The sequence below is a fragment of the Occultella glacieicola genome (genome assembly GCF_004353825.1).
Classification (GTDB): Bacteria; Actinomycetota; Actinomycetes; order Actinomycetales; family Beutenbergiaceae; genus Occultella; species Occultella glacieicola.
Genome location: NZ_SMNA01000020.1, coordinates 1 through 41,592 on the forward strand (window position 1 = coordinate 1; position 41,592 = coordinate 41,592).

Annotated in this window: 44 protein-coding genes; 22 read left to right on the forward strand and 22 right to left on the reverse strand. The window is 67.1% G+C overall.

Translation table 11 applies throughout. From position 1 onward, the window contains the following. Positions 1 to 4 precede the first annotated feature (4 nt). The gene (locus tag EXU48_RS24660; protein ID WP_165962967.1) at positions 5 to 145 is read right to left on the reverse strand and encodes a hypothetical protein; all 141 of its coding nucleotides are present in this window, start codon (positions 143 to 145) and stop codon (positions 5 to 7) included. A gap of 139 nt (positions 146 to 284) precedes the next feature. Further along, a complete protein-coding gene (locus tag EXU48_RS23755; RefSeq protein WP_133110190.1) occupies positions 285 to 578 on the reverse strand; it encodes a hypothetical protein in 294 nt (97 codons plus the stop codon). Between the two features lie 315 nt (positions 579 to 893). On the opposite strand from EXU48_RS23755, the gene EXU48_RS23760 reads away from it, so the two are divergent. The 3 genes from EXU48_RS23760 to EXU48_RS24665 are packed head-to-tail and all read left to right on the forward strand — an operon-like array spanning position 894 to position 3,729. Beyond that, entirely contained in the window at positions 894 to 1,208 is a 315-nt protein-coding gene (locus EXU48_RS23760) for a MobC family plasmid mobilization relaxosome protein (protein ID WP_235857242.1), read from the forward strand. After that, the gene (locus EXU48_RS23765) at positions 1,208 to 2,911 is read left to right on the forward strand and encodes a relaxase/mobilization nuclease domain-containing protein (protein WP_235857243.1); all 1,704 of its coding nucleotides are present in this window, start codon (positions 1,208 to 1,210) and stop codon (positions 2,909 to 2,911) included. Before EXU48_RS23760 ends, EXU48_RS23765 begins: the two co-directional genes overlap by 1 nt. 14 nt (positions 2,912 to 2,925) lie before the next feature. Beyond that, positions 2,926 to 3,729: a hypothetical protein gene (locus EXU48_RS24665; RefSeq protein ID WP_165962968.1), complete on the forward strand. Its 804-nt coding sequence runs from the start codon at positions 2,926 to 2,928 to the stop codon at positions 3,727 to 3,729. Between the two features lie 81 nt (positions 3,730 to 3,810). Here EXU48_RS24665 and EXU48_RS23775 read toward each other — a convergent pair whose 3' ends face one another. After that, complete coding sequence (locus EXU48_RS23775; RefSeq protein WP_133110193.1) at positions 3,811 to 4,455, reverse strand: hypothetical protein; 645 nt, start codon at positions 4,453 to 4,455, stop codon at positions 3,811 to 3,813. Between the two features lie 733 nt (positions 4,456 to 5,188). On the opposite strand from EXU48_RS23775, the gene EXU48_RS23780 reads away from it, so the two are divergent. The 3 genes from EXU48_RS23780 (at position 5,189) to EXU48_RS23790 (ending at position 10,438) form a co-directional block, all read left to right on the forward strand. Next, positions 5,189 to 5,812 carry a hypothetical protein gene (locus EXU48_RS23780; protein ID WP_133110194.1) on the forward strand — a complete coding sequence of 208 codons (624 nt, stop codon included), beginning with the start codon at positions 5,189 to 5,191 and terminating at the stop codon, positions 5,810 to 5,812. A gap of 310 nt (positions 5,813 to 6,122) precedes the next feature. Beyond that, on the forward strand, positions 6,123 to 8,117 hold the full coding sequence (locus tag EXU48_RS23785; protein ID WP_235857244.1) for a site-specific DNA-methyltransferase: 1,995 nt from the start codon (positions 6,123 to 6,125) through the stop codon (positions 8,115 to 8,117). Beyond that, positions 8,114 to 10,438, forward strand: coding sequence for a DEAD/DEAH box helicase (locus EXU48_RS23790; protein WP_133110195.1), 2,325 nt, complete (start codon positions 8,114 to 8,116; stop codon positions 10,436 to 10,438). Before EXU48_RS23785 ends, EXU48_RS23790 begins: the two co-directional genes overlap by 4 nt. Before the next feature lie 24 nt (positions 10,439 to 10,462). On the opposite strand, the gene EXU48_RS23795 is transcribed toward EXU48_RS23790, so the two are convergent. The 11 genes from EXU48_RS23795 to EXU48_RS24670 form a co-directional block, all read right to left on the reverse strand. Continuing rightward, entirely contained in the window at positions 10,463 to 10,906 is a 444-nt protein-coding gene (locus EXU48_RS23795) for a DUF4913 domain-containing protein (protein WP_133110196.1), read from the reverse strand. Then, the gene (locus EXU48_RS23800) at positions 10,903 to 12,684 is read right to left on the reverse strand and encodes a type IV secretory system conjugative DNA transfer family protein (RefSeq protein ID WP_133110197.1); all 1,782 of its coding nucleotides are present in this window, start codon (positions 12,682 to 12,684) and stop codon (positions 10,903 to 10,905) included. Before EXU48_RS23800 ends, EXU48_RS23795 begins: the two co-directional genes overlap by 4 nt. After that, complete coding sequence (locus tag EXU48_RS23805) at positions 12,681 to 13,982, reverse strand: ATP/GTP-binding protein (protein WP_133110198.1); 1,302 nt, start codon at positions 13,980 to 13,982, stop codon at positions 12,681 to 12,683. Before EXU48_RS23805 ends, EXU48_RS23800 begins: the two co-directional genes overlap by 4 nt. Before the next feature lie 164 nt (positions 13,983 to 14,146). After that, positions 14,147 to 15,664, reverse strand: a complete 1,518-nt coding sequence (locus EXU48_RS23810) for an SCO6880 family protein (protein ID WP_165962969.1) — start codon at positions 15,662 to 15,664, stop codon at positions 14,147 to 14,149. Then, positions 15,651 to 16,829, reverse strand: a complete 1,179-nt coding sequence (locus EXU48_RS23815) for a hypothetical protein (RefSeq protein ID WP_207947883.1) — start codon at positions 16,827 to 16,829, stop codon at positions 15,651 to 15,653. The genes EXU48_RS23810 and EXU48_RS23815 overlap by 14 nt, the downstream gene beginning before the upstream one ends. Before the next feature lie 170 nt (positions 16,830 to 16,999). Then, the gene (locus EXU48_RS23820) at positions 17,000 to 17,674 is read right to left on the reverse strand and encodes a hypothetical protein (RefSeq protein ID WP_165962970.1); all 675 of its coding nucleotides are present in this window, start codon (positions 17,672 to 17,674) and stop codon (positions 17,000 to 17,002) included. A 133-nt stretch (positions 17,675 to 17,807) separates the two neighbouring features. Then, the gene (locus tag EXU48_RS23825; protein ID WP_133110201.1) at positions 17,808 to 18,083 is read right to left on the reverse strand and encodes a conjugal transfer protein TrbC; all 276 of its coding nucleotides are present in this window, start codon (positions 18,081 to 18,083) and stop codon (positions 17,808 to 17,810) included. Between the two features lie 14 nt (positions 18,084 to 18,097). Continuing rightward, entirely contained in the window at positions 18,098 to 18,598 is a 501-nt protein-coding gene (locus EXU48_RS23830; RefSeq protein WP_133110202.1) for a DUF6668 family protein, read from the reverse strand. An 80-nt stretch (positions 18,599 to 18,678) separates the two neighbouring features. Continuing rightward, the gene (locus EXU48_RS23835) at positions 18,679 to 20,031 is read right to left on the reverse strand and encodes a MinD/ParA family ATP-binding protein (RefSeq protein ID WP_133110203.1); all 1,353 of its coding nucleotides are present in this window, start codon (positions 20,029 to 20,031) and stop codon (positions 18,679 to 18,681) included. 20 nt (positions 20,032 to 20,051) lie between these two features. Beyond that, a complete protein-coding gene (locus tag EXU48_RS23840) occupies positions 20,052 to 21,227 on the reverse strand; it encodes a M23 family metallopeptidase (protein WP_133110204.1) in 1,176 nt (391 codons plus the stop codon). Then, positions 21,224 to 21,499 (reverse strand): hypothetical protein, encoded by a 276-nt coding sequence (locus tag EXU48_RS24670; protein ID WP_165962971.1) that lies wholly within the window; start codon positions 21,497 to 21,499, stop codon positions 21,224 to 21,226. Before EXU48_RS24670 ends, EXU48_RS23840 begins: the two co-directional genes overlap by 4 nt. 771 nt (positions 21,500 to 22,270) lie before the next feature. On the opposite strand from EXU48_RS24670, the gene EXU48_RS23850 reads away from it, so the two are divergent. The 3 genes from EXU48_RS23850 (at position 22,271) to EXU48_RS25250 (ending at position 24,334) form a co-directional block, all read left to right on the forward strand. Then, positions 22,271 to 22,600 carry an ArsR/SmtB family transcription factor gene (locus EXU48_RS23850; RefSeq protein ID WP_133110206.1) on the forward strand — a complete coding sequence of 110 codons (330 nt, stop codon included), beginning with the start codon at positions 22,271 to 22,273 and terminating at the stop codon, positions 22,598 to 22,600. An 85-nt stretch (positions 22,601 to 22,685) separates the two neighbouring features. Then, positions 22,686 to 22,928, forward strand: a complete 243-nt coding sequence (locus tag EXU48_RS23855; RefSeq protein WP_133110207.1) for a hypothetical protein — start codon at positions 22,686 to 22,688, stop codon at positions 22,926 to 22,928. A gap of 911 nt (positions 22,929 to 23,839) precedes the next feature. Continuing rightward, entirely contained in the window at positions 23,840 to 24,334 is a 495-nt protein-coding gene (locus tag EXU48_RS25250) for a hypothetical protein (protein ID WP_235857245.1), read from the forward strand. Positions 24,335 to 24,338: 4 nt separating this feature from the next. Here EXU48_RS25250 and EXU48_RS23865 read toward each other — a convergent pair whose 3' ends face one another. Both EXU48_RS23865 and EXU48_RS23870 read right to left on the reverse strand, forming a co-directional pair. Next, positions 24,339 to 24,521, reverse strand: coding sequence for a hypothetical protein (locus EXU48_RS23865; RefSeq protein ID WP_133110209.1), 183 nt, complete (start codon positions 24,519 to 24,521; stop codon positions 24,339 to 24,341). A 310-nt stretch (positions 24,522 to 24,831) separates the two neighbouring features. Further along, a complete protein-coding gene (locus EXU48_RS23870) occupies positions 24,832 to 25,272 on the reverse strand; it encodes a hypothetical protein (protein WP_133110210.1) in 441 nt (146 codons plus the stop codon). 383 nt (positions 25,273 to 25,655) lie between these two features. Between EXU48_RS23870 and EXU48_RS23875 the strand changes: the two genes are divergently transcribed. The 10 genes from EXU48_RS23875 to EXU48_RS23920 all read left to right on the forward strand — a co-directional run bounded on the left by EXU48_RS23875 (position 25,656) and on the right by EXU48_RS23920 (position 31,932). Then, positions 25,656 to 26,996, forward strand: coding sequence for a ParB/RepB/Spo0J family partition protein (locus EXU48_RS23875; RefSeq protein ID WP_133110211.1), 1,341 nt, complete (start codon positions 25,656 to 25,658; stop codon positions 26,994 to 26,996). A 337-nt stretch (positions 26,997 to 27,333) separates the two neighbouring features. After that, entirely contained in the window at positions 27,334 to 28,227 is an 894-nt protein-coding gene (locus tag EXU48_RS23880; protein WP_133110212.1) for an ArdC-like ssDNA-binding domain-containing protein, read from the forward strand. A gap of 59 nt (positions 28,228 to 28,286) precedes the next feature. Then, complete coding sequence (locus tag EXU48_RS23885; protein ID WP_133110213.1) at positions 28,287 to 28,547, forward strand: hypothetical protein; 261 nt, start codon at positions 28,287 to 28,289, stop codon at positions 28,545 to 28,547. 303 nt (positions 28,548 to 28,850) lie between these two features. Beyond that, positions 28,851 to 29,072 (forward strand): glutaredoxin domain-containing protein, encoded by a 222-nt coding sequence (locus EXU48_RS23890; protein WP_133110214.1) that lies wholly within the window; start codon positions 28,851 to 28,853, stop codon positions 29,070 to 29,072. Positions 29,073 to 29,221: 149 nt separating this feature from the next. Further along, on the forward strand, positions 29,222 to 29,602 hold the full coding sequence (gene ssb / locus EXU48_RS23895; RefSeq protein ID WP_133110215.1) for a single-stranded DNA-binding protein: 381 nt from the start codon (positions 29,222 to 29,224) through the stop codon (positions 29,600 to 29,602). Between the two features lie 73 nt (positions 29,603 to 29,675). Further along, positions 29,676 to 30,461, forward strand: a complete 786-nt coding sequence (locus EXU48_RS23900; protein WP_133110216.1) for a ParA family protein — start codon at positions 29,676 to 29,678, stop codon at positions 30,459 to 30,461. Then, positions 30,458 to 30,829, forward strand: a complete 372-nt coding sequence (locus EXU48_RS23905) for a ParB family protein (RefSeq protein WP_133110217.1) — start codon at positions 30,458 to 30,460, stop codon at positions 30,827 to 30,829. The genes EXU48_RS23900 and EXU48_RS23905 overlap by 4 nt, the downstream gene beginning before the upstream one ends. A 31-nt stretch (positions 30,830 to 30,860) precedes the next feature. Beyond that, on the forward strand, positions 30,861 to 31,154 hold the full coding sequence (locus EXU48_RS23910) for a glutaredoxin family protein (protein WP_328591673.1): 294 nt from the start codon (positions 30,861 to 30,863) through the stop codon (positions 31,152 to 31,154). Continuing rightward, positions 31,151 to 31,519, forward strand: a complete 369-nt coding sequence (locus tag EXU48_RS23915) for a hypothetical protein (RefSeq protein ID WP_133110218.1) — start codon at positions 31,151 to 31,153, stop codon at positions 31,517 to 31,519. Before EXU48_RS23910 ends, EXU48_RS23915 begins: the two co-directional genes overlap by 4 nt. Before the next feature lie 2 nt (positions 31,520 to 31,521). Then, a complete protein-coding gene (locus tag EXU48_RS23920; protein ID WP_133110219.1) occupies positions 31,522 to 31,932 on the forward strand; it encodes a hypothetical protein in 411 nt (136 codons plus the stop codon). A 641-nt stretch (positions 31,933 to 32,573) separates the two neighbouring features. On the opposite strand, the gene EXU48_RS23930 is transcribed toward EXU48_RS23920, so the two are convergent. The 4 genes from EXU48_RS23930 to EXU48_RS23945 all read right to left on the reverse strand — a co-directional run bounded on the left by EXU48_RS23930 (position 32,574) and on the right by EXU48_RS23945 (position 36,675). Further along, complete coding sequence (locus EXU48_RS23930) at positions 32,574 to 33,713, reverse strand: DUF4365 domain-containing protein (protein ID WP_133110221.1); 1,140 nt, start codon at positions 33,711 to 33,713, stop codon at positions 32,574 to 32,576. 672 nt (positions 33,714 to 34,385) lie between these two features. After that, entirely contained in the window at positions 34,386 to 34,976 is a 591-nt protein-coding gene (locus tag EXU48_RS23935) for a recombinase family protein (RefSeq protein ID WP_133110222.1), read from the reverse strand. 209 nt (positions 34,977 to 35,185) lie between these two features. Further along, a complete protein-coding gene (locus EXU48_RS23940; protein ID WP_133110223.1) occupies positions 35,186 to 35,800 on the reverse strand; it encodes a hypothetical protein in 615 nt (204 codons plus the stop codon). 317 nt (positions 35,801 to 36,117) lie between these two features. Continuing rightward, positions 36,118 to 36,675 (reverse strand): hypothetical protein, encoded by a 558-nt coding sequence (locus EXU48_RS23945; RefSeq protein ID WP_133110224.1) that lies wholly within the window; start codon positions 36,673 to 36,675, stop codon positions 36,118 to 36,120. A 150-nt stretch (positions 36,676 to 36,825) separates the two neighbouring features. Between EXU48_RS23945 and EXU48_RS23950 the strand changes: the two genes are divergently transcribed. Next, the gene (locus tag EXU48_RS23950; protein WP_133110225.1) at positions 36,826 to 37,056 is read left to right on the forward strand and encodes a DUF2188 domain-containing protein; all 231 of its coding nucleotides are present in this window, start codon (positions 36,826 to 36,828) and stop codon (positions 37,054 to 37,056) included. A 386-nt stretch (positions 37,057 to 37,442) separates the two neighbouring features. Here the strand turns inward: EXU48_RS23950 and EXU48_RS23955 are convergent, their stop codons facing one another. Continuing rightward, a complete protein-coding gene (locus EXU48_RS23955; protein ID WP_133110226.1) occupies positions 37,443 to 37,751 on the reverse strand; it encodes a hypothetical protein in 309 nt (102 codons plus the stop codon). A 524-nt stretch (positions 37,752 to 38,275) separates the two neighbouring features. Here EXU48_RS23955 and EXU48_RS23960 point away from each other — a divergent pair. After that, positions 38,276 to 38,764: a DinB family protein gene (locus EXU48_RS23960; protein WP_133110227.1), complete on the forward strand. Its 489-nt coding sequence runs from the start codon at positions 38,276 to 38,278 to the stop codon at positions 38,762 to 38,764. A gap of 779 nt (positions 38,765 to 39,543) precedes the next feature. Further along, positions 39,544 to 40,209, forward strand: a complete 666-nt coding sequence (locus EXU48_RS23965) for a hypothetical protein (protein WP_133110228.1) — start codon at positions 39,544 to 39,546, stop codon at positions 40,207 to 40,209. A gap of 183 nt (positions 40,210 to 40,392) precedes the next feature. Here the strand turns inward: EXU48_RS23965 and EXU48_RS23970 are convergent, their stop codons facing one another. After that, a complete protein-coding gene (locus EXU48_RS23970) occupies positions 40,393 to 41,481 on the reverse strand; it encodes a DUF4192 family protein (RefSeq protein WP_133110229.1) in 1,089 nt (362 codons plus the stop codon). Between the last annotated feature and the right edge of the window lie 111 nt (positions 41,482 to 41,592).

The window sequence follows — 41,592 nt, forward strand, 5'->3', positions numbered from 1 at the left end:
CTGGTCATCGCTGCTCACCACCGTCGAGGTCGGTGATGGTCAGGTCGAGTTGCGGCTGGATCCAGTCGATGGCCGCCTGGGCGGCCGGACGTTCGGCTGGCAGCTGTTGTTCGATGGCCTGTTCGATCGGTGATGGGTGAGACATGTCGGGCTCCCTTGGGTTGGTGGCGTGGATGGTCCCCGCCGGCATTCCCGATAGGCGGACAGCCCTGCCCGCGGCGTGTGTGTCAAGGGCGCCGGAGGCGCTTGCGAAGCCCTTGACTCACGCGCCGCGGGCTGGAGGATCAATGCTCGGGATTCGACGTCTCGGATTGACCGGAGTCGGTCTTGGATGTGCGGCGCGTGCGCGCCGCCGTTGGGCGGCTGAGGCCGACCTTGCGCAGTTCTGCTTCGGTCCAGCCGCGCTGGATCGCCTGCATCCAGGCTTTGCGGTGTTCGCTGCGGGCAGCGGTCAGGTTGGCTTCGGCGTTGGTGACGTTCTGGCTGCGGCGAACGAGTTCGCGCACGGCCTCGACGCGCTTGTCCAGGAGCGACTGGATCTGGCTCTCGATGGCTGATGGAAGTTGGTCGTTGTCCATCGTCTGAGCCTAGGTCTCCGCGACCGACAGTCGCCGGACCTACGCACCTGTGGTGCGCGCCCCGTGTCGGAAGGCGACGTGCAGTATGCGGAGACCCAGACGGAGCAAGCTATACACTTAGCACGGCTAAGTGGCTCGTCCTCTCGACAGGTCGAGGCGGCCGGGACACACTGGTGGTGTGGTCCCCGCGTTGGGCGGGTTCGCTGCGCTGGGCTGAGGGGCGGTGTAGGGATGGGTGAGGAGTCGCCTGGTGGGCGCAGGTTCACGCGCCGTCGGCGTGCGAACGCGCCCGGTGGTCGGCAGCACCGTCACGAGGTGAAGGTGACCCCGGAGGAAGAGGCGGTGCTGTTGCGCCTAGCGTTGGCGCAGGAGGTCACGGTGCCGCGGCTGTTGGTGGAGTCGGCGCTGGCGTCGGAGACGGGGGAGACGGCGACCGAGCGGCGCAACGCGATCGCGGAACTGTTCCGGGCGCACCGGTTGTTGGCGGCCATCTCGAACAATGTGAACCAGATGGCGAAGGCGACGAACGCCACCGGTGAGGTGCAGGAGGACCTGGTGGAGACGCTGCGCGCGGTTCGTCGCACCGCTGGCCGTATTGACGAGGCGATTGACGGGTTGAGCCTGTCGTGATGCCGAACGTCACGCGCGGTGACCGGATGGGTGGGCTGCTGGTCTACCTGGCCGGTCCGGGTCGTAGCAACGAGCACACGGAGCCGCACCTGGTGGGTGGTGACGCGGCGTTGATGGCGTGGCACAGCGAGGACGAGTTGAACCGTGATTCGGCGCTGGCGATCGCGCAGCATCTGGACCGGCCGCGGAAGGCGTTCGACGTCGAGGTGCCCCAGGGGCACGTGTGGCATTGCTCGTTGTCGATCCGGGCCGACGAGGGCCAGCTGACCGACGAGCGGTGGGGCGCGATCGCGGACGACTTTGTCCGCGAGATGGGTTTCGACGACAACGAGGGCACGAAGGCCCCGTGCCGGTGGGTTGCGGTGCGCCATGGCTTGTCCGCCGGCGGGAATGATCACGTGCACCTGGCGGTGCAGCTGGTGCGTGAGGACGGCACGAAGGCGTCGGTGCATAACGATCACCAACGGGCGCAGCGGGCGGCCCGCGCGCTCGAGGTGCGGCACGGGTTGGAGCAGCTGGAGTCGGTCAAGACCGAGCGGGCCACCCGTGGCTTCGACCCGGCCGAGCGGGAGGCGCAGGGCCGGGCGCGAGCCCGGGCGAAGTACGAGCGCGACCGCACCCGGGGCGGGAGCCGTGGCCCGGCGTGGGCGTCTCTGCCGGCGGGGGAGCGGTCGGCGCTTGTGAGTGCACAGGCGCGCGCCGACGAGCCGCGACTGGCGCTGGCTCGGACGGTGCGCGGGTGCGCCACCTCGAGCGCAGATGAGGCGGAGTTCGTGCGACGGGTCCGGCGTGCCGGTGCGTTGCTGCGGCCGCGATTCGCGCAGGGGCGCACCGACGTCGTCACCGGGTACTCGGTGGCCGCGAGGCCCGAGCATGGGGAGCGCCCGATTTGGTACGGCGGCGGGCAGCTGGGCCGGGATCTGACGTTGCCGCGGTTGCGGTCCGAGTGGCCCGACAGCCCGACGAGCGCGAGCGATGCGGCCGCAGAGTGGACTGCGGCTGGTCGCGGCCGGCGGGTGGTCGCACCGGGCCGGGAGAGCACCGCGCCGGACCCAGAACTGTGGGGTCGGCAGAACCAGGAGCTCAGCGCTCTCGTCGAGTGCTTGCGGTCGGTGCCGGTTGACGACCGGGACACATGGGCGACCGTCGCCCGTCAGACGGCGGGCGCTCTGGCGGCGTGGTCGAACGCCACCGAGGAGGTGCCCGGCGATCTTGCTGCAGCGTCGGAGGCGTTGTCGCGGTCGGCGCAGACGTACCGGCGGACCGTGGCTCCTCAGAAGGCCGGCACAGTCGCGATCTCCGGTGCGGCGATGCTCCTGGCCAGCGCAGCCCGCGGCGGCCAGGGCACCGCAGCGCAGGCGGTGATGATCCGCCAGTTCCTACGCCTAGCTCAGGCCGTCCACGCGGCGTCTGTGGCAGCGCAGCAGACCAGGCAGGCGCAACTCCTGGCAGAAGACACCCGCGGGCGCCTGATGCGGATACGGGACGCGTTGCCGCGGCCGCAGGGGCAGGCCGGTGCAGCCACAGCGACCATCGAGACCGCGCCACCGCTCGCCCTCGAGGTCGAGGCCGTCGCGGCCCGCCAGCGCGCGAGCCAGGGTCACGACGCGACCAGGGCGACGTCGCCCCTGCCGAACAAGATCGAACCGAGCAGAGCACGTCAGAGCACAAAGCCGGGCGCAGATCGCGGACCGGAACGATAGGGGAGGGGTCGACCATGTCCGAGGCCAACGATGGAATCGACGAGGCATTCGAGGGCCAACTTCGGGTGCTGGTCACAGCAGCGGGCCAGGTGGCCGAGCGGCTGAGTCGTTCACGGGAGAGCGAGCTCCGGCGAGCCGAAGCTGGGAGCGAGCAGGAGGCCCGCGAGCTGCAGTCGCGGCTCGAGGCTGAGAACCAGGTTGCTCGCGCCCAGGCGGGCGCCGTGCACAGGTCGGAATGGTGGGATACAGCCACCCCGGAGCAGATCGGCGACACCTACCAAGTCGCCCGGGCGTGGGCGAACGAGGATCCCGAACTCGCCCGCGCCGAGCAGCGAATCCGCGAAGAGTTGCGCACCAGGTACGGCGTCGACGTCGCCGGCACGAACGCAGACTCAGGTGCAGTGCGCGAGGCGATCGCTCGCGCCGAGCAGCGTCGCGTGCGGGCCGAAGCCGAGCGCCAGGGTGCTCGCGCCGACAGTGCCGAGGCACAACGACTGATGGCCGTAGCTAACACCGCCGACAGGCTGCCCGAGCGCGCCGCGGTGGTCGGGGATGAGGCAGAGCGGCAGGCGCAGGCCGAGGCCGCCCGGACGGCGTCCGAGCCGCTGTATGACTCTGCCGAGCGCCGGACCACGACCGCTGCGGATCTTGAGGCTCATGGGGTCGGCCCCGAGCTCGTGGCCACGAGGATGCGCGCCGACGTCAGCCAGGCCAAGCCTGCGACCGAGACGACCCGGGGCGCCGGAGGCAAGGCACCGAAGGCGCGCAAGTCCCGCGGCCGCGGGTCCCAGGTACAACGAACCGGACTTGAGCGATAGCGGACCCCTCGGCTTGCAGGCGGCATCCTGTCCCAGACCAGGGGGCGCAGCCCAGGCTCGGCCGTGCCGCTTGGTCGAGGGTTACGGCGTGTTCCTAATCGCGCGCAGTCGCTTCCTCGAGGCGGGGGCGGGCGTCTTGGGGTTGGGGCTCGGGTTGGCGCGTCCGATGAGCTGGTACAAGTTGCGCACGCGGTCCCGCTCGTCCGCGTTGGCGCCTCGAGGCGTATCAAGCTTCTGCTTGGTGACACGTAGGAGCCGAAGGTCGATGAGCTCAGTCGTGCCTTTGGCTCGCATGGATGGGCTGATGCCGTACCAGGCGGGAAAGTTGGTGACGGACCACCATGCGCCACGTGTGGTGCTCTCCGGTTCGGCCAGGAGAATCAGCAGCATGGCGAGCGCGGGTGCGCTCATGCTCTGGATGTAGCCACGCCAGAGTCGGTCCGGAATCTGCAGGTACCAATCTTCGCGCTTTACACGCGGTCCGCTCGGAGGGGCATACGGGAGACCCGAGCCGTCTTCACGAAGCAACGTGATGACCGAGGCCTCCCCCCGGTTTGTCTCGACTTCGATCAACTTCATCTCTCTCAGACGCGCCATGGCATCCGTCACGCGTCGAGCGCCGAGGCGGGAGGGATCATCAAGGTCGAGCAGCTCAGCCCACCGTCGAGCCGACAGGTCGGTGGTGTACGGCTCCGCTGAGCTGCGCCGCAACAGACCCAGGTACACCTTCAGTGCTACACGGCCACCACGCCCGCGCGTTGAGACAATCCGAGTCAGCGGAGGAGGGGTCATGGGATCGTCGGTCCGCACGAAGGCCTTGCGAACGGGGGTGGTGGTACGGCGTGTACTTGAGCCGAGCAGCCATTGGACCTCTTCCTGTGCCCGCGGACGCAAGGCCGGCGCGACCTCTTTCGCCCTTGTTCGCGCGACGGTCCCTTTGTGTCGTCGCGATGAACTTGATGCCCTCTCTACTTCGCTCATCTGAGGCACACCCTTCTAGTTGACTGTGACGTACCGTCCACTCTACTGACACTAACCCAGGTCAGCATCAGCCACGAGGGTGGCAGCAACCATGTACGGGACATCCTCACATTTTCGCAGGTCAGTGCTGGTATTGAGCCGTTCCGGCGGCTAGGCTCGGGCGCAGGTCCTGAGGGAGAGTGACTTCTCGACTGGGGTTTCCGTGGCCCAGTTGGTTGCGCCGAACGAGGGGCCTAGTCAGTAGTCGGCCTACGCGTACGCGATGCGCGAGAGGTCGGGGTGATGAGGCAGAACCCGCCAGGTGTTGGGCCGGGAGAAGGGCTGTCGACCGTAGTCGCCCGTGCTGGCCGGTGGGCCCTTGGCTTGGGAAGCCAGGGGCCCACCGAACCATGCTGGTTTTGGTAGGTCTGCCGATCGAAGGTGGATCGAGTCCTAGAACTGTCTCGGTTCCCGCCGGGCCGGGGCTACTCTTTCGAAGATGAGCCCGATCTTCGACCAGGCCAGCGGCGACGACTGGAAGCAGAACGCGGTCGCCGATCGCTACCACGAGACCGATTCGAAGCTCGCTGAGGGGTACAAACGCGCCGCCGAGCTTGTCGTTGCCGCGTGGCCGGAAGAGCGCTTCGACGCCCTACTGCCACCGGTCATCTTGTTATACCGACACGCGATGGAACTCCAACTCAAGACCGCGATTGGCGTCGCCGAACGGGCCAAGCCCTATGCGAATCTGACATCTCGGACGAGCGACGACTTGGCGAAGTGGTTCAAGAACACGGCCGGGCACCGTCTCGGTGTGCTCCGTGACGAGCTCAACCACTCGCTGGTCGCCCTGGGTGCCCAAGCGATGGACTCCTCGGTGGTGGGTGTGATCGACGAACTCGACCAGGCCGACGACCGCGGTGAGACCTTCCGATACTCATGGACACTTCAGAAGGATCCGTCGGGCGCGTGGGGGAAGGTGCAGACGCCTCGACCAGGACAGACGAGCGGCGGGCGCGTCAACATCGTCGAAATGGGCCAGGCTCTATCTGAAGCGGTCAACCACATCGGGGCGATCTGGAGTCAGCTCGAAGCAGAGCGGGTGGACCCGTTCGAGCAATGACCGGGGCGTAGGCGCCTCGTCCGCGATTCCACCCAAGCCGCATCTGAGTGCTGGATGACGCACCAACCTGTAAGCAGGTCTCGGCGTGCCCGCGCGGGCCTGGGTGGGGGGGACCTACCGGCAGTCGCTGCGGCCGTACCCGCTTGGCGGGCATCCGAACGAGCACATCGGTCCGCTGTCGTCGGGCCTCGCGGACCAGGATGACCGGTCCGACGCGTGGGCGCTCACCGTATGGCTGGCAGCACGTTCGATCTTGCTTGTCGGGCCTTCATGATTGGCTCCGGTGCGCGCTTCCGAGCAGGTAGCGTGCTTGACGACCCGCAAAGACGACGAGGATGCAGTGGATAACCTGGACGACTTGGAACTTCTGAGCAAGGACGAGCTCATCGCGATGCTCCACGAGCGGGCTGAGGCCGGTGTCAAGTTGTCTTTTCCGGGCAAGGCACTGGCGAGGCGCATCTCGCGCAAGGTTCGCCCCCATGTCCAACGGACTGTGGCGAAGTACAGCGCCGGCTCCGAGGCCGAGCAGGCCCGCAACCTCTTGATCGAGGGCGACAACCTACAGGCGCTGGTCACCCTTTACCGCGAGCGTGGTCACGTCGACCTGATCCTGACCGATCCGCCGTATAACACCGGCAACGACTTCCGGTACAACGACAAGTGGGATCACGACCCCAACGACGCCGGGATTGGTGACATCGTCTCGGCCGACGATCGGGCCAAGCACACCAAGTGGATGAAGTTCATGTTCCCTCGTCTACGGCTGATGAAGCAGATGCTCAAGCCGAGTGGGGTCCTCGCGATCTGCATCGACCATCGTGAGCTCTTCCACCTGGGCCAGATGCTCGACGAGATCTTCGGTGAACAGAACCGCCTCGCGATCATCAACTGGCAGAAGATCACCTCGCCGAAGAACCACGATCAGGGCGTGTCGACGGCGACCGAGTATGTGCTCGTCTACGCCAAGAACGACGAGGCCGTCAGCACCGGCAGGATCCGTCGCTCGGACAAAACTGCCGCCGGCTACGTGAATCCCGACTCTGATCCTCGAGGGGCTTGGGCGCCTTCGGACTCCACTTTGATGGGCGCCTCAACCCACCCAGGACAGGTCTACGGGATCCAGAACCCTTTCACCGGACGGCTCCACTATCCCCAGGAGGGGCGGTGTTGGCGCAATGAACGCAGAAAGATGAAGGCCGCGGTTGAGGAGTGGGGTGTCACCTACGAGGACCGGGATCTGGACGATGGGCTACGGCCGGCGCTGCTGATCAAGGGTGCCCGCAATCCGCTCACTGAGGACTACGCGAGCGACGCGGTCGTCGCGGCCGCGCAGGAGAAGGCTCTTGCCGTCCGATCCCAGGACTGGCCCCGTTACTTCTGGCGCAACGATCAGCGTCGCAGGCCTGGTCATGGTGAGCTCCGGTACAAGACCTACCTCGAGGAGGTAGCGGGCGGCGTCGTGCCCACGACTTTCTGGGCCTCCACCGAGGAGACCCAAGAACTCGAGCTCGGATCGATTTCTTGGCCACACAAGGAATCAGGTACCAGCGAGATTGGCGTCCGTGAACTCAACGCCGTCGTCGGCCGTGGCCATGGCTTTGACACCGTCAAGCCGATGAAACTCATCCAAAAGATCGTGCAGCTCTGGTGCCCGCCGGACGGCACCGTGGTCGACCCCTTCGCAGGCTCCGGGACGACCGGCCATGCCGTCTTGGCTCTAAACCAGACCGAGGGCGCGCGTCGACGCTTCATCCTCATCGAGCAGGGGCGCCCCGAGAAGGGCGATTCCTACGCCCGCTCGCTCACCGCCGACCGGCTCGCACGGGTGATCAGCGGTGATTGGGCCGACGGCAAGGGCAGCCCGCTGCCCGGCGGGTTCGAGTTCCGGCAACTCACGAAGCGTGTCGATGCACAGGCACTGCTCCAGATGGAACGTGAAGAGATGGTTGACACCGTCGTGTCCTCCTACTTCGACTCCTCAAGGCGTCGCGGACCAAACCTCGAGCGATGCGCCGACCGCAGTTACTCGTACTTGGTGGCCAAGAACGCCGACGATGAGGGGTTCTACCTGGTCTGGGACGGGCCCGACCAGAACACCGACTTCACCGAGGATGTGTGGGAGGCATGCGTCCAGGAGGGCGAGCAGGCCAACCTGAAGCCTAAGTACCACGTGTACGCCCGGTTCAACCTGTTTCCGACAACGGGTGTGCATTTCTACCAGATCCCGGACCGGATCCTGGCTGACTTTGGACTCGACGTGCGAACGGACTCCTACGCCGAGGATGACGAGGAGGACCAGGAGTGATCACCCTCTTCCAATTCCAGGAGAGTGCGGCGGCCCAGATCGCCCAGCGGGCCTCGGAGTACCTGGATGACCCCGTGGCCGCCGGCCGCCGTGCGAACAAGCACGTGGTGCCGTATTTCCAGGCACTCTCAGCACTTACCGGTGCAGGCAAGACCGTCATCCTCGCGGCTGCGGTGGCACACATCGCTGGCGAGCTCCCCGTGCCGCCGGTCATCCTGTGGCTGTCCAAGGGCAAGGTCGTGGTCGAGCAGACGTTCGCCAACCTCTCCCCAGGCGGCAAGTACCACCAGTTGCTCGACAACACCGCCGTGGCGGCGCTGGCCGACTACTCCCCCGATGACGTGGCTAGCTCAGACCGACCGCTGGTGTACTGCGCGACGGTGGGCACGTTCAACCAGAAGGACAAGGAGGACGGCAACCTCCGGATCTACAAGAGCGATGTGGACACCATGGAGCAGTCGGTGTGGACCGCGCTGACCCAGCGCCTCGACGCCGACGGCAACCGGCGACCCCTGATCGTCGTCTACGACGAGGGGCAAAACCTCTCGGACCAACAGACCGACCTGCTGCTCGACCTCGAGCCCGACATCTTCCTGCCAGCCTCAGCGACGATGAAGATTCCCGCTCGACTCGACCGCGAGATCCAGTTCCTCAAGAACGCCGACTGGAGTGACCACGAGTTGGTGACCAAGGTGCCCACCAGCCAGGTGGTCGACGCCGGACTCGTGAAGTCGACAGTCCTGCTTGAGGGCTACAACTCGCCTATGGAGGAGACCGTCTCCTCACTCCTAAAGGCTCTACGTGAGACCGAGGAAGAAGCCCGCGCCCATGGTGTGGACTTCACCCCCAAGGCGATCTACGTCAGCGACACCAACGTCGTAGCCGACACTCCCAACCAGACCGAAGACCCCAAGCAGCCCTTCCTGCAGCGCCAGGCTCCGCCGATCCAGATCTGGCGCTACCTGACCGAGCACTGTGACGTCGATCCGGCCACCATCGCCGTCTACGCCAACCTCAAGGTCGACAAGGACTATCCGTTGCCGGAGGAGTTCGTGTTGTTCAGCGGCGCTGACCAGGACTACGCAGACTTCACCGCCGGTGACTACCAGCACGTCATCTTCAACTTGCGGCTGCAAGAAGGCTGGGATGACCCGTCGGTCTACTTCGCCTACGTCGACAAGTGCATGGGATCGCGCGCTCAAATCACCCAGGTCATCGGACGAGTACTCCGTCAGCCAAGCGCCACGCACTACCCGTCCGATCTCCTGAATACCGCGCACTTCTACGTGCGGGTGGACAAGAACGAGGTGTTCACCTCTGTCGTCGCCGAGGTGGAGAAGGAGCTTGGCAGCGAGCCGGGAGGAATCCGCATCGCGGTCTCGTCCCCGGGGCGGCCGCAGATGGAGACCTATCCTCCGCGCCTCGCGGTCACGGTCCCCGAGACGGGCATCGACAGCAGATTCGCGATGCAACGCGTGCAGGAGCTCATGGAAGCCTTTCCAGACTTCCGCGAGGACTTGACCAACACGAAGGGCGAAGGCAGCCGCCGGGTCGTCCGCCAGAAGGTCGGGGCAGCCGCCAACACCAACGAATGGGAGGCGTTCGAGCAGTCCAGCACCGCGTCCGCGCGCTGGGTCTTCCACCGCGAGGTGCAACGCCAATTCAGCAGCGCCCTCGGTGTCGTCCACCTGGCCGATCGCAAGCTCGACGCCATCATCGGCATCGGGAGCCCGGCCTACGCCGCAGTATGCCGACTTGCCCAGGACATCGTCGACGCGTTCGTGACGAACGTGCGCCTGAACCAACGGCGCCTCAACCCGTACAAGGTCGGCTCCCTACTTGCCCGACCTGACCAGGTAACTCCGTACAAGCACGCGGTGCACGAGGGGTACGCAGGTCTCAATGGTGAAGAGGCGCGGTTCGCCCGGGCCCTTGACGACTTCGGCGCTTGCTGGGCGCGAAATCCCGACCGGTCCGGCTATGGCATCCCCTTGATCACGGCCGGACCCACCCGCAACTTCTACCCGGATTTCCTTCTCTGGACCGAACACCGTGTCATCTGCATCGACACCAAGGGGTCGCACCTCATCCAGGAAACAGCAGCGCGTAAGTTGCTCAGGGTGAACTACCCGGGCGAGGGCCCGCGGCTGGACATCCAATTCGTCTCGACCGGGCGATACAACGACCAGCTGGAGCGCCGCGACTCGGAGGGTTACACGGCCTGGTCGCTGACAGACGACGGAAAGGTCACCGCGCAGCCCTTCTCAGAACTGTCACGATTGGTCGAATACCTCGCGGATGACGGACTGCACGTTGCCTGAGCGCCCACGACCTTTGCGCGAGGCCTAGAGCTCACGCACGTCCGGGAACATGCCTTCCGGAGGCGCTTTGTAGGGCAGTGGCGCGCCGATCTCGGATCTGTTCTCGTCGCCCTTGGCGCCCATGAACGGGCCGTCCGGGTCCAGGAGGACGGCCATGTGGTGATCTGCGTGGTCGCGCCACCAGACGCTCATCCCGGTGGCCGCGTCGAGGCGCAGGTGCTCCCACGCGCGCCAGAGGGCTTCGAGGCGGATCACCGCTTCGTCGTACTCCCACCACCGCGCGGCCCAGACCCGGCCGCTGCCGGTGCCAGGGATTCGCCGGCGGTAGACATTCCGTAGGTGTTCGCGGACGAACTCGTCGACGGAGCCGTAGTAGAGGGTGGGCGTGGCCTCCGCCTGGATGTCCGCGGAGGGCTCGGCCTCAACGGTGGGTTCTTCGACGTAGTCGTCGTCACCCCAGTCGTTCACAATGCGTCCTCGACGGTCGGGGTCGCCTCGACGGTGTCGAGTTCCTGTTCCGCTGCGGCGATGGTGCGCTCCGCTTGGGGGTCGTGGGCGGTGATGGAGGCTCGCACGTCTTGGGCGTGTGGGCCGGTCATCCAAGGTTGGGTGCGGATCAGGGTGGGGCGCGAGCCGGCGCCCAGTACGACCGCTCGGCCCTTGGGCAGCGCGGCGAGTTCTGCGACGTCGAGAATGCGTTCACGGTGAAGTTGGTAGTTCACGCCGCGGCCACCGCGGCCGGTCGACAGGGTCGAGCCTTGACGGTCGTAGTCACCGATCAACCGGGAGAGATCCTCGAGGAAGGCGACCTCGGAGACGTTGCCGCCGTAGACCTTCACGTTCGCCGCCGACCACAGTTTCTTCATGCCGGACTCGCCCCAAACGTCGACGCCCTGCGACCAGGATTGCAGGACGGTGTCGAGGACGATCCCGCGGGATCCGTAGTGGGAGTACAGGTTCGGCAGCTCGCGCCAGCGGCAGACGTTCGCTGCCTCGTCGAGCACGCCGACCAGGGGCGTCGCGAGGCGGCCGCCTGGTGAACGCGCGGCGAGTTCTTCTGCGGCTTCCACGACCGCCACGGTGAGGGCAGTGACGAGCGGTCCGGCGGTGCCGCGGCCCTCCTTGGACAGTGAGTACAGCGTGCCGCCGTCGCGGACGAATGCTGCTGGGTCGAAGTGCGGGCGTACGCCCTGCCGGGTGACCCAGGCTGCGACGGCGCGGTTGGTCAGGCAGGAGGCCATCTGCTGGGCCGTGCCGTAGACCCCGCCGCGCTGCTTCTCCGGCGCTGCGATGACCCCGGCCACCTGGTGGGCTGTGAGGGTGAAGTCGTGTCGGCGGAGGATGTCGACGGCCTCTTCGTCGGTCGGGCTGGTGAGCCATGCATAGACGTCGGTGATGGGCCGTTCGTCGAGCGCCGCGGCGAGGAGGAGGCCGGCCAGGAGGTCCAGGCCGGCGGAGTCGAAGTAGGCGTCGGCGCGTGCCCCGGGATCGCGCGAGCCGGCGGCGAAATGCTCGGCCAGTTTGGCCGCCTTCACCTCGTCGGTGACGTAGCTGAGTGGGTCCCACCACCAGGTGGGTTCCTCGTTGACGATGCCCTGTGGGTCGAACACCCAGACAGGGCCGCTGTCGGCGCGGACGTCGCGTGTGGCATCGACGACGTCGCGCTTGTTGGACGTCGCGAACACCGCTCCGGGGGCGGCGAGGATCTCGGGCACCACGATCGAGGTGGTCTTTCCCGTCCGAGGTCCTGCGATGGTGAACCGCATGTCCTCCCACGAGCTCAGGAGCGGCTGACGTGTCGAGACGGTGATACCGATCGGCAGACCGGGCGACGAGACCGCCCCGAGCCGATTGGCGGTCGACCGCGCACTCTTGAGACTCAGGGCCTCGACGTCGCGGCCGCGGCCCATGTACGTGGCCTTCTCGTCGCCGCGCGCGCGCCGGCGCCTCGAGCGGGCAACGAGGGTCAATACGAAGATCGCCACGGTGATCAGGACCGCGCCGAGCGCGATCGCCACGGCGGTGCCCTGCTCTGGCCAGGTCACCTCGCCGTTGAGGAGGCCAAAGAGCACGGCGAAGGGGTTCGCCGGCAACCCGGTCGCCGTGCCCGCGATCCGGTGGCCCAGGTGCACCCCGGCGTACACAACGGCCGTCGCGACCAGGACGAGGATGATCACGACCCAGAGCAGGGTCGTCTCGGCGCTGAGGCCGCCGGGATCGCGGCGGCGATTCGTTGGGGTGCTCATGCTGGCCGCCTTCCCAGGTTCCACCGCTTGTTGGTGTTGTGCAGGCCCTGCTCGACCGAGGTCAGTGCGACGTTCAACGGGATCCCGGGGCGACCACCGACTTTGATGAGGAACTTCCCGCGGCCAGGAGGGGGTGAGGCTTCCGTGTCGGCCGAACTGCCCCACGACGTTGGGGTTGTCCAGGAGGTGAGCAGGTCCTGCTCGGCGCGGGCGAGTTTGATCGCGCCGGAGAGCCTGGGCATCTCGTCCTCGGGCAACGCCCCGAGGATCACCATGCCGGAGCGTTCGACGAAGCCGCGCGCCTTCTTCTGATCGAGCTCGGGCAGAGCGGCGAGGTCGGACATGGTGTGGGAGATCATCACTTGGCCGACGCCCTTCTGGCGGTTGAGCCGGGTGAGGGCGTCGACGCGGTCGACCATGCCTTCGCCGGCGCGCAGCGCCTGCCACAGCTCGTCCATCACGATGAAGTAGTGCCGCTGCGGTTCCAGGCCGGCGTCTGCGAGGGCGTTGGCGATGTTCACCGCGCCGAAGCCGTAGGACCAGCACGACAGCAGTGCTGCGGCTTTGACGTCTGCCTGTGCCTCACCGAGTGAGGACACGTCGAACACGGCGGGACGGTCCAGGTGCAGTGGTGTCGTGGTGTGGCCGGAGAACATGTCCCCGAACGCGGCACCGGAGGTGAACCCGACCAGGTCCACCTCGATGTCGCGGGTGATCTCCTGGTAGCGGTTTTTGTCGCCGCGGTCGACGGCGACCGCGCGCACCGATTCGGGTCCGTCCTGGATGACTTTGAGTAGGTCACCGAGGACTGGGATCCGGTCGGTGGTGTCGTCGAGTACGTGGAGCGCGCGGTCGAGGATCTGCACGGAGATGGACTCTGGCGGCCGTTTGCGCCAGATGTTGGAGAGGGCTACGACCATCTCCAGGCGGCGCTGGTGCGCGTCAGCGAGGACCTCGATCCGGGCTTGCCCGGTCAGTCGTGCTGCCGCGGCGGTGGCCTCTCCGGGGTCGAGGATGTTGATCTTGGCCCTGCCTGGCCCGTAGCGGACGACCTGCCCGCCCAACGCTTCGACCAGGTCGACGTAGTCGGGTTTGAGGTCGCCCAACACGAGCGGCATGACTCCGTAGCCGGTGAGGCCGAGCACCATCCGGCGGACCAGGGTGGACTTGCCGTAGGCCGGCAAGCCCATGACGAACGCGGAGGGGTTGTTGATGAGGTTGCCCCGCTCGAACCAGCTGATCGGGTCGCACCCGACCGTGGCGCCGGTGTGCAGGTGATGCCCGAGGGGCACGCCCACGACGGGCGCCCCCGATCCGGCTGCGAAGGGCCAGAGTCCGCACACCTGCACGGAGGTTCCGCGCCACTCAGCGGGGGCTTGCACGTAAGTGGAGGCGCCGCCACCGCGGCCGCGCCAGCCCCGCGGACCGGGCCTGCGGGTGGGTGTAGTGCTGCTCTTAGCCATCAGCGGGCCGCCTCTCGTACGAACGTCGGCATCGACAGGTGAGCCGGCAAGATCAGGCCGAGCGGGAGAGCGGCAGCGAACGCTGAATCCTGCGACCCGTAGACCGGGCGCAGGGTCAGGCGTGCGGTCGCGGTGAGGTTGTCGATGGCGGCCTTCGCGTCTTGGATCCGCGTCTCGAGCTCTGGCCCGTCCTCGACGGTCGCGGTGAGGATCATGCCGAAGTTCACCAGGCCAGCCCCGGCAGCCTCCTCGACGGCGACGATGTCGGCGATGCGCTTGTCGACAGCGGCGCGGGCGGAGGGCCGCGCTCCTGAGGCGCGGACGTCGGCGTTGCGCTTGTCGGCCTCGACCAGGCGCGCTGCGGTACCTGGGTCGACGGGCCGGTAGAGCATGGTCACCCGCTTGCGCGCGATCCCCGCGTGCGGGCCGATGAGACGCGCCAGAACGGAGGACTGCACCACGCCACGAGGCGCAGAGGTCATCGACCACGACACCGACACTGATCCGTCGTGGCGGTAGTAGTCCCACCCGGCCTGCGCCGCGGACGGGCCGACATCGCTCCAGCGCAGGTCATGCTCCTCGCCAGCGTCGCGGGCCTGGTCCAGGAGCCGCTCAGCCGGAGGGTCGTAGGCGACCCGGACCACTTCGCACAGGCTCTTGGCCGAGACCGGGCGGCAGATACCCGCACCGGTCGCGGAGAGCAGCTGCGTGAGGCCGGGAACGCGGGCCGCGAGTTCACGGCCCATGTCGTCGGCGCTGCGACGACGGCCACCAGGGCGCGGGGAGGCGGTAAAGGTGAGTGCGACCCAGGCTCGGATCGTGGCCGATCCGAGCGGCCAGGTCTCGGCTACCTCACGCAGCATCGCCTGCGCGATCGCGGGGGCGTTCGGGTCGAGGTTGCTCGAGACCTCATGACGCAGCCGGTACCCGGAGTCCGGGGCGGACTCCACGGTCACCGATGCTCCGACGAGGCCCGGCTCGTCGCCCAGGGCCGCCAGCCACACGCCCCACTGAGCGACCCACTGGTCGACGTCGCCGGTGTCGACGAGGGCTGCACCGTCGGGCTCTGTGGAAATCACGATGGTGTAGTGCCCCGTCGCGGGCACGTACAGGAGCCCGAACGGGCGCCCGTAGGAGTCGGTGTGCTCGCTCAACCTCGACGCTGCGGCGAGTCCGGGAAGCTGTGCGGTGCCCCACGGCACCCTGCCGAGCGGGCCGGAGCGGTACAGGTGGGAGCCGAGGCGGCGTGTGCGCCACCAACCGAGCCGCACAGCCAGGCGCTGCGCGGGCGACATCCCGTGCCGGTCCCGGAACGCGAGGACGATCACGGCCAACAGGACGGCGGCTCCCAGCGGCAGGGCTACCTGCCATCCGCCGACCATCATCGCGACGATGATCGCGATCAATCCACCGAACAGGACGAACGTGGCCAACAGGCCGAGAGTGCCAAGGCCGGCGGTGCTTGGTCGGCGCCAGTTTCCGTACGTCCGGGCGGTCTGAGTCTCAGCGGCTGCCATCGGGTCCCCCACTCTCGATCGTGTTGTTGATTGCCCCGCTTGCTGCCGAGGCGGCTTGTGCCGCAGATCCGGCTGCGGATGCACCGGCGGCTACCTTCTCGCCGCCCGACTTGCCACCTGACGAACCACCCGCCGACGATCCGGTGGGGCTACCACCTGACCCGCTCCCCTGGCCTCCGGGAGGTGCGGAGGCCCCCTGCGGTTGCCCCTGTCCTCCACCTCCGGAAGTGCCACCGTTTCCGCTACCGGAGGGTGATGTGCCCGCCGCCCCCTGCGGCCCACTGGAACCAGAGCTGCCCGAGCTCGCTGACGCTGCACCACTGGCCGCCGTCGTTGCCGTACGGGCGGCCCCCGAGGCGCCCGCCGCAACTGCCCCCGTTGGCATGACCGCGAGAGCGGCCGAGCCCAACCCAGCTAGAGCTGCGCCACCCCCACCACCACCTGCGACTGCCGATACGGCCGGTGCGACGAACCGCATCAGCGCAGGCATGGCGACCAGCGCAAGAGCCATCAAGGTGATGCCCTGGACGAGGGTCACCACTCCGGACTCATCGGCTGCCAGGTCGATGCCCATCAGCTGGAACGCGGTCGCGTAGATGAGCGCAGCGATCGGTTTATAGAGAATGAACGCGATCGTCCAACCGACGTACTTCTTGAACCACTGCGACCCCGTCGGGGTGTTGGTGAACGCCGCTGCCGTCGGCAGCATCCCCGCCAAGAGCACCAGCATCGCGCCGCGGAACACCAGCAGCACGATCTGGACAAGGCTCAGCAGCAGCAGGCCGGTACCGGCCGCGATAACCATCACGGCGCCCAGGGCATCGTTACCCGTGAGCCTGCCGCCGAGCATGACGATGTTCTGCCCGAAATCAGTCCCCTCGGGGGAGCGGGCGATCACCCACACGGAAAACTCGTCGCCAGCTGTGACCAGCAAGCCGATCGCAGCGATGCCTGCGCCCGAGACTACGACCAAGGTGACAAGGGCCTTCAGCACGTCTGCCAGCGGCTGTCCTCGACGTTCCCACGCCATTCGGAGCGCGCCGATCAAGACGGCAACCACGGCCAATGCCAGCGTGTACCACCACACACTGTCTCTGATGAAGGCCACCGCCTCCGAAGGTATGTAGTTCTCGCCATCGAACGCGGCAAGAGTCGGCGTTGGCATGTGCACCCACGCTGTGGCCATCGCAACGACCGCCTGACCAACCGCCTCATTCACGCTGTCTGCGAGATTCTGCAGAGCATTTCCGGCAATCGCCCCACCGACTGCCCCGGCGCCGGCGTTAGCGGCGCAAGCTAGTGCGTTGACTGCGGTACCCAGGCACTCGGGGCCCATCACACACCTGCCCAGGCGACATAGCCGGCAAGCGAGTCGACTTCACGGAATCCGGGGTCACCGGTCGCTGGGTAGAGGAACTTCCAGTCGCCGGCCTCCCAACGAAGGGGTGCGGGCCACAGGAGCAGGCCGCCCTCGGGGAGCCTCATGACTAGCTCCACAACTACGGAACCCGGGGTGTAGTCACGAATCTGGAAGCCCGCCAACTGCATCGAAGTTAGTTCGACGAGAGGCTCATCAGGGTGGGCGTCTCGGTACTCCTGCCGATCCCGGGTCTCGGGAGTGTCCGCCACTACTCGCTCATCGAGCGAGTTGATCGGGTCGACGAACTGCAGGGCGACGTAGTTGACGGCTGCGAGGAGCGCACCCGTTGGTGAGTGGGCGAAGCAGTGCCGGACCTCGTCATCGGCGACCAGGCCGGGACCGACGCCTTCGATGGATGGGGCTGCGAAGGTGCCGAGCAGTTCCCACTCGGCGCCTTCGGGAGCCGTGGCGGGGATTGCTTGCGGGCCCGCCTCGAGCCCGCACACGCTCTCGTCGTCCGACTCCGGGGTGGGAGTGCTGGTTGTCGGAGTCGTCGCGGGGTCGCTTGTGGTGCTGGCAGTCGGAGGTGGGTCCTCGGAGGAGGACCCTCGTGGCCACAGGACTACCGCGAGACCGACCACCAGGACCACGGCGATGAACGCTGCGGCGGCGACGAACGCTGGTCGTCGCCACGGCGACCGGTCCTCGCCCGTGTCTTCGTCAGCTCTGGTCCTCATCTGTCCTCTCCTCTTCGTGGATCGGTTCGAAGGTCGGTTGGGTTGTCTAGGAGGTCAGGAATGCCACAAGGCCGGAGGCCATGCCGATGAGGATTGCGCCGCCCATCACCCAGCCGAGTCGGCTGGCGTGCTCGCCTCCCTCGCCGCGGCGGTGCGACAGCGCCATAAAGATCGCGGTGATGATGATCCCTGCGACGCACGCGATCATCGCGGCCCAGGCGAGCCAGTTGATGATGTCCAGAACCCTCTCTGATCCCGGTGGCGCGGTCGGATTGACGTCAACGGCGCCGATGGTGGCAGCCAGGCTCATAACGATGTTCATTGCGGTTGTTCTCCTTAGGGTTGGTACAGCTCGTTGGGGACCGCGGCACGGAGAGCGCGCACGGCCGGGTGGTCGAGGGTTGGCGTCTCGCCTTGGCGCCAGGGTTCGACCCAGGGCATCGACCAGGTCGCGGGGAGGCCTCCCGAGATGACTTGCGCCAGTTCGCGTAAGGGTCGCGGGAGCCGGCCGGGAGCATCGGCGACGAGGACCAGGCCGAGCAGCTGGGCGGTCCCGGCTTCGCCGGCCGCCCATTGCCGCGCCGCGGCCTGCGCCTTCATGAGGCCATAGGCGCTCGTGCGGGCGATGAGGATGACGCGGGCGGGCGCAGTCCCGGTCGGGGTCTGCGGCCAGGTGCGGTCGGTGGTGCGGGCACCGAGCGCCAGGGCGACGGTGCTCTCACCCGCGCCTCCGTGGGTGCCCACGCACCAGAGCGCGGGTCCGGGCGGCACGTCGCGCCACCGCAGCCGGTCCGCGGCGTCGGTGGCGGGTACCCCGCCGATCTGGGGCGACCACACCCTCCCAGCCGGCCGGGCAGGCTCAGGAGGCTCCTCGGGAGAGGGCGCCGGCGCGATCGGCTGCTGGATCCAGGGGTTGCTCACAGTCCACCTGCCACAGCAGCTCCGGCACGTAGCCACGCGCGTCTTGTGGCGGGTTGGAGTGCGTCGAAGTGCAGGGCCGACTCGACCATCGCCCGGTCGTAGGGGATGGTCACGACCTCGCGCACCCACTCGCCAAAGCCCTTGGCGATCTGCCCGGCCGTGGGGTTGGTGTCCTTCTCCCGAGCTTGTGAGACAACGACGACGGCGCTTTGGGCGAGTTGGGCGGCTCGGCCACCGCGTTGGTACAACTCCTCGAGGAGGAGGGCACCGGCTTCGGCGTGCTCGTTCTGAGCGACGGTAGCGACCACCAACTGGTCTGCCTTGTTGATCATGCGCAGCCAATGCCCTGCCGACTCATCGTTGCCCGAGTCGACGAAGACGAGCCGGTAGTACCGGCCGGCGACGTCATGGACCGCGTCGACGTCCTCAGCGCTGATCCGTTGGTCTGCGGAGATCAGGTTCGGGTTCGAACGGAGCACGTCGTACTTGTCGGCCGGCTGGTGGTGCACGTAGTGGGAGATGTCGCCGGCCTTCGCACCTGGGGCGAGGAGCCTGCCCGCCTGAGGCAGCAGGTCCAGGATGGTGGCGGTGTGAGAGCCCTGGTCGGTGCGCCATCCCAACGTCCCGCGGGTCTCGTTGTTGTCCCACGCCAGCGTCGCGGCGCCGGAGTTGCGGGCGAACACGGCCGACAGCAGTGCTGTCGTGGGGGTCTTGTTCGCCCCGCCCTTGCCGTTCACCACGGCGATCGTGCGAACACCTGGCCAGTGCTGGGACACCGCTTCCACGTCGGCGCGGTAGGCACGCTCGGCCGCGCTCGGAGACGTGCGAACCCCGACGCGGGTCAGGAACCCGCGCAGGCCGGTGGCCGCGGGTGCTTCGACCTGCTCCGTGGTCAGGAATGAGGCGCGCAGCTCACGTCGCGACGGCGGCGCCACCGGCGCGCTCGGCGTCACGACAGCCGTCGCGGAGAAAGCGTGGGGGGCGGCAAAGCCAGCTGTCACCGGCGCCTCAGGTGCGAAGGGAGGGGGTTCCGCGGGAGGAGCGGGTGCAGCGGCCGCAGGAGGCCCGAGGGCGGGCTCGTGTGCTGGCGTGGTGTGCTGTTCGGTGATCGACCCGTCCGGATGGATCACGAGGTCAAAGCGCCCTTCGGGGTCGGTCACGGTCGCACGGACCGCGCGGCCGAGTGTCTCGCCGGCTCGGTAGGCGACGTAGGCCGAGACTGCCTCCCGGGCGCCGGGAATGGTCTCGGCGGTGAGGACGTGTGAGACCCCGTTGAACACGACCTCAGCGGAGGCGTCCGGTCGCACCGTGGCAGTGACCGCGGGAAACGCCGGTGGGAGTTCAGTCATCGGTTCCGCTTCTTTCTTCATCAGGGCATCGCGATGCCGACGGTGGGCAGGTAGTTCATGGGGTCGACGTCGTCGCCGTCGATCCATATCTCGAAGTGCAGGTGCGCGCCGGTGGACTGGCCGTTGGAGCCGACGGCGGCGATGTGGTCCCCGGCGCTGACGGTCTGGCCGACCTGGGCGAAGACACCGTCGGGGTACATGTGCACGTACAGGCTCATGATCCGGCGCCCGGAGGCGTCGAGTCCGTGGTCGATCTGCACGTTGCACGGGGAGCGGCCTTCCCACCGGTCACAGGAGACGTGCACGACCACACCATCGGTGGCGGCGTAGATCGGCGTGCCGGCTGGGGCGGCGAAGTCGCTGCCCGCGTGTTCGGTGAAGGCCCCGGTCACGGGGTTGATGCGCATGCCGTACTCGGAGCTGTAGGAAGCGCCCGCGACGGGCTTGACCCAGCCTCCGGCCGAGACGGTGCCGGGGTACTGACCGCACTCGCCGCGAGTGACCTCGACGTCGACCAGGGCCGCGACCACGTCCAGGGCCGGCTGCCAGTCCTCGGTGTAGGCATCGGGAAATGCCGAGCGCTGGACCGTCTGCGCCGCAACCGCAGGAAGCATGTTCTCCCACCCCGGTACCGCCACCAGGGCGTCGAGGAACCGGCCCGCGGTGTACGTGGGGTTGAGAAGATTCTGGATCTGCTCTGCCGGCTCACCATCGCCGCCCCACCCCTGAGATGGGCGACCCTGGAACAGGCCGACCGAGTCCCAGTCGCCGTCAGCCACGCCATCGTTGGGATAGTCCACCGACAGAATCGCGACCGAGCGCTGCGCGGCCCAATCCCCCGTCCACGAGGCCGGCGGGGTGTAAGTCCCAGCATTCGCCAGGTTCAGCAGGGTCGACTCCCGCATCGCCGTCATGACCGCGATCGCGGCCGCGCGCTCACTGAGGCCACGCGAGGCGGCCACGTCAATGATGATCGCGGCGTTCTCGAGCTGGCGACCCGAGTAGCCGGCAACCTCACCAGGCAACGCCGAGGTGTCGACCAGTGTGATCTGTCCCGACAGATCGCACGAACCCGCCGCCGCCGCTGCATCAGATGAGTCCTCATCGAGGATCACCACGACCAGGAGCAGGCCGAAGATCAGTGCCAGAGGTGCGGCGATGATCGCGGCAAGGCCAACCCCGGCGCCGCGATTCACGAGATCTCCTCGATCCGTTCCACCAGCCACGGGCCATCCGCAGCGGTGCGACTCAGCAGGACCCGCAGCACCCCGGCGTCGGTCGGTACCTGCACCCACGCCAGGTAGGGCGTCTCCTCGCCTTCCAGGACCGGGTCGCCGGTCACCGCTGATGCGGTGAGATTCGCCGGGTCGACCGTTCCGTAGGTGCCGCGGGCCATGTCAGTCAGGAACGGGGAGAACCCCTCCCACCACGCCGCATAGTCCAGATCGGGTCGCGCGAACGCGGCCACCGCAGCTGACGCTGTTTGCCCGGCTGAGATCCTCGCGGCCTCATCCCACACCGGGGGTTCTGGATCCGTCGGGGCCGTCTCCAGATCCGCGTCATTGGCCCCCGGAACCGTCTGCGCTTGGGCTGAGGAAGGGCTCGAGCCAGCAGGCGTCTGCGAGGAAGGCTCTGGTGCTGGATCGCCCTGCCGGGCGCACCCAGCGAGAGCCACCGCTACCAGCAAAACGACAGCGGCAGTCCTCGCCCGCACTGACCGCCGGCCACTGCACCCGGCCACTCCGCCCATGACAACCCCCCGGCCCCGTCGTCGCATACAACCACACCGCCGCGACACCCCACAGTGGCGGGCATTTGCGTCTCGGGCGCCGTGCGCGTACCGAGTGATCAAGGTGAGCCTCCCTGGTAGGTGCGAGGTGATCGTTCTGCCCCCGTCACTTCCGATAGCCGGAGGCAGCCAGCGGGTCCGAGGGCCCTGTCCAGGGTCGAGCGGAGCTCGATCACGCAGTGACGCCGCAGGCGCCCTTGACTGGGCCCTCGGACCCGTTGAACCCTCAAAGGCCGGATGACGGGGGCAAAGCCCCCGGGACAACACAGCACCGGCCCACAGGGCCGGTACCGCCGTCTCCCCCGTCCCATCCATGTCGGCCACCCCCAGAACCCTGAAACACAATCAGTGTGTTTCAGACAGTACCCCAACGAAGCACATTAAGTGTGTTTAGATGAGGTGAGGCGGGATGCCAGGACTGTCAGAGGCCGACTCGGGCAAGATGGGCACGTGCCTGCCTACGTCCAACCGCCGCTGCCGGAGACCGTGGAGATGGCCATTGAAGCGTTCGGGAACCGCGTGCGAGTGGCGATCCTTGCCCATCTCGCCAAGACCGACGCGGCAACCAGCCGAGAGATCGCCGATGCCCTCGACCTCTCCATCCGGCCGGCACAACGGCACGTGTGGTACCTCGAGGAGATCGGGCTGGTCGACGTCGACCAGCCGGGCGGTGACCGCCGCGGGACGCGGCCGCGGTACTCACTCAACCGGCGCGCGGCGACACGGCTCTACGAGGAGCTTGGGCAGTACATCGGGCTCAGCGAACCCCCACAGCGCTGACGCGCGGATTAGAGCGCGCATAGGGCGACACGCCGCCAGTCTGCGCCTCCCGCGACGTAACAGTTTGATTCGCCAGGATGTACCCATGGTGCGCAAACGACATGGCGGCGGGCAGCCGCACAAGGGTGATCGTCGCCTCCTGGCCGCTCGAGTGCCGCGGTCCCAGGCGGATGAGGTCGAGAGACGAGCCGATGCGCTCGGACTCTCCATCAGCGAGTACATCGCGAGCGTCCTGGTCCAGCACGTGGCCACCACGGACTCCCCTGCCAACGCGCAGGGCGAACTACTGACGATCCGAGAGGAGATGCGCCTGAACCAAAGCGCATAACTCCACACAAAAGCGAAGGCCGGCCCTTACGGGCCGGCCCGGTATCCGAAGCTATTCACCCTCTTTGCTTGGCGGCGGGGCGGTGAGTAGCTCAGACCGACACACCCTGAGGCGTGTCCTAACGCTTGGAGCACACCATACCTCCCGCGTCAGCATCCCCGCTAGTTTCCGGCGACCCCACGCGCCCGCGTGTCGCGGCGCCCTCGCGGCGCCGGCGAACAAGCCGACTCCGCGAGCGTGCACCGTTGGCGATCGCTACAGCCGTGCCCCACGGCTCGCACAGACTGCGCCGCCTCAGCCAGTTTGTGGCCCTCGTCGACCAACGGGCCGACGAGGCCAACGTGCGCGTCGACCGCGCCCAGACGCTCCACCGAGTCGCCCTGGCGCTCCTCGAACGTGCCCGCGCCGACGGCACGTCAATGCCGACCTGGGCACACCTACAGGCTCGAGCCGGCCGCTCCCGAGCGACCGTAGCTCGAGCCCTCGCCACACTCGAGGCCTGGGGCCTACTAGGCGTCGTCTCCACCGGACGACGCGGCGTATGCGCACCCGGAGGATCCCTGAGCCGCCGCAAGGTCCCCGCCCGCGCAGTCCCAGCCATGAACGGACCCAACGACCCCCGCAACGAGGCCGCGGTCTACGTCCTCTGCGAGGTCTCACCCCTGCACCTGGTCACCGACGACGACCAGGTCAACCCGCACCCGCCCCACCTGCCTGTGAATACAAATGAGACCCCTCCCCCGGTAGGGGTTGGTCTTGCCCCCCGCACACACGCGCGCGAAGACTCTCGAACCCAAACGGAGCCGCTCCGCGGCACCGACCCTCTGGCCGCTCCGCGGCCGCCACAGCGAGCCGCTTGGCGACACGTCCCACTGTGGCCAAGCTCCGTAACGCCAAGCGGCAAGGACAACATGCTGCGCGCTGCCGCCGAGCTGCAACGCCGCCTCCCGGCGTTACGCACCATCACCGACCGCCACATCCGCTCCATCCTGCGCGAATTCTTCCTCGCCGGCTGGACCGTCGGAGACGTCATCCTCGCCATCGACCAACGCCCCAACAACGCACACTGGCACCACGACGGCGCCACCGGAGTCGGCAACACCGGCGCCTGGCTCACCCACCGACTACGCCCCTGGCGCACCACCGACGGCGTCGTGCGAGTCTCCCCCAGCCAACGCGCCGCAGCCACACACGCGGAGAACCGCGCCAGGCAGGCAGCTCGGCGCCAAGCCGAAGCAAACGACCGGGCACTACGTCACGCAGACGGCCGGCACGACCAGGCCCGAGACCGAGTCAAGGCCTGGTGGGACGCCTTCCGAACCGGACGCACCAACGCCCGCTCCCCCGAGGAATACCTCGACGCTGAACAACAAACCGAAGGCTGCGGCGATGCGCAACAGAACTGATACCTCACGCCCGCTCGACCGCGTTCGCCCACACCCACACCTCCTCGGTCCGGTCGTGCTCATCGACCAGGCGCACCCGCACCGCCCGAGGCGTCCACGCCGTCGCCAGGCCATCAGTGCGCACCACACCCACGCGGGGCCGGCTCACCCAGACCTGCACCGCGATCGGAGCCCGAGGCTCGGTCATAGGCCCCCCAAGCGCCCCCATCGGAAGCGACTCAGCCGCAGCCCGCAGCGGCACCCGCTCCGGATGCCTACCCTCCCCAGTCATCCAACAAGTCTAGAACATCCGTTCGTGCGACCGGTCCGAATCAGCATTCTCCCCCCGCCGCTCAACCGGCAACTATCCACAGACCATCACCAGGGCATGGCGCCCCCTGGCGCCACGGACCAAGATGGATCGCGTGGAAACAAACCACCGGCCACCCGCCGAACCTCAAGGACGAGGCAAGTCGTGCGCCGTGATCGACTGCGACCGCAAACTCTTCGCCCGAGGCCTATGCCAAATGCACTGGCAACGCACCCGCCGCGGCCGCCCGCTCCTCGCCCCCGTCCAGATGCACCACGCCGGCGAGATCCAGGAATGCACCATCTGCGGCGCCCAATGGTGCCGAATGCCCGCCAACACCTCCACCAGACGCACCTGCTCGAGCACCTGCCGCGCCCAGCTCATCTCCCAGAAAGCCCAGCAGCGAAGCGACACCAGCAGGGACACCGCGATCCTCGAGCTCGCCCGCCAAGGAATCCCCTACCCAGTCATCAGTGCGCAATACGACATCGGCGCCGCGCGAGTCCGACAGATCGCCACCGCCGCGGGGATCAGGCGATACCAAGAACGACAACAAGACGACGAACGCGGGGACCACACGGAACACCCGCAACACCAGTAATGCACGCAACACACGCAACGAAGCGAACGGCAGAAGCGGAAGCATCATCAACGCGACGTCGCGGCTCCCGCGGCCAGGCGAACTACGCGCACAGCCGCCATAGGCGCCAGCGTCTGCGCACTCCGACCCAAGCCCCGTAGCCGGTCACCAAGGCGCGATCGAACCCGAAACCCGAGTAGTACCGGCCCTGTGGGCCGGTGCTGTGTTGTCCCGGGGGCTTTGCCCCCCGTCATCCGGCCTTTGAGGGTTCAACGGGTCCGAGGGCCCAGTCAAGGGCGCCTGCGGCGTCACTGCGTGATCGAGCTCCGCTCGACCCTGGACAGCACCCTCGGACCCGCTGGCTGCCTCCGGCTATCGGAAGTGACGGGGGCAGAACGATCACCCCAAAGCAGTTACGCGCAACGCACGCAACACACACAACAGGAGGAACCATGACCGACACCGGAACCCTCACCCACGTGGCCCCGGCCACGCTCACCATCGAGACGAACGTCCGCAGCGACGCCGACCTCGACAAAGCATTCGTGGACTCGATCCGCCAGCACGGCGTGCTGACACCCATCATCGCGATCGCCCACGAGGACGGAACCCTGCACGTGCGCGCAGGACAACGCCGGACCCTCGCAGCCATCGAGGCAGGCCTCGACACCATCCCCGCCTACATCGTCCCCGCAGGCGACGACGCAGACCGGCTCGTCGAGCAGATCGTCGAGAACGACCAACGACGCACGCTCAGCGACGCAGACCGCACCGCAGCCTGGGAACAACTCGCAGTACTCGGACTCAGCGCCGCGCAGATCGCAAAGCGAACCGGACACGGCCGCAAAGACGTCCAAACCGGCCTCACCGTCGCCGAGAGCGCCGCAGCCAAGCACGCACTCGCCACCCATGACCTGACCCTCGCCCAGGCCGCCGTCCTAGCCGAGTTCGAGGACGACACCGACACCCTCGAGGCCCTGACCAACATCGCCATCACCGAACCCGGGCAGTTCGACCACACAGCCCAACGCGCCCGCGACGACCGCGACGCGCAAGCGGCCGCGCAAGCCGAAACGGCCAGGCTCACCGAGGCAGGCGTCACCCTCCTCACCGAACGCCCCGCCTGGGACTCCGAGTTGAAGGACCTCAGCGGCTACCGCCCCGCAAAGAGCGAATACGGAGCAGCGATCGACCCGGCCGACTACTACGACAACCCCGACCTACGCGCCCACGTGCGAGCAGGATGGCGCGGCGAGGTCGAAGTCACCTACTACCTGCCCACGCCCAAGAAGCACGGCCTCATCGACCGGCACGCCACCTCCAACGCGAGCACCACCGGGCCGATGACCGAGGAACAGAAGGCCGAACGTCGCGAACTCATCGCCAACAACAAGGCCTGGAAATCCGCCGAAACCGTCCGGCGCGAGTGGCTCACCACGTTCGCCACCCGCAAGACCAGCCCCAAGGACGCAGCCCAGTTCGTGGCCAACAGCCTCGTCAGCAACAACTACGCGCTCGACAAGGCTGCAACCCAAGGCCACCGACTCGCCCGCCAGCTGCTCGGCCTGGCCGAGTCCACCGGATACGGCGACCGGAGCCTCAACGACACCATCGCCAAGGCCTCCCCCGCCAGAGCCGCGCACATCACCCTCGTCCTGGTGCTCGCCGCCATCGAGGACAACACCGGAGTACACACCTGGCGCAACGCCACCGACACCGACTACTTCGCCGCACTCACCCGCTGGGGCTACACCCTCAGCGACGTCGAGCAACTCACCCAACAACCCCACTGACACGCGCAGGTGACCGGCCCGACGGGCCGGTCACCCCGCCCCATCGGCGGCCGGCTGGCGCCGGCCCGGGCCAAGCGCGGAACCGGCCCGTGGGCCGGTGCTGTGCTGTGCCGGCGGCTACGCCCCCGTCATCCGGCCTCTGACCATCCAACGCGTCACCCGCACGGTCAAGGGCGCCTACGGCGTCACTGGCGTGATCGAGCTCCGCTCGACCCTGGACAGTGCGGCCGCCACGACGGCTGCCTCCGGCTATCGGAAGTGACGGGGGGAACGCGATAACCCAACCAGTTACGCGCAACACACGTAACGCCCGCAACGTACGCAATCCGGAGGAACCATGGCCCGCAAGATCAAGAACACCAAGAGCACCGAAGAACGCCAGGCCGAAGCCGCCGCACTACACGCCTTGATCGTGGATCAGGTCGAGATCCTGCGTGACTCCGAGGCATGGACCCGCTTCCTCGACTTCGCCCAGGCATTCCACCGCTACAGCATCAACAACTTGTTGTTGATCCTCGCTCAGAAGCCCCACGCAACCCACGTCGCCGGCTACGGGACGTGGCAGAAGCTCGGACGCCAGGTCCGCAAAGGAGAAGGCGGCCCCAACGCCATCCGGATCTACGGCGGCCGCGACATCGTGACCACCGAGGAAGACGCGAACACCGGCGAGCAGAAGGAGCAACGCCGAACACGGTTCTTCCCCGTGTCGGTGTTCGACATCTCCCAGACCGAGGCCAAGGACCCCGAGGCCGAGGAGCCCGGCACCATCGCCCGCCGCCTCACCGGGGACGACCCGCTAGGCATCGCGGACGCGGTCACCGACTACCTCACCGACCGTGGGTGGACCGTCGAGCGCGAGCCGATCCCCGGCGAAACCAACGGCTACACCACCACCGACGGCACCCGCCGCGTCGTCATCGACGCAAACCTCTCCCCCGCACAGGCTGCCAAGACCGCCCTGCACGAAGCCGCGCACGTCATCATGCACGCCGACCAGGACCCGGCCGAGATCGCACAGCACCGAGGCATCAAAGAGACAGAAGCCGAGAGCGTCGCCTACATCGTGGCCGGGATCCACGAACTCGACACCAGCGCCTACAGCATCGGCTACGTCGCCCGATGGAGCAACGCAGACGCCGAGACCATCAAGGAGACCGCCTCACGCGTGCTGCGCACCGCACACACCCTCGCCGAAGCCATCACCGAACCGGCCCAAACCGAAGCCGCCTGACGATGTCGGCATTACACACAACACCCGTAATGCGTGCAACACACACAACAGGAGGAGCCATGCTCACCACCGACCAGATCATCGAGCGCATGCGAAGCAACCGGCTCGGCCGGGCCTACCTCGCCGAACATGGCGCCGGCCCCGGGGGAGAGCGCTTCGCCGCCTGGCTCTTCGAACTCGACGCGCGCCTGGCCCGCACCCTGCGCATCGCACGAGGGCACCAGCAGCTCGCCGACCGCGACTGGCTCGCCGAGTTCGAGGCCGGCACCGCTCCAGCCCAAGCAGCAACGAACGCCCTCAGCGAAGAGTTCGGCCCTTGAAGCGCCCCACCGGCGGTCGGGTGGCCTGAACAAGGACCAAGGCCCGGCGGCCTCGCCGCCGTGGCGGAACCGGCCCGGTGGGCCGGTGCTGTGTCTTCTCGGTGGCTACGCCCCCGCCATCCGGCCTTTGAGGATCCATCACGGACCGTCCGCGCGGTCAAGGGCGCCTGCGGCGTCACTACGTGATCGAGCTGCGCTCGACCCTGGACAGCACTACCGGCCGCAACGGCTGCCTCCGGCTATCGGAAGTAACGGGGGAGGAGAAGCGGCCCACCCCAACCACACATCCCGTAGGAGGTCGCCATGATCACCATCTACACCAGGCCGAACTGCCAAGCCTGCCGCCTCACACGCGGCCCGCTCGATCGCGAAGGAATCACTTACTCTGTCGTGAACCTCGACGAACACCCCGACGTCGCCGAGCAGCTGCGCGAAGCCGGACATCAAGCCCTACCCGTCGTCGTCACCGAGACCCACACCTGGGCCGGCTTCCAACCCGACAAGATTCGGCAACTCACACGATAGATACGCGCAACGCACGCAATGCACTCGCCACGCGGGACACGCGCAACACAAGCATTGTGTGTAACCCAAGCAACGCACATAATGAAGGTACGGGGGCAGGCCGTGACACCGCGGTCAGCTCGGAACGGACACCGAGAAGGGGAGACACCATGAGCACCATCACCATCGCCGGGAACCTCACCGAGGATCCCACCATCCGCTACACGCCGAGCGGGCGCGCGGTCGCCAACCTACGCGTGCTAGAGAACACCGGACACTACGACCGCGACGCCGGCAAGTGGGTCGAAGACCCCGAGCCAAACGCATTCAACGTGACCGTCTGGGGCGACCAGGCCGAGAACGTCGCGGAGTCCCTACACAAGGGCGACGCCGTCGTCGGATACGGCACGATCACCACCAACTCCTACGAGACCGCACAGGGCGAACGACGCACCAGCCAGGTCATCACCGCAGATGTCATCGGAGCGAGCCTCAGGCGCGCCACAGCGACCGTGACCCGCAAGCCACGCAAGAGCGAGAACCAGGACTGACACGTCCCCGGGGCGGAGGCGAACACACACCCTCCGCCCCGGGGCGCACCACCCACGAGACAGGAGCACCAACATGACGCATCCGCTCGTCGCGGCCATCTGCAACCAGAAAGGGGGAGTCGGCAAGACCACCGAGACCTTCCACCTGGCTCGAGCGGCAGCCCGAGCGGGCCGCCGAACGCTCGTCATCGACGCTGACCCCCAGGGCAACCTCACCACCGTCCTCAGCGCCGAACCGCTGCCCGAAGACAGCGTCGGCCTGGCCGACGTCCTCTCAGCACGGTCCCGCGAGGGCATCAGTGACGTCACGGTGCCCACCGTGTGGGAAGGCGTCGACCTGGTCCCGACCGTCGGCTCCACCCTCGAGCTCGTCCGAGACGAACTCGTCACCGCCGGCGCCGGACGCGAGGGGCGCTTACGCAGCGCAATCGAGACGGTGGGGGAGCGGTACGACCTGGTCCTCATCGACTGCCCGCCCAGCCTGGACCAACTGACGATCAACGCACTCGCCGCCTCAGAGGTGGTCGTTGTCGTCAGCGAATCCAAACTGCTGTCCGCCGAAGGCATCGCGAAACTCACCCGCACCGTGGAGACCGTGCGCGAACATTACGCACCAACGCTGCGGATCGCCGGCGTCGTCATCAACAAGCACGAGGACCGCACCATCGGTGGGCGCGAATGGTTCGAACAGATCGCCAGCGCGCTGCCGATGATCGAGCCCGCGGTGCCCAAGCGGGCTGCGATCGCCGATTCGCTCGAGGCCGCCACGGGCCTGGACCAGTGGCCCTCACGGCGATCCGAAGAGCTCGTCGTCATCTACGACCAACACCTCGCAACGATCGAAGGAGTTAAGCCATGACCAGGCCAGCACGGCGGACCTCGAGCCTGGGCACCGCCCACCCCGCGGCGCCGTCCCCGATCGAGTCCGTCCCGGCACCCGCAACCCCGCCAACGGAGGCGCCCACGAAGAAGAGCGAACCGGCGCCCGAGGGCGGTAAGAAGAAGCGGGCGAACACCGCCACGTTCTACGTCGACCCCGAGATCGTCGCCAGGGCGCGGGGAGCCTACCGCTACACCCAGGGCCCGGAGGGATACCGGTCCTTCAGTGACTTCATCGTCCGGGCACTGGAGGCCGAAACCGCCCGCGTCGAGGCCAAGTACAACGACGGCCGACCCTTCGACGCGCTGGAAGCCGGGACCCTCTCCCCGGGACCGCAAGCCAACTAAAAAGCGAACGACCGGGGGGAGGGATACGTCAGTGTTCACCGCGATCGTGTACAGCACTCCCGAGTGCATGCCATGCAAGATGACCTACCGCGCGCTCGACAAGGCCGGCATCACCTACCGGATTGTCGACGTCGCCGAAGACGCCGCTGCGCGTGAATACGTCACCGACGAGCTCGGCTACAGCCAAGCCCCCGTGGTCGTCATCGATGACCAGGACCACTGGAGCGGATTCCGCCCAGATCAGATCAGCCGCATCGCACAAGCCAACAGGACACCGGCGAGCGGAACGAGTGTCACACCCACCCGGAAGGATCAGCAGACATGAGCCCTGAGGACGACGTCACCCAACTCGCTGACCAGGCCTACGAGGCGATCCGTGGGCTCAACCACGCCACGATCACCACCGCCTACCCGGCGCCGACCGTCTACAACGTCCTCGGCAATCTCAGCCACGCCGGCGGGCACGGCCTACAACAAGCCCTCACCCAGATCGCCGGAGGGCTCAGGCGCTCGCTCGAGGAGTACGACGTCCACCAGGACGACGGAAGCGATCCGGCCATCGCAGTGGAGGAGGCGGCACAGCACCTCCAACAGGCCTCCGAGCTGGCCCGCGAGGTCGGCCGACTCATCGACCAAGCCCAGGCGGCCATCAGCCGGCAGAGCTACCGCCCACAGGACGGCGCGGAGTAGTCATGGATCTATACCACCGCACCACGGAGGAAGCAGCACGTGCGATTCTGGCGAGCGGACGATTCCTCACCCGCGAGAACACCCCCGAGGCGTTCGCCTCAACACACTTCGACAGCGAGGCCGCAGCCGGCTACGGCGACGCCGTCGTGCACGTGCGCGTCGACGATGTCGACGCGCAACTCGACGACGAGTTCCCGGACGGCGAGCAGCACTACCGGATCCCGCTCGATCGCGCTGAGATCATCGACGCATTCACTATTGCGGAGGACGGCACCCGCGTCCCTCTTGCCGGCGCCGTGACGGACGCCAGGGAGGCATCATTCCCGACGCCACCTCAGACCCGCACCGTCACGGCGAACGCTGCACGGCCCGCGGCCGCGCAGCCCAATCGCGGGCCGCAACTGAGCCGATGACACGCCCGCCGGCGCTGGAGGGTCTGCCGAGTCCACGCGCACGCGACTGTGTGCGGTTCGTCTGGTGGGCTCAGCGAGGCTACTGGCACGGCGTACGCAAAGGCCGCGGCTTGGGACGGGCGCTCTCGCTCGTGCTGGCGGTCCTGTGGTGGCCGGCAGTGCCGCTCCTGCTCCCGGTGCAGCTCGTGCTCGTCGCCCGCCCGCGCGCGAGGTACTACATGAGCCCAGAGCGAGACGCAGTACTCGCCATCGTTGCTACGCGCCACGGCTGGCATGTCGAGGACCACGCCACCACGCAGGCTGGCACAGGTCGAGGGCGCGCGCTCCGGTCCCTCGTGCTCCCTGGGTTGGTGGCGATCGCGGACGAGCAGCAAGTGGCGATTCTCGCCACCGCAGCGACATCCGACCTGGCGGCCGCGTACGTGGCCGAGCTGCCGGGACTCGTCGACGCGGGCCGCGGATGGCCACGTGGCCGGCGCCTGCGCCGCAGTCCCCTTGGGCGGCCCGGTGTAAACCCCTGAGAACTGAGGCGCGGAGAACGACGAAGTTCGCACCCGGTGGCAGCCCCTCACTCATCCGCACGAGTGGCTCCGAGGGCAACAGACGGTTGACCTCAGAGTTCAGGTCGTCGGCCTCGACTGTCAGAAGAGGGACACGTAGCCGAACTCCGCGATGGACTGGATCAGATGCTGAAAGCCCTCGACATCTTCCAGGCGGTGCGAGATGGAGAAGAGGGCCTCCTCGTTGCCGCTTGCTCGGTCCGCCTCGAAAAGGTCGTCGAGGACGCCCGGGGCGTCCTCGCCCGCCAGGTAGAGAAAGATCGCGGCGGCCCAGAACCGGTTGGAATCCGGAAGGGCACGATCGAGCGCCGCCTTGAATAGCTTTGGCTGGAGGTCCTGGTCTAGCGCAAGTACGTGAAAGACGGTCTGGCCGATACTGCCGCGGGTGATGCCGGTCTCGTCCACCTCGTCGAGGAGTGCGGCGATATCGATTGCGGTCCACCGGCACCTCTCCCGGACGGTAGTGCTCACCTGCTCCGGAATCCAGTTCTGCTTCGTCCAGAACACGTCCGGGTGTGGTGTTGTCATGGCAAGTACTACGACCGCCAAGCGGCGGCAAGCTTTCGGTAAGCGATGGAAGAGAGCAGCGAGAAGGAGAAACGCAGTCGCATCGTGACGACCAACGGCGGACGTATCCGCGATACCGACCTCGACGGTCTCGGCGTCCTCTGCGAGAAGGGCAGCCGCTGGCGAGCCACTTCGACGGCGTAACGAGGTCCTGGCGGCGTCCAGAAACGGCGAGATGTCGACGTCCAAGCGGTTCTCCGCTGGGACCGGTACAGATGGTTTGCCATAGGGGCCAGGAATGACCGGTGACAGATAGGCATCGCCGGCCAACGTGGCCGCCTGAGAAAGGTCAACCCACCTGAGCGCGTCGTCTTCCGGGTCGTGGACCGCCCCGAAGAAGGGAACCGTGCTCTCACGCCACAGTCTGAAGTCTGCAGCCGCACCAGGCACGACCCACTGCCCCTCGTGACGGAAGCTCGTCCCAGACTTCACCTGGACGCAGATTACTCCGCCGGTGACGTCCGTCCCATCCACGATGTCCACGAATGCATCGCGCCCGATGTCGTTCTCGGTCTCGACGCGCTGCACGACGAGGTTGGCGGCCTCGAGAATGGCTTCGAGCCGCCTGTAGCCAGCCCTTCCGCGCGCCCGAGTCGGGCGCGATTGCTTGCGCGGACCACGGTCGTCGTCGATGCTGCCTACCTCATGATTCACCTGTGTAGCGTCGCACTTGCCGGGGACGGCACGGCCAAAACGGCGCGACCACTGTCCCGCGAATGGGTGCGGCCCGCTCTGCCGACTCGTGCGCGACTACCCCGGGAAGGGGGAGTTTCGTTGCCACCGCCCGGCGGATCCCTACTCGACTTGAAAGTGCCCGTCTCGTTCAGATGCCGCGCGCGAACTGGATGCGCGGTGCCTCAACCGCCTCCGCAGCTGACTCTTGAACCGTCGTTGCGCAGTCTCAATCATCACGAACCGTGGGTCGTTCGCGCTCTCGAAGTAGGAGTTCTCAGCGGCGTCGCGGCCGCAGTCGACATCGATGAGCCGAGCCAGGCTTTCCCGCATCGGCGGTCCGTCAGAGAACTGCCTGGCCCATGCGGCCTTCGGCGCCTCCGGCTCGATCCCTCCTTCGGTCATGAACCCAAGTGTGAACCCCAAGCAACCGCGACCGCCAGCCCCGCTTCCGCGACCGGTACGTCATGGCCCGGCCAGCCCACAATCGATCGTTATCGGGCCAGAGCTCGACGGTGCGTACTCCGAGGTCGGCATGCCGTCTTCAGGTGACCGAAACCTCTGACCGAAACTTGTTCGCCCGAAATCTGACCCCTGAGCCTTTTCGGGAAGCCTCGCGAGGGTAGACACGCTGCAGGTGCTCAGGCGACCCCGTCACTCGTTGCCCTGCGTGACGCCGGCGCGCTGGACTGCCCGGTAGACGGTGGAGCGGCCGACGTTGAACAGCTCGGCCAGTTCGAGCGTGGTGTGCTCGCCGGCGCGCACCAAGGAGACCAAGTGTGCTTCCTGGCGGGGCGTGAGCTTGGGCTTCTTGCCTCGCAGCCGGCCCTTCGCCTTCGCGACGGCCATGCCCTCGCGGGTGCGGGCACGGATCAGGTCGGCCTCGAACTCGGCCACCATCGCCAAGACGTTGAACAGCAGCCGGCCAACGGGATCGGTGGGGTCGTGAACGGAGCCCCCGAGCTGTAGGCGGACGCCGCTGGCGGTCAGTTCGGCAACGATGTCACGCGCGTCAGGAACCGAGCGGGCAAGCCGATCGAGTTTGGTCACGACGAGGGTGTCGCCGGACCGGCATGCGGCCAGGGCCTCGCGCAGGCCAGGACGGGCTCGCGTGGTGCCGGTCAGGCCATGGTCGACGTAGATGCGATCGGCCGGCACACCGAGGGCTTCCAGGCCGATGCGTTGGGCTGTGAGGTCTTGTTCGTTGGTAGAGACGCGGGCGTAGCCGATCTTGAGTTCACTCACTCCTCAAGTGTCGCCGGTTAGGGCCCCTTCACCGGGCATTTTCGCGGGCGGGTCTTACGGGACGATCCCTTCCGCGTAGATGCTGACACAGAGCGGGCGCCATACAGCGTCCCGGTGAAGGTTCGGCATACGGGACAGCAAATCACCGCACATCGGCCCAGAGCGAGGTTAAGTCCACACAGGCTCCCGGGGACCCGCTACGGCAGGTCCTACGCAAGTTCGGTGAGTGTCGGCATGGGCAAGTAGCAGCCTTCGACGTAGTCCTCGACCACTGACAGGGTGTTGTATTGCTCATCGAGGAGCTTCGCCAAGTCCGGAAAGTCAGTGTGCTCCTGCGTCTCCGGCAGCTGACCTGCATATCGGAACGCCTGACCTGTGCCGTCTGCCTCATGCAGCATCGCGATGACCGTTTCAACGGCCGGAGGGAACGCGTCGGGAAGGTTAAGTGCGGCATAGTGCGTCTTTGACTCGTTGAGCAGCTGGTACAGGCGGTGCTCGAACTCCTGCTTGAGCCGCTCGTCCGAACCTGCCTCGGTCAGCTCAGGTGTGACGCCCTCCCGGTAGGTCATCCGCGTCTGGACGAGGAACTGGATCAGGCTCTTCAGCCGAAGTTCGTAGGCGTGGCGGTATAGCAGGAGAAACGGCAAGAGGATGAGATCGTCCTCTGGCTGGCTGGAGAACGTCCCTGCCAGGCGCTTGGCCGCAAAGTGGTAGGCGTGCGCGTAGTCGCTGTTGGTCTGGTACGGGTACCTCACGACGCTGCGGGAGTACATCTTCGCCGGGATGGCCAGGAGCCGTAGCGGCTTGGACTGAGGACTCGACATGCTCGAAGTCAACACGAGTCCAGCCTCCGCCGTGCGGCATCCAAGTTGAGTTGTGGCTCTGCCACCGGTCCTCCCCGCGGTCCCAGGTCACGAACTCGCTGTGTCGCAGTTGACGATCGGCTTACGGAACGTCACCAGCGGCAGCACCACCGTTGCAGGTTGGTGCCGTCACGGTGGCCGAGCGCACATGAGCCGCGGCGCCATTTCGTTGCGCGTACGCGCAACGTTGCTTAGGATGGGCGAAGCTCGCTGCAGTAGCGGTGGGAAGTGAACCCGAGACCCTTCCGGACGGTTGTGGCGCTCGGGTTTCGCGCTTTCTACAGTCGGATGTGGTTGGTCACGAGGGGTTCGGCGCGTCGTCGCGCGTCGCCGCCCCGAGCCCAGGCCCACGCGATTGCGTCTGGGATTGCCAGCAGCGGCTCACTTGCGGCAGTGGCGTGGCCGTAGGACAGGCTGTCGCGGCAGCCGTGCTGATCGGTTTGGCGGTACAGGATGCGACGGTCGCGGGCCTCTTCCCCCTGCTCGCTCTCAAGCAGTAATCGGGTGTGGCCGGCCGCGGCGATGTCCTCGACCAGTCGTTCAAGGCATGCACCACGGCGCTCGACATGGCTCCGGAAACCCGCACCGGCCTGGTAGATGGTGACCTGGGCTCCGAGGGTGGCGATTGTAGACAGGATGGTGTGCTGGCGAGCGGGGGACTCCTTGACCATGTGTAGGCGACGCTGGCCTGGCTTCTGGAGTATGCGCATCGTCTGGCGCGCGTGGGCCAGTCCGCTGGGGATGACGACCGCGGCAACGAGTAGATAGTCACGTTTCTTGCTCTCGTCGACGAAGACGTGGCCGCTGGTTGGGCGGCGGGTCGAGGAGGTCGGCACGCAAATGAGAGTACGTGGCCGGCGCGACAAACCCCGACGTTCCACACAACCGTCGCCGATATGGAGATCGGCTGGGGGTCTCTGCCATGCTGGGTGGCGGTACGTCGAGGTACCGGGCCTCGCCGCCCAGGAATGGGGAGTCGAAGAACGATGACAGCGAACAGGAACGTGGTCCCTAACCCCGAGGGTGGATGGGATGTGACCGGGGGCGGCAAGCGGGCTTCTGCGCACACCGATACACAGGCTGAGGCGATCGACCGCGCGAAGCAGATCGTGCGTAACCAGGGCGGTGGCGAGGTGAGCGTCAGCGGCCGTGACGGGAAGATCCGGGCGAAGGACACGGTGGAACCGGGCAACGACCCCCGGAAGATCCCGGGCTGAACGGCCGGGCGGGCGCTGCGGCCCTGAGTTCTCCCCCTCCGGCTATCCAGTTGGCATCGTCGAACGTGGCCAACATGCAAGGGGGTGGTGCCGCGTTGCTCATGCCCGTTGCAGAAGTCGACTCAACCGGTCCGGTGGGCGCGCCTAGAATCGTGCTGACTTGTGAGCCATAGCCCTGACGTCGATCACGTGCTGTCGTCCCGTCTCACCAGTGGTGCTCAGAACCAAGGTTGCGGATGGTTGGAGGAACTCAACAACGACGTGCGAGCAATTGCCCGCTTGAGCACCTGTCGTTGCGGGCGGGCTTCGATGACGACGGCTTCGAGGCTCGACGGGCTCTCAGTCGGTGGTTTCTAGAAGGTGAGTGGCATCTGCAAGGAGCGTTCCTATCGCGTGTCTGGCGGTTGCTGGACGACGGTGATGACGTCACCCTCGCCAACGGCGCGGGGTCCCTCGACGATCGTGAAGCGAGAGCCAGGCAGCAGTGGTGAGTAGTCGACGAGGGGGTACAGCAGGAGCACGCTGCACTTGGTCGCGACCTCAGGCGTGAGCCGGATTCCCGGCTCCATACGGAACTGCACTCCGAGTCGCTCGCCATCTCCGCCGTCCACCACGACATGGGGCCGGTACGGACTGTTGATGCCGAGATCGACAACGGAACGGCGGCCACCCCGATCGGCGGCGAACATCGTCACTCGCACCCGAAGGACCTGCCGTGGCACAGGGGATCGCAGACCCGAGTCCATCCCGAACTTCAGTTCTACGAACTTCCAGAACAGAGCGACGGCCTCCTCTTGGGGTCGCTCGATCGACTCCTTCGTCCCGGACATCGCCTCATGCTCGATCACGACCCGGCCTGCGGGGGCGGGTGCCATCGAGACATGACTCCGGACCACGATCACCTCGAAGGGTGGTTCCGTTCCAGGGGCGACGCCGACCACCAGGTCATTGAGTGAGGTGCCGCCTACGAGTTCTGATGCGGTGGGCGAAGCCAGGATCGATCGGACGATCGCAGCAGCGGGGCCGGTTCGTGAGTCGTCCAGGTCACGGAGGATCTCGCTCCACGTGCGCTGTCCCAAGGGGTGCTGCCAGCCGTACGGCGTCATGCGCTGAGGATCGCAGATAGCGGCCCTGCAGAGGGCCGCTCAGTACCGCGTCCTCCTGGATGGTGCCCGCCGGTTCTCGCCCCGGACTGGGCCGCTTGTCTATGCTCCGGGGGATGAGTTACGGCTGGCGCGATCTTGGCAATGGTCGTCGAACGGAACTGTGCGACGAGTGTGGTTTCGATGCGCGTCGCTCGCTACCCGATCGTGATCTGGACAGGGTCCTCGTCCGGCTCGGCGCAGAGGCCAGCAGAGACCGTGCCGCCGAACGCCCGAGCCCCGAGACCTGGTCGGCGCTGGAGTACCTCACCCACTGCATGGAGATGGTTGGCGAGACCATTGTGGTGATCCGAGAAGGCCGCGTAGAGCCGCGGGCGCGGGTGCGCGACGTCGAGGATGCGGCGGCACAACTGCGTGAACTCCTCCGGGAGGTCGCCGACGGTGACGCGGACCGCGCGATCGAACTGGGCGGGCCTGGTCCAGTGACACCAGCCTGGATCCTCGCGCATCTTCAGCACGACCTCGAGCACCACCTCCTGGACATGCGGCGGGGACACGCGCGGCTTGAACTCGAAGGAGCCGAAGGAGCGACTGTCCAGCGATAGCCAGGCCTGATGACGTGGCGTGGCGTAGGAGTGCGGGAGTAGCCGGGACAGCGACGTCGACTAGCTCCTCGCCGGCTCCCCTTGCGGTCTGTTGTTGGTGATGGAGAACATCGATGGCTCTGAAGATCACAACCAGCAAACTGTTGGAAGGACTTCATCAACCTGGGGCGAAGTCTTGAGGGTCTGTCCGTTGGCACAGGTGGTCAGACGGGGTCCCAAGAGCCGCCGTTCCACGGATTCTGTGGGATGGCTGCACTAGCGCAGGCGCCCGGCGTAGGGGCGCGTACCGGGCCGCCGGCATGTCCGAGCGGCCTGGCTCTCTGGCAGTCTTCTTGCCCGACGGGTGGGCGGGTTGAGGTAATGCGTGAAGGACGTCATCAACCGGCGCCCCGTCACGCGAGAACGACTCGTTCGTTCCGCCTGGCGGCGCTGCATGAGAACGGCTACTTCGAGTCAGCAGGGGCGGGGCTTCTTTGGTTCACCAGGGCCTGGCGAACCGGGCGCCACGCCGGGTGCGGCGCGCCGACGGCGACAGGCCACGCCGCACCGCCTACCCACACTGTCCATGGCTCGACCTAGAATCGTCGCCAGGAAGCAGGAACCTCTTGCAACCTGAAGCGGGCCGAGTAGCCGGGAGTGGTTGCACACTCAGACCATCTCGACCCGCTTCGATGACACATGACCAAACGAGATCAGTCGCGCTTGTGGGTGTCGGTTCAGTTCTTGGGAGAACTTCGTACCGCATCATTGCACGGCCCAGTGGGCAAGGAGCACCGGACGTGCCGAGAGTGACTGCTCTCACGGTCGCAACCCCTGTGGAGGGATCGACAGTGAACACACCTCGAATTAGCCTCGGTGAGTACATCGGGTACATCACCACGCCGGACTCACGGCTCCGGAACCGGGCCCGAATGCTGCGCGATGTCTCGCCCTACGACCCAGCCAAAGAGTACTGGCGCCATGTTCGACTAGGGGTGGAGAAGGACCGTCGAACGACGCGCGATGGTCAGGCCGTGTACGCCGCGGCGCTCAGCGCGCGTAGGGGGCGTGAGGAGAACTTCCGGCACGTCGCCGAGGTGTGGGAGCGAATCGTCAGGCGGTGGCGCCGTCACCAGCGCGTTGTCGTCGACCCGGTCACGATCAACATCGGCGGTGCCGATGTGGTCGTTCGGCCGAGGTTCGCCGAACGGGATCCCTCGGGTCAGCGGGAGATCGTGTTCGTCCGGTTTTCCGTGACCGCGCCGCTTGACGTTGAGAAGGCAAACAAGATTCTTAGGATCGCTCAGCGCGCGTACCCGCGCGACACCGTTGTGATCGTCGATCTACCGTGCGGCGAGAAGGCTTACGTGGCCGGGCCGGCTCGCAACCTCTCGCGCTACGACGAGGCGCTGGAACGTGATGGCCTGCACATCGCCAGCATCCTCGCAGTTGACGACGTTGCCTAGGTGAAGCACAGGCCCGTGACCCGGCGGCAGGCAGCAGGGGAAGGTCGCCGTCGGGCGCGGGCACTGGGGCCCGGAGAGTGCAGCGGCGGCATTCGCTCGTCGGACAGATCCGTCGACGCCGGCCTGACCCGCTCTACCAGGCCGTCGGAGTAGAGGGGTCAGGCCACAGCACGGTCCCGGGGGCTACAACTCGGGACTGCTGCCCTTGTCCCTTGTGGGCGACCTGCGGGAGGCCGGTTGTGCCGTGACGGCGGTTGTCGTTGTTGCTCGCCCTGGGAAGGCCGCGGCACGGAGTCTGTCGGTGAGTTGGGATTCGTGTTGGTGGTCTGCTTCGGCGAGGCCCTGGACGACGCTGGCGCTGAGGCCGGTGAGGAGTTGTTCTGCTGGTGCGCCGGTCTCGATGGCGGCCTTGGTCAGGTAGGCGAGGCGGTTCGGTGGGTCGGCGTGGGCGAGGACTGCGGTCGGCTCGAGGGTGGTTGAACCGGACAGGTACAGCGCGGTTGCCGCGGTAGCGGCCAGTTCTGGCCGGAGCTCCTGTGGTGCGGAACGGTAGAGCCGGATCAGGGTGTCTGCGCGAGCGGGGGGTCGTGCGGCGTCGACGATGATGGCGTCGCGGACGGCCCGGTCTCCTTGGATGAGGTGGGCGATGGTCGCGAACGCCTTGGGGTCGTGGATGGTGGGGTCGTCGGTGAGCCGGCTCAGGGTCCGGGTGGCGATCTCTGCTCGGAGGGAGGGGAGGAGGTCATCGAGTCGCCGCGCTTCGGACGGGGCGAGTGTGGTGAAGGTGGGTTGTGGCAGGGGTGCGTAGCGTTCCATCACCTCCTCTCGAGTCGCGGCTGGCGCCGGCCAGCCGCCCTCGACGATGAGCTCTATCGGGGGAGGCGAGACCGTGCCCCATTTGGACCAGTCCGGATCGAGCTCGTCTCGGACGCGGAACCGGTCGTTGTCGACCTCGACCAGGGTGATGGCCGGCGGGGTTGCTGAGCTGGCGGTGATGGCGTCGGCGAGTGCTTCTACTCGGGTGGCACCGTCGTTGCCGTACCCGATGAGCATGAGTCCGGTGGCGCCGTTGCGTTGCATGACGGGTAGGAGTTGGGCGGCGAGGCCTTCGGCCTGGTGCACGTCGCTGCGGTCGCTGTGCCACTCGATCGAGGCACTGACTACGGGTGTGTCACCGATCTCGCCAACGAGCATGACGTGTTGGTCGGTGAGTTCGTAGCCGACTTGGTAGGGCAGTGTCGCGAGGTACTCGCCGAGGCTGATGCTGGTCATCGCTGCTCACCACCGTCGAGGTCGGTGATGGTCAGGTCGAGTTGCGGCTGGATCCAGTCGATGGCCGCCTGGGCGGCCGGACGTTCGGCTGGCAGCTGTTGTTCGATGGCC

Bases quoted from the DNA above. Each gene is read 5' to 3' on its own strand.
- EXU48_RS23870 (WP_133110210.1), bottom strand. From the start codon at position 25,272: ATGATGCTTCCGCTTCTGCCGTTCGCTTCGTTGCGTGTGTTGCGTGCA.
- EXU48_RS23800 (WP_133110197.1), bottom strand. From the start codon at position 12,684: ATGAGCACCCCAACGAATCGCCGCCGCGATCCCGGCGGCCTCAGCGCC.
- EXU48_RS23885 (WP_133110213.1), top strand. From the start codon at position 28,287: ATGCTCACCACCGACCAGATCATCGAGCGCATGCGAAGCAACCGGCTC.
- EXU48_RS23915 (WP_133110218.1), top strand. From the start codon at position 31,151: ATGAGCCCTGAGGACGACGTCACCCAACTCGCTGACCAGGCCTACGAG.
- EXU48_RS24660 (WP_165962967.1), bottom strand. From the start codon at position 145: ATGTCTCACCCATCACCGATCGAACAGGCCATCGAACAACAGCTGCCA.
- EXU48_RS23755 (WP_133110190.1), bottom strand. From the start codon at position 578: ATGGACAACGACCAACTTCCATCAGCCATCGAGAGCCAGATCCAGTCG.
- EXU48_RS25250 (WP_235857245.1), top strand. From the start codon at position 23,840: ATGCTGCGCGCTGCCGCCGAGCTGCAACGCCGCCTCCCGGCGTTACGC.
- EXU48_RS23835 (WP_133110203.1), bottom strand. From the start codon at position 20,031: ATGACTGAACTCCCACCGGCGTTTCCCGCGGTCACTGCCACGGTGCGA.
- EXU48_RS23780 (WP_133110194.1), top strand. From the start codon at position 5,189: ATGAGCCCGATCTTCGACCAGGCCAGCGGCGACGACTGGAAGCAGAAC.
- EXU48_RS23940 (WP_133110223.1), bottom strand. From the start codon at position 35,800: ATGTCGAGTCCTCAGTCCAAGCCGCTACGGCTCCTGGCCATCCCGGCG.
- EXU48_RS23825 (WP_133110201.1), bottom strand. From the start codon at position 18,083: ATGAACATCGTTATGAGCCTGGCTGCCACCATCGGCGCCGTTGACGTC.
- EXU48_RS23765 (WP_235857243.1), top strand. From the start codon at position 1,208: ATGCCGAACGTCACGCGCGGTGACCGGATGGGTGGGCTGCTGGTCTAC.
- EXU48_RS24665 (WP_165962968.1), top strand. From the start codon at position 2,926: ATGTCCGAGGCCAACGATGGAATCGACGAGGCATTCGAGGGCCAACTT.
- EXU48_RS23810 (WP_165962969.1), bottom strand. From the start codon at position 15,664: ATGGCAGCCGCTGAGACTCAGACCGCCCGGACGTACGGAAACTGGCGC.
- EXU48_RS23855 (WP_133110207.1), top strand. From the start codon at position 22,686: ATGGTGCGCAAACGACATGGCGGCGGGCAGCCGCACAAGGGTGATCGT.
- EXU48_RS23875 (WP_133110211.1), top strand. From the start codon at position 25,656: ATGACCGACACCGGAACCCTCACCCACGTGGCCCCGGCCACGCTCACC.
- EXU48_RS23960 (WP_133110227.1), top strand. From the start codon at position 38,276: ATGAGTTACGGCTGGCGCGATCTTGGCAATGGTCGTCGAACGGAACTG.
- EXU48_RS23920 (WP_133110219.1), top strand. From the start codon at position 31,522: ATGGATCTATACCACCGCACCACGGAGGAAGCAGCACGTGCGATTCTG.
- EXU48_RS23950 (WP_133110225.1), top strand. From the start codon at position 36,826: ATGACAGCGAACAGGAACGTGGTCCCTAACCCCGAGGGTGGATGGGAT.
- EXU48_RS23815 (WP_207947883.1), bottom strand. From the start codon at position 16,829: ATGCCAACGCCGACTCTTGCCGCGTTCGATGGCGAGAACTACATACCT.
- EXU48_RS23900 (WP_133110216.1), top strand. From the start codon at position 29,676: ATGACGCATCCGCTCGTCGCGGCCATCTGCAACCAGAAAGGGGGAGTC.
- EXU48_RS23890 (WP_133110214.1), top strand. From the start codon at position 28,851: ATGATCACCATCTACACCAGGCCGAACTGCCAAGCCTGCCGCCTCACA.
- EXU48_RS23865 (WP_133110209.1), bottom strand. From the start codon at position 24,521: ATGACCGAGCCTCGGGCTCCGATCGCGGTGCAGGTCTGGGTGAGCCGG.
- EXU48_RS23905 (WP_133110217.1), top strand. From the start codon at position 30,458: ATGACCAGGCCAGCACGGCGGACCTCGAGCCTGGGCACCGCCCACCCC.
- EXU48_RS23970 (WP_133110229.1), bottom strand. From the start codon at position 41,481: ATGACCAGCATCAGCCTCGGCGAGTACCTCGCGACACTGCCCTACCAA.
- EXU48_RS23880 (WP_133110212.1), top strand. From the start codon at position 27,334: ATGGCCCGCAAGATCAAGAACACCAAGAGCACCGAAGAACGCCAGGCC.
- ssb (WP_133110215.1), top strand. From the start codon at position 29,222: ATGAGCACCATCACCATCGCCGGGAACCTCACCGAGGATCCCACCATC.